Below are 43843 nucleotides of genomic sequence, written 5' to 3'. Positions count from 1 at the left end.
GGGTTGGTCGGCGGTCGTTGGTGCGGGTTTGTGTTTTGCTCGTGGCATGGTATCCCCTTACAAGCCTATTCTGGAAATGCTCGTCTTTGGGTTGGGAACCAAATACACACGCTATTGTACAGTCTCAACCACGAAGGACACGAAGAACACGAAGGCTCAATTTTTTAGCCACAGATTTCACAGATTTACTTGATTATCTAATCCCTGAAGCTTGGCCCTAGTCCCTGATAATTCATCCCGCATCCTTCATAATTCATCCTTCACCAATAGCCAATACTCACACCTCAGCCTGCCGAATGTCATGGGGTTGGGTTAGGAATAACGCACTATAGTTAATAGTAAGAAATCTCAGCATAATAATTTTAATATTTTTTTGATCACTCGCGGAGGTGAAGTGGTGTTTGTGAATATTCAATTACCTTTTACATCGAAACTCAACCCTCACCTAGAAGCAGTGTATGCTGAACACAGCCAATGGTTGAGCCAATCGCCGCATAGCACCAAAAGTCAATGGGGCTTTTATCAGCGTTTGCATTTGCCACAGCTGTTGGCGCGGGTTTACCCACATGCCTGTAGCGAACGTTTACGTTTAATTCTCGATTGGGGTGGCTGGCTGTTTTTTCAAGATCAATGGTTTCGTTCATTGGCTGGACAGCCCGAATTGGTCGCGAGCCTTGCCAATGATCTGATTAATGTTTTTAATGGAGCAACCCCGTTGTATCCTCAAAAACCGTTGGTGGTGATGTTTGCCGATTGGAGCCAACGCATGGCTAGCCTGACATCGAACCAATGGCGTGAGCGCTTTGGCCAAATGTTGAGCACCTATCTCCACGATTGGGTTTACGATGTGTATTGCAATGCCTATCAACCAACAATTAACAACCAACTAGCAGTTGAATTGCATCAACGCATCGGTGCGGCCACAAGTTCGCTCGATTTTGTCGATTTTGCGCAGGCTGAATTATTGCCACCCTCGGTCAAGCAAGATCCAACCTTTCAAAGTTTAGGCGAAATTACCAACAATGTGGTTTGTTGGATGCACGATATTACTTCATTAGAGCGTGATCTAACCGTTGCAGAGCCACAAAACATTGCCGTTTTGGTCAAGCAGCGTGAGCATTGCAGCTGGAGTCGCGCAATTGAGCGGGTTGAGCAAATGTGCTATGCCGAGGTAGCAGCTTTTGAGCGAATTGTGGCCGAACGCCCGCACTACGGCGAATTTGAGCTGGTGGTTAGTGATTATATCGAAAACCTACGGGCTTGGATGCAAGGCACAATTGATTGGCTACGACTTGATTTAACTGTAGCTAGCGAGCCTGTAAATCTCTTGTTGGCTGCTTAAATTGCTGCTTAAGCACGATGGTTTTGGCGTTGGTTTGCGTTATCCTCACTCAGCATACAGCTAGCTTAGTGAGGGTGATGTATGCGTGTCGAACAATATTCTTCAGTTGATACGTTTATCCATGAGCACCGTGAATTTCTTTTGCAGCACGAGGCGGAGAACAATCTTCCTCTCGGCTTGAGTATGCGCATTCAAAATGGTTGGCTGCCTGCCAACCCGCCCTTTTTCGCAGCAATTAGCGATGAGCAAGGCACGGTTGGGGTATCAGTTATGACCTCGCCACATGCGCTGACGATTTCGGCCTTGCGCGATACCAGTTTAGTCGACCAAGCCACTGAAGCTTTAACCGATTACTTGTGTAACCACAACATTGAATTATCGGGAGTAATGAGTGCGCCTATCACAACCGCAGCTTTTTGCGCGGCTTGGCAAGCCAAAACCGGCAGACGACCTCTGTTGAGTATGAATGAACGGATTTATACCTTGACCGAAGTTATTCCACCAAGCTCGGTTGCTGGTTCGCTCAAACAGGCAACCAATGCCGATGTTGAATGGTTGGCTGAGTGGCTGGCGGCGTTTCATGCTGAGGCACTGCCAACCGAGCCGGTCTGGAACTGGCAGGCGGTGGCTGAACGGCAAATCGCTACGGGCAGCGCTTGGTATTGGGAAGTTGATGGCAAGCCTGTTTCCTCGCTTGGCTCCAGCCGCCCAACGGTGAATGGTATCTGCATTGGTGCAGTTTCTACCCCACGCCAATTTCGCGGTAAGGGCTACGCCAGCAATGCTGTGGCCGCATTAAGCCAACATCTGTTGAATCAAGGCTTTGGTTTTTGTATGCTCTTTACCGATTTAAGCAACCCAACTTCGAATAAAATCTATCAAGCGATTGGCTTTCGGCCATTATGCGATGTTGATCAATATCGTTTTGAGGAGTAATGATGTATCAAGTGCCGCAAAGTTCGCCGTATGTGCCATGCCCACGTTGCCAGAACCCACTACCCAACAAAGTAACCATGAGTTGGTGGGGTGGGATTGTTGGCCCAAAAATGGTTAATTTGGTTAAATGCCCGCAGTGCAAATTGCAATACAACGGCAAAACTGGAGCCAGCGTCAGTCAATTTATTACCATCTACGTTGGGGCTTGGGTGCTATTGTTTTTGATTGTGGTTGCGGTATTGTTTTTTGCACAAGGGTAGCTTTGATCACCACCCTTCCGTCTTGCCTTCTGAACGGATGTCGCGCACCTGCTGAACTTGTGCAAGCGAGCAGGTGCGCCCACTATTCATATTCCCCAACCTTAAAAGGCGAGGATGGCGGGGTACTAACGCCGTTCAACCAGTAGCACTTGGGGCACACGCACCAGCGAATCAAGCTTAAATGCACGACTTTCGCTGTCAACGACTAAACCTGTTGAAGAACCACCATCCAGGTTTAATGCTGCATCAATTGCTAAATCTTGCTTGACCAACCATTGACTTAGCTCAGTCAGGGTAAAACTGGGCCAACTGCACACAATAATCAACAAGCGCCCAGCCTGATCAAGTGCAACCACACTACGCCGTGCTCGATCACCATCGTCGTTGGGCTGCTCGATCGCTGCGCCATGAACCACCAACATTGGAGCCGATTGCAGGGCTTGATTCAACACTTCGCTGCTATCATACGGTTGTTCGCGCAACGAACGGAGCGACCATGTATCAGCACTATCAACTGCCAACATTCCCCCAAAGCCATCGTAGGATGTGCCATTGACGACCCCATCAAAAATCGTCAGCGCAGTTGCTCGGCCTTGCGGATCAAAATAGCCACCATTGATGACGGCCACAGGTTTGAGCGCGGCGGCCCATTCGCTCACTCGGCCTGGGCTGGCCACATCGTAACCAACTCGCAAACGAAAATTGGCTGGATCAACCCGTAGAATCTGCACATTAGTAATATCATAGCCAATTTCGCGAAACTCCAAGCCTGACTCTAAAGTTTGCCACTGATTAGCGCTTGTAATTGGCGCGGCGGTATCGGGCGCGATAATCGGTGTGCTGGTAGCACTGGGCTTGATCACTTCTTGAATATCAGACTGAGAACAACTGGTTATACTCCAAGCGATCAAGGCTACGAGGCCATATTTATACAACAATCGCATTGCTATTCCTCACGCTAGAGCGCTCATCCTACCATATCCATTCAAAATGAGAGATCAAGGTTGATGGTTGCCTTCTGACGTTCAATTTGTCACAATAGTTTGGCGATTGTGAGTTATGGTGTGATACCAACGTGATAGTTGCGTGATAGTTAATCAATATCCTGCTTAGCGTAGTATGTGTCGCTAAGGAGGGTTCCATGCCACGGTTGGTGCTTCAACTCACTTTGCTCGCCGCACTTATCGTTCGTTTTAATCTCCCCGCCGCGCAAGCGCAACCTCAGGTTTTGGTTGCTCCTGACGAATTACAGGCTGTCGCCGATGATCAATTTTGGAATAACACAGGTCTGATCGCTGGGGCAAATAACACGATTCGCGCCATCAGCTCGCAATCGGGCGATTTATTTGTTGGTGGTTTATTCGATCGGATCGCTGGCATCAGTGCTAATCGGGTGGCCTTTTGGGATGGCGATCGCTGGAATACAATGGGCAGTGGGGTTAACGGCCCAGTCGATGATCTCGATGCCTCAACTGGCGGTTCGGTCTATGTGGTTGGCTCATTCAGCAGCGCTGGAGGGATTACCGCCGATGGCATTGCCCGTTGGAATTCGGGCACAGGCCAATGGTCGGCCTTGGCAACCAATGTCAATGGAGTTGTGACCGCCGTTTTGGTGCAACAGGTTGCTGGTAGCGATGTGGTGTATGTTGGAGGAACCTTCACTTCAATTGATGGCGTGAGCGCCAATCGCATCGCTAAATTCAGCAATGGCACATGGTCGGCATTGAGCAGCGGGATCAGCGGTGGAACTGCGCCCCAAGTGCTCGATTTAGCCGTCAATCCGGCCAATGTCACCCAAATTGTGGCTGGGGGCACGTTTAGCTCGGCTGGGGGCAGCAGCGCCAATAACGTAGCGATCTGGACAGGCTCGGCGTGGCAGAGCCTTGGCACTGGTAGCAGCAATGGAGTCAACGGCACTGTGCGCTTTGTTGATTTCCGTGGCACAAATATGGTGGTCGTTGGTGGCAGTTTTGGCAATGCTGGCGCAGTAACCAATGTTGGTGGGGCAGCGGTTTGGACTGGTGGTAATACTTGGGCCGCCATGGCTGGGCGTGGGGTGACTGGCGATGTACGTGGGATTGTCGAGAACGTCAATTTTACCTATGTGATGGGCAATTTTGGCAGCGGCATCAACCCCAATGGCAATAGCGTTTTCTCGCCCAACATCGCCCGTTGGGATGGCAATATCTGGTCGCCTGTGCCGAATGCCACTAACGCCTTTGGTACAAACGGGGCGATTTTACGCGCTGAACGCTTGGGCAGCGGTAGCGATACCTTCTTTATTGCTGGGGCGTTTGGCACAGCCCATGGCATGGAATTAAATTTTGTGGGTATGGTTGTGCCACAACAGGGCTTCTTGCCAGGCGCAACTGATCGCTTCTTCCCCTTGGCTGGCGGCCTCGAAGGCTCCAACGCCAAAGTATTTGCTATTCAGCCACGTTCTGGCGAAATTATTGCTGCTGGGCGTTTCGATTTGGGCAGCAATCGCCTGCTCAATAATATCGCTCGCTTTGATCCAGTCGATCGAGTCTGGTCGCCATTGACTGGCTCCAGTGATAGTGGGGTCAACGATGATGTACGTGATCTCGCGCTACGTGGCACAGATTTGATTGCTGTGGGTGAGTTTACCAAGGCTGGCGGAATTGATGCCGCAGGCGTAGCTAGTTGGAATGGTACAACCTGGACAGCCTTGGCTACTAGCATCAATGGTCGGGTGAATGCGGTTGCGGTCAGCGGCAGCGATATTTACATTGGTGGCGAATTTACCTTGGTTGATGGCGTGCCCGCCAATCGGATTGCCCGTTTGAGTGGTAGTACATGGCAAGCGGTCGGGGCAGGCACTGATGGCCCTATCAATAGTTTGTTGTTCAAATCGAACCAACTCTACGCTGGTGGTTTGTTTGCCAACGCTGGTGGTGGGCCTGCGAGCAATCTCGCCCGCTGGAACGGCACAACGTGGCAATCAATTGGCAATGGTACTGATGGCGAAGTGTTGGCTTTGGCCGATGTTAACAGCACAACCGTCGCGGTTGGTGGGCGTTTTACCAGTGCTGGCGGGGTTGCCAACACCCGCGCGATTGCCTTGCTTAACCATAGTAGTTTGGCATGGACGGCGCTTGGTACAGGCACCGATGGTTTTGTAACCAGCCTTGCTGTGCGCGGTAACGACCTGTATGCTGGTGGTTTGTTCAGCCGCATGGATGGCTTGACGGTCAATCATGTGGCCCGTTGGAATGGTACAACTTGGAATGCGCTAGGCAGTGGGGTTGCGGGTGGCAACCTGCAAAATAGCGAAGTTGGCGCATTAGCGGTCAATGGCGATAATTTGTACGTTGGCGGGCGGTTTGATCGGGCTGGCGATAAAGTTTCGCATCGCTTTGCCGAGTGGCGACAACCTGAAGTTGATCTCAGCCTCAAACTGAGCGAATCGCCTGATCCGGTGACGATTGGCAACCCAATGAGCTACAAAGCAAGCGTCAGCAATTTGGGCACAATCAGCGCCAGCAGCGTCGTGTATGAACAAACCTTTGCGAATACCTTGGTTTTTGGTCAAGTTACAACCTCGCAAGGCTCGTGTAGTTTCCCCAATTCCACGACCTTGCGCTGTAATTTGGGCACGCTGGCGGCCAATGCTAGCGCTACTATCACAATTAATGCTACGCCCAGCCAAGTGGGCACAATTAGCAGCACTGGCACAGCTTCATCGCCGGCGAATGAGGCTTTTCCAAGTAACAATAGCCGCACAGTAACGACCCAAGTGATCGTGCCTGGCAATCCAGTGCCAACTATCAGCAACATCACGCCTGATCGCTTTATTCGTCAGCCGATTGGCTTTCCACCACCGCCAGCAGTGCGGATTACAGTTAACGGCACTGGTTTTGTGGCCAACTCCAAGGTCGTGGTGGCTGGGGTTGAGCGCACGACAACCTTTATCAACAGCAATCGGCTCGAATTTAGTATGGCCGCGACCACCAGCCAAGGCACATACTCGGTTTTGGTGCGCAACCCAACGCCAGGCGGCGGCGATTCCAACAGCGTAACCTTGGGCGTTTCAGTCGGGATCGTTGGCTTGAGCAGCATCACGCCCAACATTGGTGGCACTGATGTCGATTTGCAAACGACCTTCAATGTAAGCTGGACACATACCACCGATCCATGGCGAATTATCGAGCACCTCGATTTGCGCTTGGTCGATAGTGATGGCGTGGCTTTGTGGGCACGCTTTACCGAAGGCGTTTCGGGCACATTTAGCCTGCTCGATAGTAATGGCGATGTACTTGGTTATGCCACGGCTGGCACTAGCGATCCGTTGGAGAGCGATAGCGCCATTCTCGATTTGGCGGATAGCAATTTCGCTGGCAGCGGGCCAACGGGCTTTAGCATGCAAGTTAATTTCAGTATTCGCTTCAAACCAAGTGCCGCTGGTCGGCGCTATAACATTGAGTTGTATGCCACCGATGATCATGGCGGGGTGCAAGGGCCAGATGTGATGGGCACATTCAGCGTTGGCATTCACGATGTATATCTGCCAATGACCATTAAATAGGTTTTGATCCACGAAGGACACGAAGAGCACGAATGTTTAGATTAGGTTGGGAACCTGAATAGTGAACATATTCAGCGTACCAGTCAGCCAAACATTCGCGAAACTTCGCGTCCTTCGCGGTTTCCCCTGATCACTGAGCCCTAGCCCCTAATCTCTCGTTACTTCGTTATCACTGGCAAATAATTGAGCATCAGCGTTGGCGAGATGCTAACGACTGGCTCAACCTCGAATTGCTGCACGATCACTGGCACTCGGCTCACCACCTCACCTGGATTATTGGCAAGATCGCTGGTTCCGTAGGTATCGATGCCATAGGTCGAAACGCGCAAGGTTTGGTCGGGCTGGCTAATTTCAAATTCAGTCCAGCCAAAGTAGTGACCAGCAAAATAGCGCCCTTGCAAGAGCGTAGTTCGTTCGGCAAACGGCGCATCCTGCAAGCCCACTGGCGTGTAGCCAAATACATTTAAGACCGTGTTGAGCCAACCTTCCGCCGCTGCATCTTGCTGATCGTTGGGTAGTTGTAAATAATTATTGTAGGTGGTTGAGCTAATAATTCCGGTTGATAAAGCACCTGCTGCCACCCGCATGCCAAATGGCGAAGTCGTGGCGACCGAACCAACCGAAATTTCCCAAGCGTTGGTGGGGATTTGTGGCTGGCCTGCGGCGGTTTGGTAGCTTAAATTATTGACAACCGTGCCATGAATATCGGCGGCAATAAACACCACGTTTTCAATTGAATGATCGTTGATAAAGCTCAAAATACGGCTGCGTTCGGCAGCATAGCCCTCAAAGCGATCGTTGGCGGCTGCCGTGCCAAGGTTTTGAATTGGCTCAGGCACGATCACAAATTTCCACGTGATATTGGCTTGATCAGCGGCGAGCAAATCGCTTTCGAGTTGGCTGAGTTGGGCTTGGCCAAGCAAGGTGCGGGTTGGACTAAACACAGCAGTCAAAAAGGCCACAATTTCTGAAGGCGTGTTATTGGGCGCTGGCAATTTTTGGTCACGAAATGAACGGCCATCAAGCACAAAAAAGGCCGCTGTATTCCCATATCGTTGATAGCGGTAGAGTTTATGCTCGTTGGCCGTGCGTGGATCGCCAGTCGCACCATAAAAAAGCTCGTTAATCGGATTGTATTCAACAAACGCTTGATAGCCCGCTTCAAAATAATCAGTATCATTGATATAGCTAGCATTGGTGGGCAAAAAGCGTGGATCACTGCTCGGTGCTGCCCCACCAGCGTGATCGTTAGCAACTTCATGATCATCGGTTGTCGCTAGCCATGCGGTTGTGGCACGTAAATCGGCCAGCGTGTTCAAATTCAGCCGTGTGCTATAACTTTCGGTATGTTTGAGGCGAAATTCGGCTAAAGTTTTGGCAGTCGTGCCCAGCACAGGCGAGCCAATATCAGCATAAATCGAATCGCCAAGATGAATAAACAAATCAAGTTCGCGCTGATCGGCGTTGGCTAAGGCTGGAAACGGTGCGAGTGCCCCTTGTTGATCGCCGCTTGCCCCAAAGCGTAAATTGCTATACGTTCCAGTGGTTGGGGCGGTGCGAAATGTACCAGCAAATGCTGCATTGCTGAGATTTGTCGCGCGATAAAAATATCTAGTAGCCGGTTGTAAATTGCTGATGCTAGTTTTTGCTGGTTGCATCGTGTCGGTGACGATAACTGTGGCTGAGCCAGCAACTGGATTGAAATTGGCGTTGAGACTATATTCAAAGCTGACTGAACCAAGGCTGGCGGAACGCGCCCAGAGCACTGCACTGGTGGGAGTTACATCGCCTGCTGCCACGCCTTGCGGCAAATCGGCGGGTGGAATGGGCTGATTTGTACGACCAACACTTGAGCGGCTTGACCAACTTCCAGCTAGCAAGCAACATAAACAACATAGCCCAAATAAGCGGCGCATAGTTAGCTCCTTGTTGATAGTGGAAAAATCCCCCCTAGTCTAGTGGCGTTGTCAATCCACAAATTGATTAAATAATGGTAGGATGCAGCAACAACATCTTGCACCCGAGGCAATTTATGGCAGAAACCATCACCCCGCCCCGTCAGATTGAAGATATGCTACAAACCTCGAATGAGCAACGGATTAAGTTGTTTAGTGTGGTCGAAGGTTTAGCGTTGTTGGCCGTTATGCTAATTTTGCTGGTTGCTGGCAACGGCCAACAAGTGCAAATTGGCTTGAGCATTTGTGCGATTGTTGGCACGATGTTGGCAATAACCTTTGCTATGCGTCGTTCGCGCTATGTCGAATGGCTAATTTACGTCAATCTGGCCTCGATAACCTTGATGCTTTCGTTAACTGGGCCAATTATTGGCGAAGTTGATGGCTCGGTCTGGGTTTTATTTCAGGTTCCGCCATTAATTGCCACAATAGTGTTAAATACCTCACGAGCAACCACAGTTATTTGTATTGCTTCGATGATTATTCTTTCGATTATTATTGGCGGCGAGTTGACTGGGCTTATTCCGATTAAATTTTTGGTGCCTAAATCGGCCTTATTGATTAACTTCTTCTGTCAATTACTGGTGCTGGGAATTATTGCCACAACCGTGCATTTATTGGTTGGGCGAGCTAAACGGGCGTTTGCCGTAGTGGCCAAAACTGAGGCCAAGCTGGCCCAGCAATTAGCCAACGAGCGTGAATTGGCGCTGCAACGGGAACAACTGAATGCTCAATTGAGCCAAAGCTTGGCCGAAATTAGCCAGCGCGATAACCAAATTCAGGTTGAACAAGCAACTCAGGCGGCTTTGCGCGACCAACTGCGCCAACTGAGCTTGCCTGTGATTCCGGTGCTCAAACAAACTGTAGTTATGCCATTAATCGGCGATCAATTAGCTAACTCCAGCGAGGGTATTGAAGAAACCTTGCTGAATGGGATTAGCCAGCATCGCGCCAAAATTGCCATTTTAGATGTAACCGGGGTTCCAACGATTGATACCGAGCTTGGGCGGCGCTTAATCCAAGCCACAGCGGCAGCGCGTTTGCTGGGAGTTCGGACGATTATCGCCGGAATTCGGCCTGATGTTGCCCAAACCTTGGTAAGTTTGGGGATTGATTTTAGCAGCGTGACCACTGTTGCCAGTTTGCAAGATGGAGTTGCGATTGCCCTAAAATCACTTTATTAGAATTATCCGGTAGAACCTGACGTTTGGTAACATAATTCAGTTTTTATAGTGATGATGGAGATTGAGCGATGTGGTACGATTGTGGTTATCTGCTCATGAGCCGGATTCAGCGCCTATCAGACCTTGATCCGCAGCTTTTTCCAGAAACGATGTATGCGTTGCGCGACTGTAGTTTCAACGCACAGCCTGAGCACTGGTGGAGTTATTTCAGCGCTGATCCGAGTGATCTGCTGGCAAAAGATTTAGCGGATTGGTATACAAAAAATGAAGCTGGATTATTACTGCCTAATATATTCACCACGCTCGAATTAGCCCAAGAATTTGCCCACAAATTGCCCAATCAGCGCGAAAAATTACAGATTGTTAGAATTGGCTTGGCAGCAGGGTATCATGAGCAATTTATTGCCGAACAAACTGAAAAACGACCAAATGAGCAACCAGCAGGATTTTTAATCATGCTTCAGCAACCCAAGCAACTGCCAATTCAACAGGGTTTGTGGCTTGGGGTTGAGCTAGGCTGGTTTGATTATCACAATATTCACTCATGGCTCTGCGAATCAGAGAATCAACAATTGATTCGGAATGACGCGCCAGTTGATTGTCGGCCAAATGAATTTGGGTTACTCAAAAGCCTTGCTGCCGCCGAATATTTGATTCCACAGATTTCGATTTACAATGGGATCAATGATGATACCCCAGCGCCACAAGTTTACCCATTTTGCTTAATTGGCTATGAGAATTGATTAATCGTAACTATAATCCACATCCTGCGTATCAGCACCATCAATACAAACTACGTTTTGCAGGAGCAAGAGAATGAAATGGATTTATGGTTTGGTTTTAGGCTTGATCTTGGTTGGTTGCCAAAACACTGTGCCAGATAATGACTATAATCAATATCTCGACACAAAAATTGAAGAAATCTATGGAGATCAATTAACAAATTACCTTGTGTTCGATATTGTTTACAAAAGCGATTCAGCCAATACTGAGCTACAAATTATTGATTTAGAACGAAAACAATTGAATTATCTCAAATTTACACAGGAATCACACGACAACTCTGAGATTAAAGCAATGAGTAATCCTCAAATTACAGATTACACCGATTGCAATCGTATGTTTAATGATTTAAAGCTTAGCCCACAAATGGCAATTGATATTGCAGTTAAACAAAATCCAGCATTCGCTAATCAAGCAATAATAGCGCTTTATAAACCGCATATAGGTGTTGGCAATTGTCTCAACGTATGGCAAATTTCAACCAGAGATGATTTAATGATCGTTGATGCTGCTACTGGGGCAATAACAAAACCTGAAGGTTGGTAATTTAATATTGATCAATCTCTAGCCTCGGACTCTGGTATGAGCCAGCAGCCGAGGCTTTTTGCTATGCTTAGACCACCTATTTTGCCACTGAGAGATTTACAAATGCAGCCAATTGAACATACTGAAACCTACAGCTCCGCCGAAATGCAAACGCTAGCGCAGTACCCCCGCCTTAGTAGCCTACAAAACTTGTCGGTTGGCAACCCTGCCAGCACTTTAGCGTAGAATAACCGAGTTTTAAATTGCATTGAAGGGAGTAGTTATGAATCAGAAATATGTCAATATACTCAATCTAATCGCTGGATTGTCATCGGCCTCTGTAGGAATTATGCAAATCTATAAGATGCTTACGAGTGATACACGTTGGATTGAAATTTTTGGTACCATAGGATTTCTATTAACAGGATTATTTTTACTTTTTCAAAGGAAATTTAATCCAATATTCAATATTATTATTATTTCTATTGCGCTTATCTGTTTTATTATTAATTTTATTAGTTTCTTTATTTAATCGAGAAAGAGAGCGGGAGATGCGTACCGCAAATTGGATTATCGTTGGATTACTGTGCATAATTGTCCTGATTGGGGCATATGTTTGGTCGATTCAGCCAGTCACCCCGGCAACTCCACCAGCAGGTTGGCAAACATTTAAACAAGGCAATTTAACCGTTGTGCTGCCACCAGAGTTTATTGTGCTTGATCCAACTTTAGCTAGCGCCAATGCTGAGTTTACCGCCAGTTACAGCGGCACACTCGAAAGCTTGGAGAAAATCGCCAATGACCCGCTTAAAATCGAGTTTTTGGCGGTCAACCTTGAAAACGGCGATATCTTTATGCTTATAGATGAAAATGATTATCGCAGAGAATCAACATTAATCAAACAGATTGATAATGTTGCTGAATTACTGTTCCATATTCGTAGTCATAATAAAATGGATACCGAATCATTTTCAAGAACTGGTGCTATAGCTGTAAATGATAGATTAATGTCATTGAGTATCAGCGAGAAATCGCAATATCTTCAAAGTAACGATGCATTTAGATTAATAAGATTACAAGTCAAGCTAGAAGATGAATTAGTTAAATGAGAATATGTGAGGTAATAGAATGAATACCCTGCAAGAATATCAACGATTCAACCTGATATATACCGGCTTATCGATTGATTTTAATCAGCAACGTTTACTGATTAAACATCGCAACTTTCTAGTACCAATCGTGATGCTTGAGCTTGGATTGGAACAAATTAGCCATATTAAGTTGCGCAAACACTGGATTTGGTTTGGCAAACAAGGCTTTGAAATTAATTATCGCAAGCATCCCAACGACGCGTTACTTGGTTTTTTCTTTGTTTCCAAGCAACCCCAAGCATGGATTGAAGCCTTTAGGGCAGTAGGCATCAAAATTATACCCAACGCATAATTAGTAAAGGAACAATAGGTGTTTACGAAATTCTTTGATTGGATTCTAGGGCGAAATATGCCGATTGAACCGTGGCATTTGCAAAAGCTGAATTGGCAGGTTGCAGAATATCAACTCGATTGGGAATTTGCCGAATCGGAAACACAGCCGGAAAAACAGTGGCTTTCAGTCCGCGATACAGCTGAATTGCTTGATCAAATGGTCAAGGAGCAGGATTTAAGCGTGGTTTGCTACCATAATCAAGCATTTGCCCAAGCTGATGGCATCTGGTTTGAGATGTTTGTGGATTATGATTTGGTAATTATGCTTGCCAACGATGCCGAAACGTTATTTACACCGTTGGCTCAGCAATATCGCAAGCTTAGCACAAGCAGTATTCGCGATAATCGGGCGAATGAACTGCTTGGAACCAACGATTTAGTTTGGCCTGAGGAAATTATTCAGCACAAACGTGATTTGCTGATTATCAGCCACGATGCCGATAGTATCTTTTTGATTCGACAGGGTGGAGAATAGTTTTAGTTCATCCATAATCATCATGAATAACGAATAGATTGTTGAAGGAATAGCACATGCAGCGAATTTGGCGAGGAGTTGGCTTCGGGTTGGTCTTATTGAGCTTCGTTGGATGCAGCTTTGAATCCAAATTCCTCAACCAGCGGGCAATTGATGAAGTACTCCAAAATGAGCAAGCCAGCTTGTTACACACGATTAATACTGCGACCAATACGGTTGTTTTTCTACAAACGCCAACAGGTAAAACCTGCCGGGTTTTTACTGGTGGTTCAAGTGATTCAGGCTTTAGTCAATCCCATGAGGGCATCTATTATCACGCTACGGGAAATCAAGTCGTGGTGTTGAACATTGTCAGGCATTCGACTGTGCCAGCAGAAGATATGTTTTGTATCGCGATTGAAGACCCACAATTGCAACAACAAACTGAAACAATCACGATTCATCAGTCGAATGGTCAAACCGCGTCGATTCCAACCAATGGCGCAGCCTATAGCATTATAGTCTTAGCTGGCAATCAACAATCAAGCACAGGCGAGTATCTCAAGGTTGAATTTTTTGATGCAACCGGCAAGCTATTACACACTGAAACGCCAACCAATCGTTAAGAAAGGCTACGAATGTGGTTTCGGCTCAAACATGAATATATCGCTAGCAGCCTATTGTACGGCCTAGCGCCGTTATTGCTGTATGCACTATTCGATTCGTTTTGGCTAGCGTTATTGTTGGGCTTTTGGCTGGTAGTCGGCCTGATTCGCTGGTTTACGGCGATTGTTTGGCAGCCATGGATGGTTTGGCTGAGCTATACCATAAGTCTCGGCTTGGCTGGGCTAATTGTCGCTCTAGGCTTACATCCGGTCACGGTAACGTTGTATGTTTTGCATTGGCTCGCCGCAGGTGTGTTGGCGAGCATGCAGTTTAATCGCTATTAAACTGCAACCCATCCCCCGAAAGTTCCCTCGCAGGAGCGCCCACGTAGCCGTAATTTTCTGCTAAGATAGCCCTTGGATAGATTTACGATATTCAGCTTGCAATGGGGAGCGTTGAACTATGACACTCGGTGTGGTTGTGTTGGCTGCTGGTCAAGGGACGCGCATGCGTTCGAGCTTACCGAAAGTTTTACATCCTGTTGCCGGATTGCCATTAGTTGAGCATGTAACCCGTCTGGCCGATGCGGTTGGCGCACAGCAGATTGTATTGGTCGTAAGTGAAGATACTTTAGCCCCAATTAGCGCTGCTTTTGGCCATCGCTATCGCTATGTGGTGCAACATGAGCGGCTTGGCACAGGCCATGCGGTGGCCCAAGCTCGCGCCGAACTCGAAGGCAAGGTCGATGAAGTGCTAGTGTTGTATGGCGCTGATCCCTTGATGCGCCATGAATCATTGCTTGAATTATTGGCAGTGCGCCGCACCACCAACGCCAAAGCCGCAATCGTCAGCTTCCAAGCCGATCCGCCAACTGGTTATGGCCGAATTGTGCGCGACGAAACTGGCGCAGTTCAGGCGATTGTCGAAGAACGCAACGCCAGCCCCGAACAACGCCGAATTACTGAGGTCAACCAAGGCGTGGCGCTCTACGATGGCGCTTGGCTCTGGAATGCCCTCGATCAAGTCCAGCCCAATAGCTTGAATGGCGAATATTATTTGACCGATTTGGTCGAGATTGCGCTGCACGAGCATGGCCTTGGCGCAGTAGCTGCTATTCAGTTACGCGACCCCGATGAAGCCTTGGGGGTGAATGATCGGATTCAGTTGGCCCAAGTTGGGGCAATTTTGAATGCACGAAAAATTCGCGCCTTGATGTTGGCCGGGGTGACCGTGGTTGATCCCGCCACGACCTTTGTTGATCACGATGTGCAAGTTGGCATGGATACAACCTTGCTGCCCGGCACGTTGCTCAAAGGCCGCACCACAATCGGGGCAAATTGTATGATCGGCCCCAACAGCTTAATTGAAGATTCGCAAATTGGCGACTATTGCAAAATTAGCTATTCAGTAGTTGAGCAAGCGCAGATGGATCTAGGTGCCAACATCGGGCCGTATGGGCATCTGCGCCGCGGTGCACACCTTATGGAGCATGTGCATATGGGCAACTTCGGCGAGGTGAAAAACGCAACCCTTGGTGCTGGCACGAAAATGGGCCATTTTTCCTATGTTGGCGATGCCACAATCGGCGAGAATGTTAATATTGGTGCTGGCACGATTACCTGCAATTTTACTGCTGATGGCAAAAAGCATCACACCGAAATTGGCGCGAATGCCTTTATTGGCTCCGATTCGTTGTTACGTGCGCCAGTCAAAATTGGCGCAGGCGCAATCACAGGAGCCGGTTCAGTTGTGACCAAAGATATACCTGATGGCGGCGTGGCCGTGGGTATGCCAGCCCGCGTCATTCGCCACCGCAAGTTTGAGCAGAGTGAGAACGAGTAGGCAACGGTTTTTTTTCATTGACCAATTACTAACTTGGGGGGCATCGAATGGACGGGCGATTGCAGATTTTTACGGGTAATGCCAACATCCCGTTAGCTCGCAGTATCGCATCGCATCTGAATTTGAATTTAGGTCGGGCTATTGTCGGCGTTTTCAAGAATGGCGAAACTCGCGTGCAGCTTGAAGAAAACGTCCGTGGCTCCGATGTATTTATCGTGCAATCCTTAACTACGCCAGTTGATCATCACCTCATGGAGTTGTTGTTGATGATCGATGCCCTACGCCGAGCTTCGGCTCAACGGGTAACAGCGGTGATTCCTTACTATGGCTATGCCAAGCAAGAGAAGAAAACCACTGGGCGTGAGCCAATCTCGGCCAAATTGGTCGCCAATTTGATTGCGACCGCCGGAGCTGATCGGGTGCTGACCATGGATTTGCATGCGCCAGCAATCGAGGGCTTTTTCGATATTCCAGTTGATCACTTGCAAGCCGGCCCACTGATTGCCGACCACTTTCGCAGTCGCAACATGAAAAATGTCGTGGTGGTTTCGCCCGATGCTGGCGGCGTGGGTCGCGCCAACAAATTCCGCGAACGCATCGGCGCAAGTTTGGCGATTATTGCCAAGCAACGCCCTGCCCCCGATGTTTCCGAAGTGGTCGAAATGGTCGGCGACGTTGCTGGCAAGCACGCAGTGATCTTCGACGACATGATTTCAACCGGGGGAACCTTGGCCGAAGCCGCCAAAACCCTCAAAGAACGCGGCGCAATTAGCGTGGTGGCCTGTGCCACTCACGGCATTTTTGCTGGCAATGCGGTCGAATTGCTGGGCGATTCGGTGATGGAAGAAGTGCTAGTTACCGACACGATTCCCTTGCCTGCCGAAGCCAGCGCCGCGCGGATTGCCCAAATCTCGGTAGCTTCGTTGTTTGCCGAAGCCATTATTCGGATTCACAAAGATCTTTCCTTGAGCGCATTATTTAGCTAAACTCAACGTACAGATAAACTTAATCAAGCGCTGCTAGCTTTGTTTCTAGCGGCGCTTTTTTTGTTTGAGGGAGCAAAACTTGCCCTCCTGATGAGATGCGTTAGAATAGCCCTGACCTTAAAGGAGTTTCGTGCATGGGTTACACCATCCTTAGCATTGCCTCAACCTCGTTTTTTGCAGATTACGGCGCACACGTTCGGATTTGGGAAGAAACTCGCGCCCTGCAAAAATTAGGTCATCGCATTGTTATTGCAACCTATCATAACGGCGATAATATGCCAGGCTTTGAAATTCGCCGCTCATGGGATGTGCCATGGGTCAAGCGAACGATGGTCGGTGCTTCGCATCATAAAATGTATTTGGATGTGGCACTTTCGTGGCGAGCCTTACGCGTGGCCATGGAGATCAAGCCTGATTTAATCCATGCGCATATTCACGAATCGGCTTTGATTGGCAGCGTGCTTTCACGCATGTTCAAGGTTCCGTTGGTATTCGATTATCAAGGCAGCCTCACCGCCGAAATGCTTGATCATGGGTTTCTTAAACGTGATGGCATGTTTTATAAGCCATTCCACTGGCTCGAAGATAAAATTAATCGCACAGCAGATGCGGTGCTGACCAGCTCCTTCAACGCCGCCAATATGCTGCGCGATGATTGGAAATTTCCGGCGGAGCGGCTTTACACTGTGCCAGATAGCGTTAATACCGATCGCTTTAAGCCGTTCGATAGCTCAGCCGAGTGGCATACCGAACGCGAACGCATTCGCAGCGAGCTAGGAATTCCGGCAGGCCGCAAAATCGTGGCCTATTTGGGCTTGCTGGCAGCCTATCAAGGCACAAATGTCTTGCTTGAAGCCGCCCAAATTATTCGCCAACAACGCGATGATGTGCATTTCTTAATTATGGGCTACCCCGATGTGCGTTCGTATTTGGCCTTGGCCGAATCGCTGGGCGTTGCTGATATCGTGACTATGCCAGGCCGGATTTTATATAAAGATGCCCATGCCTACTTGGCCTTGGGCGACGTGGCAGTTGCCCCCAAAATGTCGGCAACCGAAGGTGCTGGCAAAATTCCCAATTATATGGCGGTTGGCTTGCCTGTGATCACGTTCGATACACCAGTTAGCCACGAAATTTTAGGCGACGCTGGGGTCTATGCCAAGTTTGGCGATGCCCAATCGCTGGCCGATGAAATTCTGGGTTTGATCGATAACCCCGAACGGCGGCATAATTTAGCCCAAACGGTGCGAACCCGTGCGGTCAACGAACATTCCTGGGAGCTAGCCGCTCGCCAGATCGAAGCAATTTACGAGCGAGTGTTGGCTAAACGCGCAGGCAATCCCTTGCCCGAATTTCCGACGAGCTTGCAACGCGAACAAGGCTCCTAAAAAATTATCCATTGTTGAATCATTCACCACCCTTACGAGGGTAAGTTTTTAAGCATAGCGAGACCCGCCACGACCTCTCGGGTATGATACGAGTGCCGAATTCAGGATCACAGGAGGGTCTAATGATCGCGAGCAAGCCCAAGCCCATTTTGACCACGTTTCGTTGGTCGACCCCGAAGGCGAGTTGGGTGATGCAGCGCGAACTGAATTATTGCGCTTGCTGACCCCACCCAAAATCCTGTTTGCTCCACGCCGCACCCAACCATCCGAACCCAAAACCCCGCCCAACCCATGGGCTTTGCGCTTAGTATTGGTTTTAGTGTTAATCAGCCTGATTTGCTCAATTGCAGGGATGGCCTGACCCGCAAGAACGTGCAGCAACGCCTTATTCAAGGGACAACGACGGTTGGCAAAAGTATAAAGGATGAAGGATGAGGGAGGAAGCCAAGAGCCTCATCCTAAAATCTGTGGGAATCTGTGGCAAAAAAGATGAAGACTATGAACTTCTGCTCTTTCATCCCTCATCCTTATCCCTATGCTCTATGTTCTTACTCAGGGTAAATCGCGATTGGCTAAAACGAGCACTTGCTCGGTTAAATCGGCAAGACGCGAATCGATGGTTTCGGGGCGAATCGCTAGATCGTCGCGTAAGTAGTTAATTTGGTCATTGAGGCCTTGGATGGCAGCGCGAACTTCATCGCTTACCAGTGGAAAAGCTGCATCCAAATCGGCTTGGGCCAAATCGAGTTGCGCTTCAACATTGCTGGTTTGCAAATCGTGGTGGGCGATGCGAGCATTTTGGATGCGGATGGTGGCCCGCAACAAGTGCAAACTACCGACCGTAAACTCCAAATCGCGGCGCAGCGTCACCAACTCCAACGAAATCGTATCTTCGGGGAAGACGATAATTGTGGGTGTGGCGGGTAGGGGCGTGGGGGCTGGGGCAGGCAGCACTTCGGTGGCAGCGGCTTTGAGCACCGTTGGGGTAACGACTTGAATGATGGTTTGGCTAGGTGGTTTAGGTTGGAGCGCTAAAGCCAACAAGCCGCCCAAAAAGGCGGCTAGCAATAAAGGCAACGTCGCCCGCAGCACAGCGACCAGTTGTTGCTGAGAGGGGCGACGCAGCATCACTTACTTTTGTTGCTCCATCTGGTTGGCCAACAGCAAGGCCGAGGCAACTTCGCGCATCGACTTGCGGGTATTCATGCTCAACTGCTGAATCTTGCGGAAGGCTTCCGATTCCTTCAGCCCTTGAGAATCCATTAACATACCCTTGGCGCGTTCGATAATCTTGCGAGTTTCGAGCGTTTCCTTCAGGTCGCCGACTTGTTGTTCGAGGGTCAGGAACTCTTCAAAACGGGCGCGGGCAATTTCGAGTGCTGGCATCAAATCGCTATCGCGAAAGGGCTTGCTGAGATACCCCACAACACCAGCGTCGCGGGCGCGCTCGACCAACTCTTTGTCGCTGTGGGCGGTCAAGAGCAAGACCGGGGCAATTTTCTCTTCAGTCAGCACTTTGGCTGCCTGGATACCATCCAGTTTGGGCATTTTGATGTCCATCACCACTACGTCGGGGCGTAGTTCGCGGGCAAGGTTGATAACGCTCACGCCATCACCAGCTTCCCCAACGACAAGATAGCCGAGGCCAACTAACGTTTCACGCAGATTCATACGAATCAGCGATTCGTCATCGGCGATGACAATGCGTGTCTGTGGCATACGGTTTCCTCCGGGTGCTTAATCGGTCATCGTAGCTTCGATGAATGTACGCAAGTATAGCATGCTGCGGTATTCAGGGCAAGCAACCATAATGAGTAAATTGGCCTATCTAATGGGCTAAAATGTCCCACAGCGCTTAATCCTTATGGTATAATCGACGGTAATGATTGTAGCTTCGCTAGGATTAAGGAGCGTGCAATGCAAAAAATCGAGTTCATTGCTGAGGTCGCTGAACGCACCGGCATTTCTAAAAAAGAGGCACGCCGCGTTGTCGATGCTATGTTGGATGTGGTCAGCGAGCGCTTGCAAGCTGGCGAAAAAGTGGTCTTGACGGGGTTTGGTACCTTTGAAGTGCGCGAGCGCCAAGCTCGCCAAGGGGTCAACCCCAAAACCCGCGAACGGATGACAATCGAAGCTACCAAAACTCCTGGCTTCTCGGCCAGTAATAGCTTGAAACTGCTGGTTCGCCAAGGCAAGCCTGAGTAGCTCGCGTCGTAGCAGATGTTGCTTTGAGCGACCGCCAATTGCTTGCGGTCGCTTTCTTGTGTTATAACCCTAGGGTGATAATGTTTTCACGATTCTTTAGTCGAAAGGGGTCTCACGTGGCCGCAAAACAATGGAAGTCAGCGCCAGCGATGTCGATTGACACTACCAAGCACTATGTCGTCACCATGGAAACAACCAAAGGCACAATCAAAATTGAGTTGTATCCTGAGTATGCACCCAAAACTGTCAATAACTTTGTGTTCTTGATCAACGAAGGGTTTTACGATGGCATCGTCTTCCACCGCGTGATCTCAAACTTTATGATTCAAGGTGGCGATCCAACTGGCACGGGCACGGGTGGCCCAGGCTATCGCTTCGAAGATGAATTCAAGGGCAATCCACTTAAACACGAAACCTGTGTGCTGTCGATGGCCAATGCTGGAGCCAACACCAACGGCTCACAATTCTTCATCACCCATAGTCCGCAACCCCACCTTGATGGCCGCCATACCGTGTTTGGCAAGGTCACCGAGGGCCAAGATGTCGTCAATGCAATTCGCCAAGGCGATAGCATGACCAAAGTAACCGTCAGCTAAATTAGGCTTTGGCTCAGCCCCTTGTCCTGATTGAGGATAAGGGGTTTTTATTTTTAACCACGAAGGACACGAAGTACCACGAAGATTAATGTAGCGATCCTTCGCGATCTTCGGGTTAAAAAGCAATCAGGAGTGTGTGATGAGTGAAGCAACCGCTATTCCAATGACAATTTTGACGGGCTTTTTGGGCGCAGGCAAAACGACGTTGCTCAATCGGCTGCTTAGTGCCCAGCATGGCCTCAAAATCGCGGTGTTGGTCAACGATTTTGGCGAGATTAATATTGATTCGCAGTTGGTGGTTGGGGTTGAAAACGACGCTGTAATTAATTTGGCGAATGGCTGTATTTGCTGCACAATTCGCGAGGATTTATTGACCACCACTCTTGAATTGCTCGATCGCGAGGATCGACCTGAATATATTATCGTCGAGGCTAGTGGCGTTTCCGACCCAGTTTCGGTAGCCTTGACCTTCCGTTTGCCAGCCCTGCGCTCGTTGATCAATCTCGATTCAATTGTGGCGGTGGTTGATGCTGAGAGTATTCACCAACAACGCGAACAATTGATTCAGGTGGTCGATCAAATTACCGCTGCCGATCTTGTGGTGATTAATAAAATCGATTTGGTTGATGCTGAGCAGCAGCAACGAGTGATCGCTTGGATTCAGACAATTGTGCCACGGGCACGAATTTTGACCGCTGAATATGGCGAGGTTCCAGTTGATTTGCTGCTGGGCGTAGGCCAATATCGCATCGATTTGCAGGCTGAAGCTCATCCCACCCAGCATCAACATAGCGAAGAATGGCAAACCTGGAATTACCAAACAGAGCAGCCTTTTACCATGAGCAACCTACAACAAGCCTTTCAGCAATTGCCAACTTCAATTTTTCGGGCCAAAGGCATTGTGTATTTGGCCGAAGCACCTGAACGGCGAGCAATTGTCCAATTGGCGGGCAAACGCGCTAGTTTGCGGCTCGGCGAACCATGGGGAGCAACCACTCCGTACAGCCAAATTGTGGTGATTGGCCGTAGCAATAGCTTTGATTCAGCTGAAGTAACTGCACAATTCGATGCTTGTTTGGCAGATGTCGAGCAAGCGCCACGCGAAGAAATTTTGACCGTGGCCGAATGGCGGCGCAAATACCAAGCCTAATTGTAAAACTAATAGATTTAGTCTTGACAAACACCCTAAAAACTAATAATATTAGTCTTATAAACTAATTAAATTAGTCTTGAGGTGAATGATGCCAAATATCAGTTTGGTTAAACGCTTATTGCATGCTGAAGGCTTGGGTTTATTGCTAATTGCAGTATTGGGCTATCGTTGGCAAGGCTTTAGTTGGTGGCAATTTGGTTTGGCCTTGTTTGTGCCTGATATCGTGATGCTTGGCTATTTGTGGGGGCCAAAGGTTGGCAGCATTTGCTATAATTTCGGCCATATTACGCTTTGGCCATTGAGCTTTTTGGCCTTTGGAGTGCTGAACGATTGGCAAGTCGGCCTGCAAATTGGCTTGATCTGGTTAGCACATATTGGGCTTGATCGCATGCTTGGCTATGGGCTAAAATACCCAACTCAATTCAAAGATACCCATTTGGGGCGAGTTTAGAGGAGCAGTAATGGCCTACCCAGCCCAAACCGATTATCCAACGATTATTCGTACCGCCCAAACCTTGATTGAACGCGATGGGGTCGAACAATTGGCCTTAGCCAGCCTTGCCAGCGAGTTGGGCATCAAAGCTCCATCGCTATATCGCTATGTAGCCAACAAAAATGCTCTGCTCAAAGGTGTGGTTACCGTCACAATTCAACAACTATTTGCGGCGTATGATCAAGCGTTAGCCAATAGCCCAAATGATGCGCAAAACCAGTTGTTAGCAATTAGCCATGGGCATCGCCAATTTGCTCATGGGCAGCCCAAAAATTATGCTTTAGCCCTAACTGCTGCTAGCCCTGAACAACGGGCTGATCCGGCGTTGTTGGTTGAAATGGTATTGCCAATTCAGGCAATCATGGCCCAAATTAGCGGTGAAGCAGCCTCGTTGGCAGCTTTGCGCGGCTTGTTAGGGCTGATTCATGGCTTTGTGCTGCTCGAACTCAATCAACAACTCCAGCGTGGCGGCGATTTAAGCAGCACCTTCGATTTGGCCGTGCGCAGCTATTTGGCTGGTGTCGCCAATTTGAATGCCGATTAGAGCATCGTCAGCAAAAGCACCAGTAGCATAATCAAGCCAAATAAAATAATGAATAAGTGAGCATGACTATAAAAAGCATTGATTGTAGCAGATCCAGCGAGTTTGCTATGATCCGACAGATTCTTACGGGTGCGATTGCGCTCCAGATCCTGCTCAGTTAGTTGAATATCGTTGGCAGTTACGCGGCGGCGCTTCAAATATGCCCCAATTTCCTCGCTCGAAACCTGTTCGGAAAGCTGTTGGGCAACATCAACCAAGGCTTCTGGCTCACGTTCTGGAGCCAAATTGCGCTCGGTCGTTGGCTGGTGGCGCATTTTGTTTTGAGGAATACTTCCTTGGCGCACTTCATTTCTGAGCGAACGCAATTCACTGCGTAATGCGAAAACTTCGCGCTCCAAGGTTGTAACTCGATTGCGAATATCAATATCAATCATCTAAAACCCCCTAATCTATTAACATCAAACCTAGGTACGTTGCAGGGCCGCGTGGAGTTGCTATAATGCCCGCAGCAACGACGCTGATGAGCAATGGTGCTAATTCAGATACATTCCCACTGCGGAGGCTTTTGGTATGAAGAAGATTCCTGTTGGTGTGCTAGGCGCAACAGGGATGGTTGGACAACGCTTTTTGAGTTTGTTGATCGATCACCCCTATTTTGAAGTAACGCTAGTTGCCGCTTCGGAGCGTTCGGCTGGTAAGACCTTGTCCGAAGCTGGCCGCTGGATGATCGGCGGCGAAATGCCTAGCCAATTTGCCAAGATGACCGTCCAGCCCGTTGATCAGGTTGGCGATGTTGGCTTAGTGTTCAGTGCCTTGCCCAGTGATGCTGCTGGCCCGACCGAAATTGCTTGGGCCAAATCAGGCGCGTTGGTTTTTTCAAATGCTGGCGCACATCGCCGCGATCCACTTGTGCCGCTGTTAGTGCCCGAAGTCAACCCTGACCATGTGAATTTGTTGGAACTGCAACGCCAACATTATGGTTGGAGTGGCGGGATTTTGACCAACCCCAACTGTACAACCACCCACGCTGTGTTGCCAATGCGAGCTTTGCACGATGCCTTTGGCCTCACCAAGGTTTTGCTGGTGAGTATGCAAGCAATTTCAGGCGCAGGCTATCCAGGCGTGCCAAGCCTCGATATTATTGATAATGTTGTGCCGTTGATCAAAGGTGAAGAAGAAAAAGTTGAGTGGGAGCCACGCAAGCTTTTGGGCACACTTGGCGCTCAGGGCGTGGAAGAAGCCCAGATCACGATTAGCGCTCATTGTAATCGGGTGGCGGTTATCGATGGGCATACCGAGTGTTTATCGTTGGCCTTTGAGCGCCCGCCCGGCGATGAAGCCGAATTGATCGCGGCCTTGCGTGAGTTTAAGGCCGAACCACAAACGCTCAATTTGCCAAGCGCTCCAACCCACCCAATTTTGGTAACTGAATTGGCCGATGGCCCACAGCCACGCCGTGATCGCGATGCCGAACGCGGCATGGCTACCACCGTTGGGCGCGTTCGCCGTTGCCCAATTCTTGATTACAAATTAGTTTTGCTGGGACACAACACCTTGCGCGGAGCCGCTGGGGGTTCGTTGCTCAATGCCGAATTAATGGTTGCTAAGGGCTTGATCAAGGCTTAAAAAGCGCTGCGCACAGAACCAATGGTGCGGAATTCTGTGCGCAGTTGCCGTTAAATAGTATTGATCACCACGATGATCAACCCAATAACCATAAATACGCCACCAACTGAGCGAAACGTTTGGTGTAACCGTTGGGTAAACACCGCATCTGTGCCTCGGCGGGTATCGCTATAAAACCATTGCTCGCGAAATTGGCGCGAAACCAATAAAATGCCACCAAAGAGGATTAATAACACTGCAAAGAGAACCATCAACACACCCCTCATAAAACTGGATATCTAGCTGTATCGTATCACATCAAGCTTAATTAATCATTGAGTGATTTAGGCTATAAATCTAAGAATTTGATTAATATTCTATAGCTCATTAGTCATCAAGCTGATAGTACCAAATCCTCACACGAGCCTCGATACTAGTAATACTGCAAACTAGCACTATTTGTTCCAATGGCCTAAAACAAAAAAAGCCCCCCGTAGGTGAGCTTTGTTATTGAAACCAACCATTGCGAGAAGCCCTAAAACTTAACTTTGGTGAGCTTCGCGTTTTTCGTGATTGAATAATGGGGCTAGCGTCGTCGCCACCAACGTTGCTTTTGCGGCTGGATGAAATAGGGTTCAGCCAGAGGGATCTGGGCATCAGACAGCAGCAAATGGGGCAATTCTTCGACCATCCGTCGCGCCCGATGTTCACCAACCAATTGGGTTGCCACCTGAAAGGCCTCGCGCATAGCGGGAGCACGCGCACCAGTGGGCGCATGGGCATCGCTAGCAATAATTTGGGCCAAATTATGATAAACCATTTGAGTTGTGATATCTTGCAAGCGCTGACCGTGCCAACCAACCAAACTAGCAGCGGTTATTTGAACGACTACGCCACGCTCAATTAATGGGATCAACAGATTAGGATTATCTTGAAAGACACGAGTACGTTCGGGGTGGGCTAGAATGACCCGATGGCCTGCTAGTTGTAAATCAAAAATCGAACGTTGCAGATGTTCAATCACAATATGCGCGGGAGTTTCTAATAAAACAGCGCGACTCGTGCCATAGCCCAAGAGATCACCTTGACGCAAACGTTCGGTCAAATCGCTGGCAACCACCATTTCAGTGCCTAAAACGACTTGTAAGCCTAATTTGGCGCGTTGCAAATATTCGCGCAGTTGCACCACCAAATCGCGCAAGCGTGATGGCAGATAGATCCGCGATTGCGAAGAACCAGGCCCGTGTGGAGTAGCGGCAACACAGGTCACACCTTCGGCAACTAAGGCGCGGGCAATTGCTAACGAACCACTCCAATCGGCAGGGCCATCATCAATACCAGGCAGAATATGACAGTGTAAATCGTACATAGGGTGCGCCTTGTTTTAGTTTCAAACAGACCAAGCAAGTATACCACTATGCCATCGCCCCACAGGAGTGATTTAGGGGGGACGATACGGAGTAGTAATTAACAAAATTAAGTTAATCTCTATAGGTGATGGATTATACCGCTATAGGCTTAAAAGTCAAAGGATTATGTTTGGTTAAAGCAAAAGTACTAGCCAAACTAGGAAAAAAAGCCTTGTACTTGACGAACAAGTGTGCTATACTGGCTTGCAGTGGCGACGTGCAAGTCTGTCGCACTTTTTCGTAAGCAAGAGTATCTACAAGGAGTCCGAGTAATGGCAATCTCACCCGAAAAAGAAAAGGCTCTGGCCGCCGCCCTCAGTCAGATTGATCGCCAATTTGGTAAAGGCGCAATTATGCGTATGAGCGATCAACGCTTATCGATCGAAGCAATTCCAACTGGCTCAATCGCGCTCGATTTGGCGCTTGGGGTTGGCGGGATTCCCCGGGGTCGGGTGATTGAAATTTATGGTCCAGAAAGCTCAGGGAAAACCACCCTGACCCAACATATTGTGGCCGAAACCCAAAAAATGGGTGGCGTTGCGGCCTTTATCGATGCTGAACATGCTTTTGATCCCGTTTATGCCGCCAATTGTGGGGTCAACGTTGAAGACTTGTTGGTCTCACAACCTGACACTGGCGAGCAAGCGCTTGAAATTTGCGAAACCTTGGTGCGCTCAGGCGCAATCGATGTGATTGTGGTTGACTCGGTAGCAGCGCTCGTACCACGCGCCGAAATTGAAGGCGACATGGGCGATTCACACGTTGGTTTGCAAGCCCGTTTGATGTCGCAAGCCTTGCGCAAGCTCTCGGGCGCTGTCTCCAAATCACGCACTGCTTTGATTTTCATCAACCAATTGCGGATGAAAATCGGTGTGATGTTTGGTAACCCTGAAACCACCACTGGCGGCAATGCACTCAAATTCTATGCCTCGGTGCGTTTAGATATTCGCAAAGTTGAAAGTATCAAGCAAGGTCAAGATGTGACTGGCGCTCGTGCACGGGTCAAAGTTGTTAAAAATAAAGTTGCACCACCTTTCCGCCAAGCTGAGTTCGATATTATGTATAACGAAGGCATCTCGCGCGAAGGCAATATCGTTGATGTTGGTGTGACCATGGAAATTCTGCGCAAGAGCGGGGCTTGGTTCTACCTTGGCGATGATCGCTTGGGCCAAGGCCGCGAAAATGCTAAACAATTCCTCAAAGATAATCCAGCTTTAGCCGATGAAATCGAAAAGATGATTCGGGCGGCTTCACCAGGTGCGCCTACCGCCAAGGTTATTGTTGGGGCGGCGGCTGCCAACGGTGCTGCGCCTGCCGATGATGGCGATGGGATTTTCGACGACGAATAGTCAGTGTTATTAATTGATTAAAGAGGGCGTAGCACACCAATGCTACGCCTTTTTGTTTGAGGAATTGCCATGCCAACAGGAACCATCACCATGCTCGAAATTCAACAGCGCGATCATGAACGGGTCAATTTGTATATCGATTCGGTGTTTGCCTTGGGTATTAGCTTGCGCACATTGGAACAGCAAGGGTTATACAAAGGCAAGGTGCTGAGTGAAGCCGATTGGCAAGCCATCGCCAAGGCTGAAGAGATCGATAAAGCCTACAATGCCGCCTTAGTTTTTCTGGCGGCTCGGCCACGCTCTAGCCAAGAAATTCGCACGCGCTTGCGCCAACGTGAATTTCCTAATGAACATATCGATTTGGCAATTGAAAAATTGGCTCAACTTGGCTTGGTTAATGATGAGGCTTTTGCACGGTTTTGGGTCGAAAATCGCCAACAGCATCGGCCTAAGGGAGCCAGAGTAATTCAAGCAGAGCTGAGTCAAAAAGGGGTCAAACGCGAATTAATTAGCGAAGTGTTGAATGAATTAACTGATCAGAATGAAGAACAAGCACGAGCTTTCACCGTTGCGCGTACTGCCTTGCGGCGCTATGCCAACGAACCAACTAAAATGGCGTTTAGCCGCAAAATGGCGGGCTTACTGCAACGGCGCGGTTTTGGCTTCGACACAATCAAACCTGTGCTTGATCAACTTTGGCAAGAGCTGCAATCAAATAGCGAATCGGATGAAACTGAAACGGACGACATTGATTAAGCTGCTCGCCGCACATGGGTTTGGAGCAGTGACTGAATGGCTTTTTCGAGCGTCAGATAATTTTTTACCAAATTTGCTTGCATATCAAGCGAAACTAAGGCTGTGGCAACTTCAGGACGCAAGCCAACCAAAATTGTTTTTGTGCCAAGCAATTGGCCAGTTTTGGCAATTTGAATAATTGTTTCGGCTACAACTCGATCAATTAATGAAACTCCCGTAATATCCAAAATGATCGTATGGGCACTCGAACGTTCGATTGCTGCAAAAATATCGTGGCGTAAAGTTTGTGCATGCTCAGCGGTCATTTCGCCAATCAAGGGCGCAATTAACACCCGTGGCAAAACTGGAATAACTGGAATATTTAATTGAGCCACAATCGTTTGACTGGTTTGTAATTCGTTGAGAGCTTTCTGGAGAATTTTCTCACGTTGTGCTAAATCATTCAGTGCTTGTTGGAGTCGCTGGTTGCGTTCGGTAACTTTTTGCTCTAATAGATGCTGTAATTGCTGTGATTCATCTTCACGCTGGAGTAAATTGTAAATCTCCATGTGCAAGCTACTGCCAAATCGTTCAACTAATAAGGCTTGGCTGACAATTGCAATCGTCATCGTCACAAAAATAACCCAAAAATTTTCGATCATATCGATTGGTTGTAAAATGCCAGCCGATTCAAGTATACCAATTGAAGCTACAATTACAATTGAGGTAATTGCATTCAAAATCAAGACTTTTCGATTATTCAGTAGCGCACTGATAATTAAAGGAATCGTAAAAAAGACAAAACCATAGGTGCTATTTTCACGTAAAATCCCAACGACCGCATAGCCTATCAGTAACATCAATTGAATGCTAGCACTCACAATCATTGCCGCTCGTTGCAAATGATTACGGCGTAGCTGCTGGAGCGCAATCGCCGCACCGATGCCCATGGTTGAATAAGCACCCATCGCCATGAGCAGTTGTTTGAAGGTATCGGGGGTGGCAGGAAAAATCAAAAAAATAACCGCTGAACTGAGCACTCCAACGATCGCAATTCCAAATAAACCCAGCACAATCGCTTGGAATGCACGGGATTGGCGGCGTTCAATCAGGTTGGTTTGTGGTAATTGGGCAAACCATAAGCGCCAGCGGCTCAGCATAACCTGTTCCTCTTTGGTACTAATTCAATTCCAGCCGTTGATTAATCAGCGATAAAACTGCTTGTTCAAGATTTGCAAAGGTCTGAATTGCTGGGAAATTGATGTGGAGTGCGATCAGCGTTTCGGCAACTTCGGGCCGTAAACCGACCAAAATAGTGCGAACCTCAAGAAAACGCACAGTTCCAGCGATATGTAGCAAAGCCTTACCAATAAAGGTATCGATGGTGGTTACGCCAGTTACATCAAGAATGATTGTATGGGCTTTGTTGGCTTCAATTGCATTGAAAATGTTTTCAGCAAAAGCTTCAGCGCGTTCGCCCGAAACCTCGCCAACCAAGGGAATAACCAAAATTCGTGGCAAAATTGGCAAGACTGGGGTGCTGAGCTGGGTAAAAATCTGTTTGCTATGTTGCAATGTAGCTAAGGTATGCTGTAAATCAAGCTCGCGTTGTTCAAGCTCGGCCAGCGCTTGACTCAGGCTAGTGGTTCGCTCGTTAACCGTGATTTCCAATGAATCGCGTAATTGGTTCAGTTTAGCATCACGCTCTAAGGCTTCGTGCAAGGTGTGGCGTAGGTTGCTACCAAAGCGATCAACAATCACTGCCTGAAGAATTGTTAGCAAGCTAAATGTACCAACAATTGCTTGAAGATTAATTGGCAACAACAATTTACCCGCTAAGCCACGCGATTCTGCCAAACCGATTAGCAGAAAAATCGTCAGCGATAGGCTGGTCATAGCTAAAACAACTCGCCGATTGCTCAACAACCCAGCTAAGACAATTGGCATCGAGAATGAAACTAGTGTAAAGCCAACCGCTTGGGTATACACACCAATTGCCCAAAATGAAATCAACAATTGGATGAGAAAATTGCTGAGTAAAATCAAAATTGCTTGTTGCAGGGCATTAAAGCGAATCCGCCATAGCACCAACAACGAACTCAAGCCCATCACACCATAGCAAACCGCTGCCAACAGCATTTGATTCGAGGAGCCGCTAGTAATGGGTGCGGTAATAACTCCAATCGCCGAAACTAGGATTAGCGTGAGTACCATATGTTGTAGCAACATGGCTTGGCGACGTTCGACCACATGTTGTTGGGGCAAACGTTGAAGCCAGGCTTGCAAGCGCATAACCATAGAGGGGATTCCTTAGCTATCTAGATTCGCTTTATTATCCCCCCTTTGTCAATTATTTGCCTTGTTGTTCGTCCTGTTTTAAGTACCCCGTAGAGGGGATATTCGGGTTAGGCTGATCGCAGTGCAAGCGGCGCATTCAGCCCATTACTAATCTTCGGGGTTTGCTGAATGCCCGCTAGATCGCTAGCATCGAGCACGGCATTATAGGTTGCTTCAAATAGGGCTTGAATATCAGTAGTTTGGCCAGCGGCGATTTGCTCGACCAACTTGGCTGTGAATAACGAGTTTGGCTCACCAGGCAAAATGTAGGATTGTTCGCTATCTTGGCAGCCAGCCAAAAGCACTTGATTGGCAGGAATTGGATCGCCACCAGCGCTAGCAGGAATCGTGGCATTGCCAATAATTTGCTTAACCAAGCCTGCTGGTAATTCTTTGGCGATCAAGCCTGCTGGAGCCATCGCGCCTGTGCCACTATGGCAAGCGTCGAGCACCACCAATAACGGGGCTTTTTCACGAATTGGGGTCAGCCAAACGCGTAATTCATCATCGCGCACAAAACTGCCTACACCTTGCTCCAAGCCACATTCATACGGACACAAAAACTCCTCTTTACCATCGCTCTCGTCACCATTATCGTCGTCGAAGCTGGCTCCATGGCCTGAATAATAGACAATCGCCAGATCATCAACGGAGACTTCGCCCGCCAACCATTCCAAGGTCGCCTGAATATTGGCTTTGGTGGCTTGATCATCAAACAAGACTCGCTCAAGTAAGGGCTGAGTGCTCAAGGGTCGCAGCGCATTCAAAAAAACTTGGGCATCATCACGGCAGGTTGGCAACGGTGGAATCGCCGGATTGGCATAGACACTAACTCCAATTGCCACGACCAGCAAACGATTTGGCATAGATTGCTCCTTCTAGCGTTTTCCAATCGGAATAAAAGCGGCCCAATAAAATGGATGGACTAAATGCGGTTTATCAGGCTGGGCCAGCATTTTTTGCTTAGCCTTGGTCAAGATTTCGGCTTTATCAGCGCTTGGTTGTTGGCTCAGCAACTCAAAATAAGCCTCAACTAAATCCATGGTTGCCAACACATCAACCGACCACAAACTAGCAATAATTGTCGGACTACCGCGAAACATCAAGGCGCGAGTCAGACCATTGATGCCCTCGCCACGTGAAATTAGGCCCAAACCACCTTGGCATGCTGCCAAAAAAATCAATTCGGTATTGGGCATGCGTAATTCAAAAAGGTCATGAATGCCCAAAAATCCATCTTGCCCGCTCTGATCGCTACTGCAATCAGGCGCTGCCAAATTAAACACCAAGCCCGAAAATTGCGGATATTTATCGTTGAACACGCCATGGCCTGCAAAAATGATGTAGCGAATGGCCTGCTCAGTCAAAATTCGCTTGAAATTAGCTTCGTTGGATTGAAATTCAGCTTGATAGGGCGTGTGATCTGCTTGCCAAGCGGTTAGTTGCAAGGTGGTTCCATGCTCAGCCAAATCGCCTAATACCTTACTGAGCACACTAGTTTGGCTCAAATCGTTGTAGCTAATCAGCAATTCTTGGGCGTAAATATGGCCTGGATAGACGCTGGGCACATTGGTTTGGTAGTTGATGTTGTAAACGCCTAGCGCCAAATTTGGCGCTGGCGTTGCTGTTTGTTGCTGAAGTTGCAGCCAAAGGCTAATCGATTGGGCAGTGGAAATTGTGGCGTGATTCAGCCAATAAAATGGCACAAGATCACGGCAAATTTGCTCAGGCGTAGCTTGGTTAGGGGCTTTTTGGCGATAGGTCGCTGGATCAAGCGGCTGTTGATTGGCATCAACGGGATCATCAAAAAACAGTAAATCAAAGGGCAAATAATACAAAATTCCATCTGGAATGATGATTAATTGTTTGCCGCGCAGTTGCTCTTTTTGCCCCGCTGCCCATAGTGGCCCAAGCAAACACTCAACGACATGGCGATTGGCTCGAACAAATTCTTGCCAACGAGCAGCCCCACGCTGAGCATACCAAATCAAGCGGGCCACAGCATATTCAATTTTGGCGCGGCAGGCTAGCTCAAATGCTTGTAGCTGCTGACCATTGGCATACAGCAAATAGCTCCATTCGCTGCCAATCGTAAAGCTCAAAATCACCGTGTTGGGTCGTTCGGTCAAGGCTGTTTGCAAGCTTGGCCAGGTTACTAGCTGCGGCTGGAGTTCTTGATTTTGGCTTTCCAAGGCTTGGGCAATGCTGCTTTGAAGTGCTTGCCAATCGGCAAATGCGGCACGCTGATCGTTCAATAATTTAACTAGATCATCGCCAGCGGGCTGTTGCATCGCCAAGCGAATCGCCATACTTCGCGCGGCCAACGCGGCGGCCAGGGCTAGTCGTTGCTGCTTTAACTCAGGGCTAAGTTCACGCTCACGATCAATTTGGCTAGCCTCAAGCAGTTGTTCAAAGCCATGGGCACGCAGGCTTTCACTCAATTGCAATAAGCTGCTACGATCGTTGGAATGGTTGAAATGAAAATGCATGGCGCATTCGAACACCTGAAATTTATCTTGCAGCGCGGCCATTTGCCAATCGCTTTGCTGTACATTATTACGTAACATTTGCACCAATTCGCAGGCATTGGCATAGGCTTGTTGGGCTTTGGGCAGATCATTGAGTGCTTCGTAGGCTCGTGCCATGGTCAACCAAACCCGCCAGCCAGCATCGGGAATCAACACGCCGCGCATTTGGGCTTGTTTCAAGGCCGCTTGAGGATTAAGATCACTCAGATTCAGCGCTTTCAAGCAATTTTGGGCGGCACTCAAGGCCTCGGCTGGCTGCTTCAGCAACAATTGCACTTCGCTGATATTGGCAAACAACACCGCCTGCATCACCCGATCCGCCGTGGTTTGGTTGAGCAGCGCCAAGGCTTGTTGCAACAAGGTCAAGGCTTGTTGATAAAGCTGGGCTGGCTCCCCTAAATCCTGCAAGCTTGCCGCCAACTCGCTAGAAAACCAACCAGCCTCAAGCACCAAATTGGCTTGGAGCCAAGCAATATTGGCTTGATTGGCGATGATCAAGCTGCGATATTGGGCCAAATTTGGCTCTTGTTCAGCCAAAATTAATGCTTCGGCATAGGCTTGTTGCGCTTGAACAAGGGCTTGGCGATGCTTGGTATATTTCAGCCCTAGAAAATGTTCAGGTGGTTTATCGCCGCGCAACAACACTTGCTCAGTTTTGTCGTAGCTGACATAGCCACGATGATCAAGCAAATTGTTGCGTACAAAAGCGATATTGCCACGATTGATCGCTGCTAAACACTGGCCTTCACAATCATCAGCGGCCAACAAATTGACGAGCTTGACATAGCATTGTTCAGCTGCCGCGTAATCGCCCAGCATCACCAAACTATTGCCCTGCCATTGGGCCAATAAGCCACCAAAAGCCTGATTTTGGCTGGTGTGACTGGCAAAATTTGGCTCGGCCAGTAATTGCTGACTGGTTGCAAGGGTTGTGGCAAAACAGTGTTGGGCTAATTCAGGTTGGCCTGCTAAAAAAGCCAATTCGCCACGCAAGGCCTCGGTCAATAAACCTAATGGCGCAGTTGGGCTGGGAATTTCGGCGAGCAACGCTTGGGCTTGAGCCACGTTAAATAATTGATGTTCAGTCCAAGCCAGCCACCATTGCAGTACTACCCGATGGCGTGCCCCAATCTGCTCATCGATCAAAACCCCTGCCAACAAGGCCTGCCAATGGGTTTTTAGTTGCTGCAAAAGTAAATTTTTGGGCGTAGCAAAGCGCAAAATATTCGGCATTGGCAAATTAACTGCTGGCAACGGAACGCCACGTTGCGGAGCTGGCGCAGGCGCTTCCTCACCTTTACCTTCGTCGGGAGCAACTTCGACTGGCGTTAAAGCCCTAATTGCCTGCTGAAGTGCTTCAAGCAAGGCTTGATCATCAGTGTTATGTAGCCGATAAGCCAGCAAAACCGCCTCAAGCATTGCCCGCAAATCATCGATCAAGGTTGGTTTTAGTTGATCGTCGAGCCAAGGCACTAGCTGCTCGGCGGCCTTAGGATGCGCCTGTTGGGCACGCTTGAAACTCGCAATAATCCCAGCATAATCAGCCAAATCGCGTTCAAGCAAAATCAAACTAATCACTGCTTCAAGTTCATTCAGTTTGGCCAAACCTTGAATTATTGGCTGCCAAAGTGCGGCAATATCGCCAAACAGGGCATGGGCATGCAACTCGCAAGCATACAATTCAGCCTCATCGGCAACGCAAATCGTCCAGCTTGCCGAGCGTGGATCGCTGCTCACACTGCTACAAAACGAGCGCAAAGCATCGATTTGTTTGGCGTTTAGGGTTGGCTGGTCGGCTTGCCAGATGCTGGGAAGTTGCAAAGGTAGGTTGGTTTGCTGTTGCTGCAATGCGCAATAACGTTGTGGATTGCCATGCCAGAGTGCCAGTTGCTTGGCGCTCGCAGTTATGCGTTGACTAAAACCCTGATCGGGCCAACAATTGGCTTTAGCTTGTTGCTCCAAACCCTCAAATACCGCTGGAAGCCAATCGTAGAGCACCAATTGCAAAGCTTGGTGCAACGTTGCTCCTTGCTGATATTGAGGATTTAAGCGTTGTTTGGCCAGCCATTGAGTCAACCAAGCTGTGGTCATCGTTGCCTCCAAGCGCATTAACGGCAGCAGCGTAGCAAATGCACAACATTCGCGTGGCCATGCCAATTTTCGCCAATCTGTGGCTCTGATTGATTAACGTTCCAAGGAGTGATTTTATGCAACAGTTTTGGCGACGTTGGCAGCAATTGAGCAATTGGCAACGCTGGCTTGGGCGAATTATCATGGTGAGCTGCGTCGTAATCGGTTGGCAAGCTTGGCAACATCGCCCTGATGGCAACATTCACCTATTTGTACCAGCGATTGCCGGTAACAGTGTTTTGGTGCAAACACCCAACGCCAAGCAGATTATCATCGATGCCAGCACCGATCCAGTAACGATTATGGCAATTATGGGCCAACGTTTGCCATTTTGGCAACGCCAGATCGATCTACTAGTCTTGACCAGTAACGAGCCACAACAATTAAGTGGAGCCTTGGCATTAGCCCGTAGTTATCAGATTAATTTAGTGCTAACCCCTGCTTTCGAATCAAATCCCGTTGCTGCTGAGCTAGCCCAAGCCTTAACCCAACAACGGAGCAGGGTGGTATTGATCGAATCAGGCCAAAAAATGACAGTAGATCAGGTGCAACTGACGATTCTCGCTGCGCCCCAAGCCCAATCTCAAGCGATTATTCAGCTCCAGTTTGGGGCATGGCACAGCCTCATTGGTCTCAATCCAAGCGATCAAGTTGCCAAACAATTGACGGTAGCAGCAAATCAATGCCACGTTTTGATTTGGCCATGGTCGCGGGGCGATGATCGTTTGCTGGCCAATCGTTGTGGCGCACAAGCCCTGATTTATAGCCAAGGCCCACCAGAACAACAAGATCCGCGCAGTTATTTTGCCCGAGGCAGCCAAGAGCGGCGCTTGCTCCACGAAAAACTTGATGGCTCGGTGCATATTCACAGCGATGGTCAACAGATGTGGTTGCAAACCCACGCCCAACCCTAACCATGCTAAAATATGCCACATCCCCAAATCAAGGAGGCCAGTATGCGCAAAAAAGTTGCCCGTGCCTTATTTAACGATCAACCTGTTGAACCGTCAACTCCACCCAAATTGATTAGTTTTGGCAGCAATCGCAGCGATCAATGCACGTTATATGATGCTCCTGCTAAATTTGAACAATGCTTGAGCTGCGAGTATCGCCGTGGCAGCAAAGGGCTAGGCATTCTGTGTGGCCATCGTTTTGGGCTTGATCCAACCTATATCAATGGCATACTGACCCAAATCCAAGATGATGAGATTCGCCCGCTCTAACTAACGAATAACTCCACGGCGGATGGCGATTTCAACCAACCACAAACCCAAGGCCAGCGCAATCAGCCATGGCCACCATTGGGTACTGCTGGTTTGGTTGGAAACTTGCAGGCTAGGGGCAATTTGCTCCAAGCTGCCAATTTGGCCTTGACCAAGCCCAACCAATTGCTCCAACAGCACGGGGTTAGCCGAAACAGCCCATTCACGATTATAGGGATGAATCACGCCAGCTTGGGTTTCGAGCCGAGTTTGGCCTTGCTCCAACGCTGCCAAAATATGGTAAGCGCCAGTTTGTGGAGCATCAGCTACCGCTTGATAACGACCTGGCGCAATTTGGGGTGCACGTAACACCTGCTCGCTGCCATCGGGAGCCAGCACCCGCAAACCTACATCAGCCAAATCGTAGAGTTCGCCAGTTTCAGCTTGAGCATCGAGCGTGATAATCGCTTGATTCGGTTGCAATTCGCTGCTGATTCGTAGGTCGCCACGAGCTGGATTAGGATAGGTCGCAGCGATAATTTGAGCGAGGGTATTACCCCAGTTTGGCCAAGGTCGCCATGTTGCAGTCCAACGTTCGCCGCTATCTGAGGTAAAAGCAGTGGCGCGACCAAGCCCATATTGCCACGTGGCCAGCAAAATATCGCCCTCGGTAGTGGTCAGCAATTGCTCAGCGTCAGGTTTAGGGGTGACCGCCACATAGCCACCAAACGGTGGAATTTCGCCAAGGTTCAGGCCACGAATAGCAGGGTGTGGTGTAGCGAGGTTAGCCTGAAATTGACCTTCGGTTAATGGGTTTTCGCGGGCAATCTCGGCTTCTTGCAAGGTCAAACGCGGCAAATCATCAGGTTTTGAGGCAAAATGGTAGCGTCCCGCACCCAATTTGGCCAACGATTCAAGCAGCACAGTATCGGCATCGCCGCCAATCGCAATCGTCGAGAGCGTGATGCCTTGAGCACGTAACGGAGCGATCAGCGATTCGTAGGAGCTTTCGCCACCAGAACGACCATCGGTCAACAGCACAGCATGGCGTACTTTGCCCGTTTGTTGGGCCAAACCACCCATACCAACTTCCAAAGCAGCATAAATATCAGTTCCACCGCCAGCACTCAAACCAGCAATATTATTTTGAATTTCGCTGAGCTGCACACCTTGGCCAACTTTGGTAAAGGTCACCGTCCAATCGTTGGTATCATCGAAGGCCAACACGCCAATCGTATCATCGGCTCCTAACGAATCGGTTGCGGCAATCGCGGCAGCCTTGGCAAGGCTAAATTTATCTTTGCCCGTTTCGCCCAGCATACTTGCCGAGCGATCCAAAATGAGCAGTAAAGTGACGGTTGGGCGCTCACGGCGGGGCGGCGGTTCCATGGAAACTGGCAACAACTCTTCGAGCGGCGTGCCAGCATAACTGCCCAAGTTATAGCTATTGGTTCCACCTAATACAACCACACCATGGCCAAGGCTACGCACAAATTCACGCAAGGCCAATTGCTGATCAAGGCTTAAATCGTTGGCAGAAATATCTTGGAGCACGATTGAATCGTAGACACTCAGTTGGCTGAGGCTGGTTGGCAAGGCGGCGGGGCGTAAAGCTTCGGTCACCAAATTGGCATCTTCCAAAGCATCGCGCAAGTTAGCTGAGCTATCTGGTGAACGTTCGATAATTAACACGCGCGGTGGTGGGCCAACCACCGTCCAGGCATCAAGTTGATTATTGGCAGATTGTTGATCATTGGTAGCAAGCAAGGTTGCCTGAAAACGATGAAAGCCTCGAGCGCCAGCGGTCGATTGAAATGAAACCAGATTGCGGCCTTGCTCAACATCAATCGTTTGACCCGCCAAGCCCACGCCGTCGCTGCTCAATTCGAGGCGAACTTGACCATCAACGCTTGAATAGAGCACCACATCAGCGCTAAATCGCTCGCCTTCGCGTAAAGCTGGCGGCACGATTAGCGATTCCACCCGAATATCGGTTTCGGGGTAGCTGATTGGCACAGCGTGCAAACGAATTGAGCGCTGGGTAAATGTGCTAACCTGATTTTGCCCATTGGCGGTGGTGCTAGCGCCATCGCTGAACACAATAATATCGCCACCTTGGGGCAGCAAACCACCAGCAAATTGCAAGGCTCCCGCCAAATCGCTACCATTGGGATCAATCGCTGGGCGTTGGTCGGTTTGGCTTACCCGTACATCGGCCCCGAAGGCCAACAAACGCACCGGACGTTGCTCGATTTGTTGCTGGTAGAAGCGCAAAGCCTCATTCCAAGCAGCATCACGCAATTCGCCAGGCAAGTTGGCCGATTGATCAACTAGCAAAATCAAGGGACTAGCTTGTTGATTGGCTTGGTTACGCGGCAAGGCCAGTGCTAGCAAAATACAAACTAAGCTAACCAAGCGCAGCCCAACCACCCGCCAATCGAGGGTTGTTTTGCGGGCAATCCACCAGCCACTCAACACTATAACGAGGAATAATCCCAAAAATATCATGCAATCGCCATCGCGGGGTAATCTCAACAAATCATCATTTGAAGCATACCATACTATCGAAGGCAAAAGGCAAAAGGCAAAATTAATATTTGAGCAATTAAGCCACCTTGGGATTCAAAATAAATACTAATAGCCATATTTTGCTGTTTTCGCAGTTTCCAACCAGATCGTAGGCGCTTTTGACTTTTGATTTTTGCCTTCTGCCTTTTAACAAAGTTCATTCAAAAGTCGCTGATCATGGCGGGCAAACTCTGCTATAATGAACACGTCTGTTCGATTAATCAATTCCCCAAGCGCTGCCATGGGAGCAACGTTCGGGGCTTTTTCCTGTTCAAGCAGCAAAATTGCACTTGAACTCTATAGATTTTACGATAAAGGCGGGTGTATGGCGCAGGATAAAATTGTCATCAAGGGCGCACGTGAGCACAATCTTAAAAATATCGACATCGAACTACCACGCGATCAATTGGTTGTGTTGACGGGAGTTTCTGGCTCAGGTAAATCATCGTTAGCCTTTGATACCTTATATGCCGAAGGCCAGCGCCGCTACGTTGAATCGCTTTCCTCGTATGCCCGTCAGTTTTTAGGCCAACTCGAAAAGCCCAAGGTCGATTTTATTGGTGGGCTTTCGCCAGCAATCGCGATCGAACAAAAATCGGCTTCGAAAAATCCGCGCTCAACTGTGGGCACGGTCACCGAAATTTATGATTATTTGCGGGTCTTGTTTGCGCGGATCGGCGTGCCACATTGCCATAAATGTGGTAAAGCAATTGGCTCCCAAACCGCTGAGCAGATGGTTAATCGGGTGCTAGAGTTGCCCAAAGGCACGCGCTTTATGCTTTTAGCGCCGATGGTAGCGGCTCGCAAAGGCGAATACAAAGATATTTTTGACGATGCTCGATCGCAAGGGTTTTCGCGGGTACGGGTCGATGGCGAAATTCGCGATCTGCAAGACGAAATTAAACTCAATAAAAAAGTTAAACACACGATTGATATTGTGGTTGATCGCTTGGCTGTGCCAACCGAGGATGATGAAACCTTTCGTTCACGGCTCAACGATAGTGTGGAAACCGCCCTGCGCACTGCTAATGGCACAATTATTATTGCCATTCCTGAGTTTGCCCAACAAACCGAAAAATCAAAATCGAAAAAAGCCAAGGCTAAAGCGGTTGCCGCCGAAGTTAATGAAGAAGAATTGCTGCCCGAGGAAGAATCAAGCATTAGCGGCATGAATGCTGCTGGCGATATTGTGATGAGCGAGGATTATGCCTGTGTTGATTGTGGTATCTCGTTCCTTGAACTCAACCCACAAATGTTTTCGTTCAATGCGCCGCAAGGGGCTTGCCCAGAATGTGCTGGTTTAGGGACGCGCTTAGAAGTTGATGCAGAACTGCTCGTGCCAAACCCCAATTTATCGTTGCACGATGGGGCGGTAACCTATTGGGGCGAGTTGCGCAAGAAAGTTGGCAGCTGGGGCTATCGTGCTCTGCAAGCTATCGCCGCTCACTATCATTTTGATCTTGATACACCCTGGAAAGACCTCAGCCCACAGGTGCGTGAAATTTTAATGCAAGGCTCGGGCAGTGAAAAAGTGAAGCATGTTTGGAGCGAAGGTCAATCCAAGGGCGAGTATTATCGCCGTTGGGAGGGCTTGGGCGCAGAAATTATGCGGCGCTTCCAACAAACTGGCGTTGAAAATATGCGCGAACACTACCAACAATGGATGAGCGATCAGCCTTGTCATGCTTGCCATGGCGCGAAACTGCGGCCTGAAAGTTTGGCAGTGACAGTTGGTGATGAAAATGTGCAACAAATTTGCGCCAAAACTGTGGCCCAAGGCTATGCGTGGGCCTGTGGTTTAACTGGCAGCGATGCCCACTGGGTAAGCCGCGATGGCTTAGATACCACGGTGTTGCCGCTGTTGGCCGCTGCTCCAACCCCAACCAAACTCGATGGTCGGCAATTGGAGATTGCTGGCGAAGTGCTCAAGGAAATTCGTGAGCGCTTGGGCTTTTTGTTGAATGTCGGCTTGCACTATCTCACGCTTGATCGCTCGGCTCCCTCGCTGTCTGGCGGTGAGGCTCAGCGCATCCGCTTGGCTTCGCAAATTGGGGCAGGTTTGATGGGCGTGATGTATATTCTCGACGAACCATCCATTGGCTTGCATCAACGTGATAATCGCAAATTGATCGATACTTTGACCAAACTACGCGACCTGGGCAACACGGTGATTGTGGTTGAACACGACGAAGATACTATGAAAGCCGCCGATTGGCTGGTTGACTTCGGGCCTGGTGCTGGGGTCAACGGGGGCAGGGTGGTTGCCGAAGGTCGGCCCGAATATATCAGCAGCAATGGCTCGTTGACTGGCAGCTATTTGTCGGGTCGCTTGAAAATTGAAGTACCAGCAACTCGCCGCCCAGCCCATGGCCATATCACCTTGCGTGGTGCAACCCACAACAACCTCAATAACCTTGATATTACGATTCCCTTGGGCACGCTGGTCGCAGTGACTGGGGTGTCTGGCTCAGGCAAATCGTCATTGATTACCGAAACGCTATATCCAGCCTTAGCAAATTTGCTCAATCGTGCCCAACTGCGGGTTGGTAAATACGACACACTCGAAGGTTTAGAGCAACTTGATAAAGTAATTGATATTGATCAGCAGCCGATTGGTCGCACGCCGCGCTCGAATCCTGCAACCTACGTCAAGTTGTTTGATCAGATTCGTGAGGTGTTTGCCAATACGCCTGATGCAAAACTGCGCGGCTATGAGCCAGGTCGCTTCTCGTTCAATGTCAAAGGTGGGCGTTGTGAAGCTTGCCAAGGCAACGGTGAGCAAAAGATCGAAATGCACTTCTTGGCTGATGTTTGGGTGCGCTGTGATGAATGTAAGGGCAAACGTTACAATCGCGAAACCTTGCAAGTGCGCTACAAAGGCAAAACCATCTCCGATGTGCTGGATATGGATGTGCACACCGCGCTTGAATTCTTCGAGAACCACCCCAAACTCAAGCGGGTGCTGCAAACCTTGCACGATGTTGGCTTGGACTACATCAAACTTGGTCAATCGGCCACGACGCTCTCTGGTGGCGAGGCTCAGCGGGTCAAATTGGCCAAAGAATTAGCGCGGGTGGCCACAGGTCGCACAATCTACATTCTCGATGAGCCAACCACAGGCTTGCACTTCGCCGACGTACAAAATCTGTTGCGAGTCATTCAGCGCTTGGTCAAGGCTGGCAACACGGTTTTGGTGATTGAACATAGTCTTGATGTGATCAAAACCGCCGACTGGATTATTGATCTTGGGCCTGAGGGTGGCACTGGTGGCGGCCAGATTATCGCCCAAGGCACACCCGAAGAAGTTGCTTTGCATCCGACCTCACACACAGCGGTATTCTTGCGTGCTTTGCTACAGATTGGCTGAAATTAATTAGAAACACACTCTTTACTATATTTCAAATAGAAATATAGTAAAGAGTGTGTTTTCGCTCAAAATGGTTTATTTTGACTGAATTTCCCAAATAAAGATTTCCCCACCTGCTATACCTAGTAAGAGCATTTTGCTATCAGGATTCCAAGAAACTTCATATACGGTGTCACTATATGAACCCATTGTAGCTACATTCTCTCCAGTAATCTTCCAAACCTGTGCTATTTTCTGTAAAGATGCCGAAGCAATCATTTTACCATCAGGACTAAAAGCAATATCAAATATAAAATCGCCATCTGTTTTAATTGATCTGACAAAAATTCCATTTGAATCCCAAATATTTATAGTTCCATCCTTTGAGCCAGTTGCAAATAAACTCCCCGTATTATTCCATGATAGAGATGTAATTTCTGCTGTATGACGAGTTAATTTCGTAATTAATTTACCATTTTTATCCCATAATATTGCAGTTCCATCATCTGATGCAGAAACAAATCTATCACTATTAGGATGCCATAATATCTGATTTACATCATTTGTGTGTTCTTGAAGCTTTGCTATATTATTTCCTTTATTATCCCAAAGATTTATAATATGATCAGTTGATCCGGAAACTAAAAATTTTGAATTAGGACTCCATTCAAGGCACTTTATTTTATCAGAATGACCATTGAGAGTTTTTATATATTCTCCATCAGAATTATAAATTACAATACTATGTTCAGGATAATTTCTGGTGACAGAAAATAAATTACCATCGGGACTCCAATATATCAAAGACATTATCGTTTCATTGGCTATATCTTTGATAATATTATTTTTATTCCATATCTTAATTGTTTTATCATGAGAAGTTGATAAGATATTTTCAGTAATATTGTCAAAGGAAATATCTAATATGTCACTTGTATGACCTTCATAAACTTCTCGTGAATAATTATTTATATTTCTTCTAACAATAGTAGATCCGTTAGTATATATAACTTCTGATGAATTTATCCATATGGGATTAAATCCATAAAAACTCCTTTTTTCCATAAAAAAAGGAGTTGGTTCAACTGTTGGAGATTCAGCTGTTGGAGATTCAGCTGTTGGAGATTTGGTTGTGGCGCAGGATACACATAGTAAAATTATAAGGATAAATAGAAGAAATTTATTCTTCATCTACAACTCCTAAATATACTAACATATGCCAACCCTAGGCTCTGTCTGATAATTCCATGGTAGACTCTCCGCTAGGAGGTGTGTATGGCTCGCCATGAATTGAGTGATGCCCAATTTGCCGTAATTGAACCACTTTTGCCAGCCGGAACCCGCCGTGGTCG

41 protein-coding genes are annotated in these 43843 nt (G+C 48.5%); 28 read left to right on the top strand and 13 right to left on the bottom strand.

Annotated elements, in window-relative coordinates:
* The first annotated feature begins 403 nt into the window (after positions 1 to 403).
* The 3 genes from ABEB26_RS23560 to ABEB26_RS23550 all read left to right on the top strand — a co-directional run bounded on the left by ABEB26_RS23560 (position 404) and on the right by ABEB26_RS23550 (position 2538).
* Positions 404 to 1342: a terpene synthase family protein gene (locus ABEB26_RS23560; protein WP_345724539.1), complete on the top strand. Its 939-nt coding sequence runs from the start codon at positions 404 to 406 to the stop codon at positions 1340 to 1342.
* An 81-nt stretch (positions 1343 to 1423) separates the two neighbouring features.
* Complete coding sequence (locus ABEB26_RS23555; RefSeq protein ID WP_345724538.1) at positions 1424 to 2278, top strand: GNAT family N-acetyltransferase; 855 nt, start codon at positions 1424 to 1426, stop codon at positions 2276 to 2278.
* Positions 2278 to 2538, top strand: coding sequence for a hypothetical protein (locus ABEB26_RS23550; RefSeq protein ID WP_345724537.1), 261 nt, complete (start codon positions 2278 to 2280; stop codon positions 2536 to 2538). Before ABEB26_RS23555 ends, ABEB26_RS23550 begins: the two co-directional genes overlap by 1 nt.
* Positions 2539 to 2663: 125 nt before the next feature.
* Here the strand turns inward: ABEB26_RS23550 and ABEB26_RS23545 are convergent, their stop codons facing one another.
* Positions 2664 to 3482, bottom strand: coding sequence for a phosphodiester glycosidase family protein (locus ABEB26_RS23545; RefSeq protein WP_345724536.1), 819 nt, complete (start codon positions 3480 to 3482; stop codon positions 2664 to 2666).
* A gap of 197 nt (positions 3483 to 3679) precedes the next feature.
* On the opposite strand from ABEB26_RS23545, the gene ABEB26_RS23540 reads away from it, so the two are divergent.
* Positions 3680 to 7084 carry a DUF11 domain-containing protein gene (locus ABEB26_RS23540; RefSeq protein WP_345724535.1) on the top strand — a complete coding sequence of 1135 codons (3405 nt, stop codon included), beginning with the start codon at positions 3680 to 3682 and terminating at the stop codon, positions 7082 to 7084.
* 158 nt (positions 7085 to 7242) lie between these two features.
* Here ABEB26_RS23540 and ABEB26_RS23535 read toward each other — a convergent pair whose 3' ends face one another.
* On the bottom strand, positions 7243 to 9000 hold the full coding sequence (locus ABEB26_RS23535) for an alkaline phosphatase D family protein (RefSeq protein WP_345724534.1): 1758 nt from the start codon (positions 8998 to 9000) through the stop codon (positions 7243 to 7245).
* Between the two features lie 116 nt (positions 9001 to 9116).
* Here ABEB26_RS23535 and ABEB26_RS23530 point away from each other — a divergent pair, with 116 nt between their 5' ends.
* The 13 genes from ABEB26_RS23530 to ABEB26_RS23470 all read left to right on the top strand — a co-directional run bounded on the left by ABEB26_RS23530 (position 9117) and on the right by ABEB26_RS23470 (position 18652).
* Positions 9117 to 10223 (top strand): STAS domain-containing protein, encoded by a 1107-nt coding sequence (locus ABEB26_RS23530; protein WP_345724533.1) that lies wholly within the window; start codon positions 9117 to 9119, stop codon positions 10221 to 10223.
* A gap of 68 nt (positions 10224 to 10291) precedes the next feature.
* Positions 10292 to 10966, top strand: a complete 675-nt coding sequence (locus ABEB26_RS23525) for a hypothetical protein (RefSeq protein ID WP_345724532.1) — start codon at positions 10292 to 10294, stop codon at positions 10964 to 10966.
* Positions 10967 to 11039: 73 nt separating this feature from the next.
* The gene (locus ABEB26_RS23520; protein WP_345724531.1) at positions 11040 to 11552 is read left to right on the top strand and encodes a cyclin family protein; all 513 of its coding nucleotides are present in this window, start codon (positions 11040 to 11042) and stop codon (positions 11550 to 11552) included.
* Positions 11553 to 11615: 63 nt separating this feature from the next.
* The gene (locus ABEB26_RS23515) at positions 11616 to 11777 is read left to right on the top strand and encodes a hypothetical protein (protein ID WP_345724530.1); all 162 of its coding nucleotides are present in this window, start codon (positions 11616 to 11618) and stop codon (positions 11775 to 11777) included.
* A 305-nt stretch (positions 11778 to 12082) separates the two neighbouring features.
* Positions 12083 to 12640 carry a hypothetical protein gene (locus tag ABEB26_RS23510; RefSeq protein WP_345724529.1) on the top strand — a complete coding sequence of 186 codons (558 nt, stop codon included), beginning with the start codon at positions 12083 to 12085 and terminating at the stop codon, positions 12638 to 12640.
* Positions 12641 to 12659: 19 nt separating this feature from the next.
* Positions 12660 to 12974, top strand: a complete 315-nt coding sequence (locus tag ABEB26_RS23505; RefSeq protein WP_345724528.1) for a hypothetical protein — start codon at positions 12660 to 12662, stop codon at positions 12972 to 12974.
* 57 nt (positions 12975 to 13031) lie between these two features.
* The gene (locus ABEB26_RS23500; protein ID WP_345724527.1) at positions 13032 to 13490 is read left to right on the top strand and encodes a hypothetical protein; all 459 of its coding nucleotides are present in this window, start codon (positions 13032 to 13034) and stop codon (positions 13488 to 13490) included.
* A 56-nt stretch (positions 13491 to 13546) separates the two neighbouring features.
* Positions 13547 to 14095 carry a hypothetical protein gene (locus ABEB26_RS23495; protein WP_345724526.1) on the top strand — a complete coding sequence of 183 codons (549 nt, stop codon included), beginning with the start codon at positions 13547 to 13549 and terminating at the stop codon, positions 14093 to 14095.
* 12 nt (positions 14096 to 14107) lie between these two features.
* Entirely contained in the window at positions 14108 to 14419 is a 312-nt protein-coding gene (locus ABEB26_RS23490) for a hypothetical protein (protein ID WP_345724525.1), read from the top strand.
* 118 nt (positions 14420 to 14537) lie between these two features.
* Positions 14538 to 15917 (top strand): bifunctional UDP-N-acetylglucosamine diphosphorylase/glucosamine-1-phosphate N-acetyltransferase GlmU, encoded by a 1380-nt coding sequence (gene glmU, locus ABEB26_RS23485; RefSeq protein ID WP_345724524.1) that lies wholly within the window; start codon positions 14538 to 14540, stop codon positions 15915 to 15917.
* Positions 15918 to 15964: 47 nt separating this feature from the next.
* Entirely contained in the window at positions 15965 to 16903 is a 939-nt protein-coding gene (locus ABEB26_RS23480) for a ribose-phosphate diphosphokinase (protein ID WP_012192012.1), read from the top strand.
* Between the two features lie 134 nt (positions 16904 to 17037).
* Complete coding sequence (locus tag ABEB26_RS23475) at positions 17038 to 18291, top strand: glycosyltransferase family 4 protein (protein ID WP_345724523.1); 1254 nt, start codon at positions 17038 to 17040, stop codon at positions 18289 to 18291.
* A gap of 163 nt (positions 18292 to 18454) precedes the next feature.
* Entirely contained in the window at positions 18455 to 18652 is a 198-nt protein-coding gene (locus tag ABEB26_RS23470; RefSeq protein ID WP_345724522.1) for a hypothetical protein, read from the top strand.
* A 191-nt stretch (positions 18653 to 18843) separates the two neighbouring features.
* Here ABEB26_RS23470 and ABEB26_RS23465 read toward each other — a convergent pair whose 3' ends face one another.
* Together ABEB26_RS23465 and ABEB26_RS23460 are read right to left on the bottom strand one after the other, a co-directional pair.
* A complete protein-coding gene (locus ABEB26_RS23465) occupies positions 18844 to 19422 on the bottom strand; it encodes a hypothetical protein (protein WP_345724521.1) in 579 nt (192 codons plus the stop codon).
* Positions 19423 to 20010: an ANTAR domain-containing response regulator gene (locus ABEB26_RS23460; RefSeq protein WP_012191727.1), complete on the bottom strand. Its 588-nt coding sequence runs from the start codon at positions 20008 to 20010 to the stop codon at positions 19423 to 19425.
* 198 nt (positions 20011 to 20208) lie between these two features.
* Here ABEB26_RS23460 and ABEB26_RS23455 point away from each other — a divergent pair, with 198 nt between their 5' ends.
* The 5 genes from ABEB26_RS23455 to ABEB26_RS23435 all read left to right on the top strand — a co-directional run bounded on the left by ABEB26_RS23455 (position 20209) and on the right by ABEB26_RS23435 (position 23282).
* A complete protein-coding gene (locus ABEB26_RS23455; protein ID WP_012191726.1) occupies positions 20209 to 20496 on the top strand; it encodes an HU family DNA-binding protein in 288 nt (95 codons plus the stop codon).
* Positions 20497 to 20645: 149 nt separating this feature from the next.
* Positions 20646 to 21092: a peptidylprolyl isomerase gene (locus ABEB26_RS23450; protein WP_041306913.1), complete on the top strand. Its 447-nt coding sequence runs from the start codon at positions 20646 to 20648 to the stop codon at positions 21090 to 21092.
* A gap of 139 nt (positions 21093 to 21231) precedes the next feature.
* Positions 21232 to 22242 carry a CobW family GTP-binding protein gene (locus tag ABEB26_RS23445; RefSeq protein WP_345724520.1) on the top strand — a complete coding sequence of 337 codons (1011 nt, stop codon included), beginning with the start codon at positions 21232 to 21234 and terminating at the stop codon, positions 22240 to 22242.
* A 91-nt stretch (positions 22243 to 22333) separates the two neighbouring features.
* On the top strand, positions 22334 to 22696 hold the full coding sequence (locus ABEB26_RS23440) for a DUF4260 domain-containing protein (protein WP_345724519.1): 363 nt from the start codon (positions 22334 to 22336) through the stop codon (positions 22694 to 22696).
* 10 nt (positions 22697 to 22706) lie between these two features.
* Positions 22707 to 23282 carry a TetR/AcrR family transcriptional regulator gene (locus ABEB26_RS23435; RefSeq protein WP_345724518.1) on the top strand — a complete coding sequence of 192 codons (576 nt, stop codon included), beginning with the start codon at positions 22707 to 22709 and terminating at the stop codon, positions 23280 to 23282.
* Here ABEB26_RS23435 and ABEB26_RS23430 read toward each other — a convergent pair.
* Positions 23279 to 23716, bottom strand: a complete 438-nt coding sequence (locus ABEB26_RS23430) for a hypothetical protein (RefSeq protein WP_345724517.1) — start codon at positions 23714 to 23716, stop codon at positions 23279 to 23281. The genes ABEB26_RS23435 and ABEB26_RS23430 overlap by 4 nt on opposite strands.
* Positions 23717 to 23852: 136 nt before the next feature.
* On the opposite strand from ABEB26_RS23430, the gene asd reads away from it, so the two are divergent.
* Positions 23853 to 24908, top strand: coding sequence for an aspartate-semialdehyde dehydrogenase (gene asd, locus ABEB26_RS23425; RefSeq protein ID WP_345724516.1), 1056 nt, complete (start codon positions 23853 to 23855; stop codon positions 24906 to 24908).
* Positions 24909 to 24958: 50 nt separating this feature from the next.
* Here the strand turns inward: asd and ABEB26_RS23420 are convergent, their stop codons facing one another.
* Both ABEB26_RS23420 and ABEB26_RS23415 read right to left on the bottom strand, forming a co-directional pair.
* Positions 24959 to 25159 carry a hypothetical protein gene (locus ABEB26_RS23420; protein ID WP_345724515.1) on the bottom strand — a complete coding sequence of 67 codons (201 nt, stop codon included), beginning with the start codon at positions 25157 to 25159 and terminating at the stop codon, positions 24959 to 24961.
* A 314-nt stretch (positions 25160 to 25473) separates the two neighbouring features.
* Positions 25474 to 26256 (bottom strand): tyrosine-protein phosphatase, encoded by a 783-nt coding sequence (locus ABEB26_RS23415; RefSeq protein ID WP_012191719.1) that lies wholly within the window; start codon positions 26254 to 26256, stop codon positions 25474 to 25476.
* A 312-nt stretch (positions 26257 to 26568) separates the two neighbouring features.
* On the opposite strand from ABEB26_RS23415, the gene recA reads away from it, so the two are divergent.
* Entirely contained in the window at positions 26569 to 27645 is a 1077-nt protein-coding gene (gene recA, locus ABEB26_RS23410; RefSeq protein ID WP_012191718.1) for a recombinase RecA, read from the top strand.
* Between the two features lie 69 nt (positions 27646 to 27714).
* The gene (locus ABEB26_RS23405) at positions 27715 to 28401 is read left to right on the top strand and encodes a RecX family transcriptional regulator (protein WP_345724514.1); all 687 of its coding nucleotides are present in this window, start codon (positions 27715 to 27717) and stop codon (positions 28399 to 28401) included.
* Here ABEB26_RS23405 and ABEB26_RS23400 read toward each other — a convergent pair.
* From ABEB26_RS23400 to ABEB26_RS23385, 4 genes are all read right to left on the bottom strand, one after another.
* Complete coding sequence (locus ABEB26_RS23400) at positions 28398 to 29540, bottom strand: STAS domain-containing protein (protein WP_345724513.1); 1143 nt, start codon at positions 29538 to 29540, stop codon at positions 28398 to 28400. The genes ABEB26_RS23405 and ABEB26_RS23400 overlap by 4 nt on opposite strands.
* Before the next feature lie 19 nt (positions 29541 to 29559).
* Entirely contained in the window at positions 29560 to 30678 is a 1119-nt protein-coding gene (locus ABEB26_RS23395; RefSeq protein WP_345724512.1) for an STAS domain-containing protein, read from the bottom strand.
* Between the two features lie 107 nt (positions 30679 to 30785).
* Positions 30786 to 31583, bottom strand: coding sequence for a caspase family protein (locus ABEB26_RS23390; protein ID WP_345724511.1), 798 nt, complete (start codon positions 31581 to 31583; stop codon positions 30786 to 30788).
* A 12-nt stretch (positions 31584 to 31595) separates the two neighbouring features.
* Entirely contained in the window at positions 31596 to 35336 is a 3741-nt protein-coding gene (locus ABEB26_RS23385; RefSeq protein WP_345724510.1) for a CHAT domain-containing protein, read from the bottom strand.
* A 116-nt stretch (positions 35337 to 35452) separates the two neighbouring features.
* Between ABEB26_RS23385 and ABEB26_RS23380 the strand changes: the two genes are divergently transcribed.
* Positions 35453 to 36289, top strand: a complete 837-nt coding sequence (locus ABEB26_RS23380; protein WP_345724509.1) for a ComEC/Rec2 family competence protein — start codon at positions 35453 to 35455, stop codon at positions 36287 to 36289.
* Between the two features lie 42 nt (positions 36290 to 36331).
* Positions 36332 to 36598, top strand: a complete 267-nt coding sequence (locus ABEB26_RS23375; protein ID WP_345724508.1) for a hypothetical protein — start codon at positions 36332 to 36334, stop codon at positions 36596 to 36598.
* On the opposite strand, the gene ABEB26_RS23370 is transcribed toward ABEB26_RS23375, so the two are convergent.
* The gene (locus tag ABEB26_RS23370; RefSeq protein ID WP_345724507.1) at positions 36599 to 39085 is read right to left on the bottom strand and encodes a VWA domain-containing protein; all 2487 of its coding nucleotides are present in this window, start codon (positions 39083 to 39085) and stop codon (positions 36599 to 36601) included. It abuts the gene before it with no gap.
* Between the two features lie 385 nt (positions 39086 to 39470).
* Here ABEB26_RS23370 and uvrA point away from each other — a divergent pair, with 385 nt between their 5' ends.
* On the top strand, positions 39471 to 42512 hold the full coding sequence (gene uvrA / locus ABEB26_RS23365) for an excinuclease ABC subunit UvrA (RefSeq protein ID WP_345724506.1): 3042 nt from the start codon (positions 39471 to 39473) through the stop codon (positions 42510 to 42512).
* A 75-nt stretch (positions 42513 to 42587) separates the two neighbouring features.
* Here the strand turns inward: uvrA and ABEB26_RS23360 are convergent, their stop codons facing one another.
* Positions 42588 to 43682 (bottom strand): WD40 repeat domain-containing protein, encoded by a 1095-nt coding sequence (locus tag ABEB26_RS23360; protein WP_345724505.1) that lies wholly within the window; start codon positions 43680 to 43682, stop codon positions 42588 to 42590.
* Positions 43683 to 43843 lie beyond the last annotated feature (161 nt).

The organism is Herpetosiphon gulosus (assembly GCF_039545135.1).
In the GTDB taxonomy this organism is placed as follows: domain Bacteria; phylum Chloroflexota; class Chloroflexia; order Chloroflexales; family Herpetosiphonaceae; genus Herpetosiphon; species Herpetosiphon gulosus.
Note: the sequence above shows the minus strand (reverse complement) of the source record. Positions and strands in the feature narration are given on the sequence as shown.

What these genes read in the sequence shown, in the direction of transcription:
- ABEB26_RS23555 (WP_345724538.1), top strand. Translation starts at nt 1,424, where the DNA reads ATGCGTGTCGAACAATATTCTTCAGTTGATACGTTTATCCATGAGCAC.
- ABEB26_RS23550 (WP_345724537.1), top strand. Translation starts at nt 2,278, where the DNA reads ATGATGTATCAAGTGCCGCAAAGTTCGCCGTATGTGCCATGCCCACGT.
- ABEB26_RS23545 (WP_345724536.1), bottom strand. Translation starts at nt 3,482, where the DNA reads ATGCGATTGTTGTATAAATATGGCCTCGTAGCCTTGATCGCTTGGAGT.
- ABEB26_RS23540 (WP_345724535.1), top strand. Translation starts at nt 3,680, where the DNA reads ATGCCACGGTTGGTGCTTCAACTCACTTTGCTCGCCGCACTTATCGTT.
- ABEB26_RS23535 (WP_345724534.1), bottom strand. Translation starts at nt 9,000, where the DNA reads ATGCGCCGCTTATTTGGGCTATGTTGTTTATGTTGCTTGCTAGCTGGA.
- ABEB26_RS23530 (WP_345724533.1), top strand. Translation starts at nt 9,117, where the DNA reads ATGGCAGAAACCATCACCCCGCCCCGTCAGATTGAAGATATGCTACAA.
- ABEB26_RS23525 (WP_345724532.1), top strand. Translation starts at nt 10,292, where the DNA reads ATGTGGTACGATTGTGGTTATCTGCTCATGAGCCGGATTCAGCGCCTA.
- ABEB26_RS23520 (WP_345724531.1), top strand. Translation starts at nt 11,040, where the DNA reads ATGAAATGGATTTATGGTTTGGTTTTAGGCTTGATCTTGGTTGGTTGC.
- ABEB26_RS23515 (WP_345724530.1), top strand. Translation starts at nt 11,616, where the DNA reads ATGCTTAGACCACCTATTTTGCCACTGAGAGATTTACAAATGCAGCCA.
- ABEB26_RS23510 (WP_345724529.1), top strand. Translation starts at nt 12,083, where the DNA reads ATGCGTACCGCAAATTGGATTATCGTTGGATTACTGTGCATAATTGTC.
- ABEB26_RS23505 (WP_345724528.1), top strand. Translation starts at nt 12,660, where the DNA reads ATGAATACCCTGCAAGAATATCAACGATTCAACCTGATATATACCGGC.
- ABEB26_RS23500 (WP_345724527.1), top strand. Translation starts at nt 13,032, where the DNA reads ATGCCGATTGAACCGTGGCATTTGCAAAAGCTGAATTGGCAGGTTGCA.
- ABEB26_RS23495 (WP_345724526.1), top strand. Translation starts at nt 13,547, where the DNA reads ATGCAGCGAATTTGGCGAGGAGTTGGCTTCGGGTTGGTCTTATTGAGC.
- ABEB26_RS23490 (WP_345724525.1), top strand. Translation starts at nt 14,108, where the DNA reads ATGTGGTTTCGGCTCAAACATGAATATATCGCTAGCAGCCTATTGTAC.
- glmU (WP_345724524.1), top strand. Translation starts at nt 14,538, where the DNA reads ATGACACTCGGTGTGGTTGTGTTGGCTGCTGGTCAAGGGACGCGCATG.
- ABEB26_RS23480 (WP_012192012.1), top strand. Translation starts at nt 15,965, where the DNA reads ATGGACGGGCGATTGCAGATTTTTACGGGTAATGCCAACATCCCGTTA.
- ABEB26_RS23475 (WP_345724523.1), top strand. Translation starts at nt 17,038, where the DNA reads ATGGGTTACACCATCCTTAGCATTGCCTCAACCTCGTTTTTTGCAGAT.
- ABEB26_RS23460 (WP_012191727.1), bottom strand. Translation starts at nt 20,010, where the DNA reads ATGCCACAGACACGCATTGTCATCGCCGATGACGAATCGCTGATTCGT.
- ABEB26_RS23455 (WP_012191726.1), top strand. Translation starts at nt 20,209, where the DNA reads ATGCAAAAAATCGAGTTCATTGCTGAGGTCGCTGAACGCACCGGCATT.
- ABEB26_RS23450 (WP_041306913.1), top strand. Translation starts at nt 20,646, where the DNA reads ATGTCGATTGACACTACCAAGCACTATGTCGTCACCATGGAAACAACC.
- ABEB26_RS23445 (WP_345724520.1), top strand. Translation starts at nt 21,232, where the DNA reads ATGAGTGAAGCAACCGCTATTCCAATGACAATTTTGACGGGCTTTTTG.
- ABEB26_RS23440 (WP_345724519.1), top strand. Translation starts at nt 22,334, where the DNA reads ATGCCAAATATCAGTTTGGTTAAACGCTTATTGCATGCTGAAGGCTTG.
- ABEB26_RS23435 (WP_345724518.1), top strand. Translation starts at nt 22,707, where the DNA reads ATGGCCTACCCAGCCCAAACCGATTATCCAACGATTATTCGTACCGCC.
- ABEB26_RS23430 (WP_345724517.1), bottom strand. Translation starts at nt 23,716, where the DNA reads ATGATTGATATTGATATTCGCAATCGAGTTACAACCTTGGAGCGCGAA.
- asd (WP_345724516.1), top strand. Translation starts at nt 23,853, where the DNA reads ATGAAGAAGATTCCTGTTGGTGTGCTAGGCGCAACAGGGATGGTTGGA.
- ABEB26_RS23420 (WP_345724515.1), bottom strand. Translation starts at nt 25,159, where the DNA reads ATGGTTCTCTTTGCAGTGTTATTAATCCTCTTTGGTGGCATTTTATTG.
- ABEB26_RS23415 (WP_012191719.1), bottom strand. Translation starts at nt 26,256, where the DNA reads ATGTACGATTTACACTGTCATATTCTGCCTGGTATTGATGATGGCCCT.
- recA (WP_012191718.1), top strand. Translation starts at nt 26,569, where the DNA reads ATGGCAATCTCACCCGAAAAAGAAAAGGCTCTGGCCGCCGCCCTCAGT.
- ABEB26_RS23405 (WP_345724514.1), top strand. Translation starts at nt 27,715, where the DNA reads ATGCCAACAGGAACCATCACCATGCTCGAAATTCAACAGCGCGATCAT.
- ABEB26_RS23400 (WP_345724513.1), bottom strand. Translation starts at nt 29,540, where the DNA reads ATGCTGAGCCGCTGGCGCTTATGGTTTGCCCAATTACCACAAACCAAC.
- ABEB26_RS23395 (WP_345724512.1), bottom strand. Translation starts at nt 30,678, where the DNA reads ATGGTTATGCGCTTGCAAGCCTGGCTTCAACGTTTGCCCCAACAACAT.
- ABEB26_RS23390 (WP_345724511.1), bottom strand. Translation starts at nt 31,583, where the DNA reads ATGCCAAATCGTTTGCTGGTCGTGGCAATTGGAGTTAGTGTCTATGCC.
- ABEB26_RS23385 (WP_345724510.1), bottom strand. Translation starts at nt 35,336, where the DNA reads ATGACCACAGCTTGGTTGACTCAATGGCTGGCCAAACAACGCTTAAAT.
- ABEB26_RS23380 (WP_345724509.1), top strand. Translation starts at nt 35,453, where the DNA reads ATGCAACAGTTTTGGCGACGTTGGCAGCAATTGAGCAATTGGCAACGC.
- ABEB26_RS23375 (WP_345724508.1), top strand. Translation starts at nt 36,332, where the DNA reads ATGCGCAAAAAAGTTGCCCGTGCCTTATTTAACGATCAACCTGTTGAA.
- ABEB26_RS23370 (WP_345724507.1), bottom strand. Translation starts at nt 39,085, where the DNA reads ATGATATTTTTGGGATTATTCCTCGTTATAGTGTTGAGTGGCTGGTGG.
- uvrA (WP_345724506.1), top strand. Translation starts at nt 39,471, where the DNA reads ATGGCGCAGGATAAAATTGTCATCAAGGGCGCACGTGAGCACAATCTT.
- ABEB26_RS23360 (WP_345724505.1), bottom strand. Translation starts at nt 43,682, where the DNA reads ATGAAGAATAAATTTCTTCTATTTATCCTTATAATTTTACTATGTGTA.